This window comes from Arthrobacter sp. DMZ02-1R (genome assembly GCF_057747935.1).
In genome coordinates, this window is the sequence record NZ_CM173230.1 from 2949121 (window position 1) to 3005497 (window position 56377).

A 56377-nucleotide genomic window follows, 5' to 3' on the forward strand; every position below is an offset into this window, starting at 1 on the left:
CGTACTGCTTGAGGGTCAAAGCCGTGGCCAGAGCGGCGGTCACGGCTTCGTGCCCTTTGTCCTCGGACGAGCCTTCCAGTCCGGCGCGGTCCAGCCCCTGCTGCTCGGTGTCACAGGTGAGCACGCCGAAGCCCACCGGCACGCCAGTGCGGACGCTGACTTCAGTGAGTCCCGACGTCGCGGCCTGGCACACATAGTCAAAGTGCGGGGTACCGCCGCGGATGACGACGCCGAGGGCAACTACCGCGTCAAAATGCGGCGCGAGCCGTGCCGCCGCCACGGGAAGCTCAAAGGATCCCGGGACGCGCAGCACCGTGGGCTCGGCGATGCCGGCTTCCTTTGCCGCGCGCAGTGCTCCGTCGAGGAGCCCATCCATGATCTGGGTGTGCCAGCTGGCAGCTACGATGGCGAGCTTCAGCTGTTGGGTTTCCTCGGGGTCGAGGGTAGTGAGGTCGATGGTGGGGGCGCCGTGTCCGCTCATGGGTGTGTGGTAATCCATTCAGTCTTGTTAAAACAGTTCAGTCTTGTTCGAGTTCAAAAGTGCTGGCACTTACATGGGTACCCGCTGGCTCGGTGTCGCCGAGTGTCAGCCGGTGGTCCATGCGGTCCTTCTTGGTTTGCAGGTACCGGAGGTTTTCTTCACGCGACGGGACCTCGGTGGGCACCATCTCGACCACCTTCACGCCAGCCGCTGCAAGCCGGTTCTGCTTGTCCGGGTTGTTGCTCAGGAGGCGGATTTCGTGAAGGCCCATTTCAGCCAGGATTTGGGCTGCGGCCTTGTAGCAACGGGCATCAACGGGGAGTCCCAGCTGTTCGTTGGCCTCAACCGTGTCGAACCCGGCCTCTTGCAACGCGTAGGCCTTGATTTTGTTTGCCAGGCCGATGCCGCGGCCTTCCTGTCCGCGCAGGTAGAGCAGGGTGCCGCCCTCTTCGCGGATCAGCTCGAGGGCGTAGGCAAGCTGTTCGCCGCAATCGCAGCGGTACGAGCCGAAGACATCCCCGGTGAGGCACTCGGAATGCAGGCGCACCAGTGGCGCCTTTCCTGCACGCGGCGTGTTCGGGGAACTCACCGCCAAGTGCTCCGCCCCGGTCACATGGTCGGTCCAGGCCTGTGCCACGAACTCGCCGAAGGCAGTGGGCAACTGGACTATCGGCCCGCCGCTCACCGGATGGGGTGTGCGCGCCGCCCTGCCGCCGTCGTGCGTTGTCGATGTGGTCATCGCTCCTCGTTTCCTGCTGGAATTGCAATCTGGTGTTCGCCCTCCGACGCCGCCACGTAAGCCACGAGGTCCTCGATCGAAATCAAAGGGCACCCGTGCTCGGCAGCGAACTCCCGGAGGCTGTCCAGGCGCATCATTTCACCATCGTCATGTACCAACTCAGCGATCACGCCCACCGGGGCAAGCCCCGCAAGCCGGCAGAGATCAACCGCCGCCTCGGTATGTCCTGGACGTTCACGCACTCCCCCTTTAACGGCCCGGAGCGGAAAAATATGCCCGGGCCGCGTGATCGAGGACGGGGTGCTGCTGGAATCGGCCAGGATCCGAGCCGTCAGCGCCCTGTCCGTGGCGGAAATACCGGTACTCACGCCCAAAGCGGCATCGCAGGACACCGTGTAGGCCGTGCCCTTGGCATCTTCGTTGACTACGACCATGGGAGGCAAAGCCAGGGCATCAGCCCGAGCCTCCTCAAGGGGAACGCAGATGACTCCCGAGCTGTAGCGAATGGTCCAGCCCATGAGGGCAGGCGTGGCGTGCTCGGCGGCGAAGATGATGTCGCCTTCGTTCTCGCGGTCCTCGTTATCCACCACAATGACGGGACGGCCGGCGGCCATCGCCTTTACGGCGTTCTCGACGGGGTCCAGCCCCTGCCGGACCGCCGTCGCGCTGCCGTTGTGTTCGGCGCTCACAGGGCCGCCTCCCCGGTAGCTGCTGGAACCCGGAAGGACAGCAGTCGCTCGGTGTACTTGGCGAGCACGTCCACTTCGAGGTTGACGCGACCGCCGATGGCCGTCGCCCCGAGTCCCGTTTCGTCCAGCGTGGTAGGGATGAGGCCAACCTCAAACCATGGATTCTCTTCTTCCGCGGGGCTGACGGCAGTGACCGTCAGCGAAACGCCGTCGACGGCGATTGATCCCTTTTCGGCGATGTACCGTGCCAGCGGGGCCGGGACAGCGAAGCGCAGGCGATCCCAGTTGCCCAGCGACTCGCGCTCAAGAAGCTGCCCGACGCCGTCGACGTGTCCCTGCACGACGTGGCCGTCCAAACGGCCGCCGGCCTCGACGCAACGCTCAAGGTTCACGGTGTCGCCAGCGGTCAGCTCGCCAATCGTGGTCCGAACGAGGGTTTCTCCCATGACGTCGACGCTGAACTCCTGGCCGTCGATGTCCGTTGCCGTGAGGCACACGCCGTTGACTGCGATCGAGCCGCCCAGGCCCAGTCCTTGGGTGGTCGTGGGGGCCTTGAGGCGGAGCGTGGCGCTTGCCTCGCCGTCATGCTCGACGGACAGGACCGTGCCTTGTTCAGCAACGATTCCGGTAAACATCAGTGTCCTCCTGTGGTGGTGTCCGAGGCGTCCTTGCCCGGAAATGGTTCATGGTGTTCTGTGTGCGATTTAGTCCACGCCGGCTTGTTTCCGTCCGATGGCCCGGACCTTAGGTGCAATCGGAGGTCACGACCCAGTGCATGGACCGCACCACCACCGGCGTCGTCCCAATTCCAGTGCTGGGCGTCAGCCAGGGTAGTGATGCCGAGGTCCATCAAGGCAGGTGTACCGGCGCCCAACAGCGTGGGCGCAAGATAGACGATCAATTCATCAACAAGACCTGCGGCGAGGAAAGCACTCAGGATGCGGGAGCCGCCTTCCACCATGACGTGCCGGACGCCTTCGGCGAAGAGCAGTTCCAAGGCCTCGGCCGGATCGCGGGTTGGCAGCTGGATGAACTTGCCGTCGGTCCCCCGCACCGCAGCGTCAGCGGGAACCTCGCGCAGCCCCATGACGGCTCGGAGCGGCTGGCTTTCCGATTCCTGGCCATCCACTTCCCGCGCCGTCAGCCTTGGGTTGTCTACCAGGACGGTTTCTGTGCCCACCAGAATGGCGTCAATCAAGCGCCGCAATCCGTGATTGTCGGCCAACGATTCCGGACTGGAGATCCATTGGCTGGTCCCGTCCGTCGCGGCAATCCTGCTATCCAGGGTCTGCGCAATGTGAAGAGTGACGAACGGGCGTCTGGCCTCCACAGCCCGGAACCATTCGCGGTTCAGCTTCAAGGCTTCGGCCGCGGCCAGCCCAGACTGGACGTCCACTCCGGCCGCGCGGAGCGTGCCAGCACCTCCGGCAGCGGGATCGTGGGGATCGTCCACGGCGTAGACCGCGCGGGATATCCCGGCGTCAATGATGGCCTTCGTGCACGGTCCAGTACGCCCGACGTGGTTGCACGGCTCCAAGGTCACCACCATGGTTGTCCCGGTGAGGTCCAAGCCCTTTGCCTGAGCCTTCGCGATCGCATCCGCCTCTGCATGCGCCGTGCCGGCGCCGCGGTGGTAGCCCGTGACGAGCTGCTCCCCGTTGGTCCCGAGCACTACGGCTCCCACCAACGGATTGGCGCCGCGGTGTCCCCGGAGGGCTACGTGCAACGCAATGTCCATGGCTGCGGACTCAGCGTCAGAGAATCCCTGGTTCGTTGCGTCACTCATGGGAGGGCCCCTACTGGTTCCGGCTCGGCCGTTGGCGCGATTGCTTGGCTTTCACGTCGGTTTGCCCGCCACCACACGAAGAATCCGGCGAGCGTGAAGAAGCCGTAAAAAAGGTACATGAAAGCGCTGGCGAAGTATCCTGCGCTGAAAAGCAGCGGAACTCCCACAACGTCCACGGCTACCCAGATCAGCCAGAATTCGGTCCAGCCGCGCGCCATGCCGTAGCTCGCCAGGAGTGAACCCATGAAGGTCCAGGCGTCAGCCCAAACAGGCGGGTAGGAACCCATGGAATCGAAGACGGGAGTCAGGGCAGCCGTTCCCACAATCATTGCGGCCGCCATGGCGATTCTGGCTTTGGTGCTTGCCCAGCCGGGCACGACGGCGCGACCTTGGGTGCCGGACTGAAGGCCCTGGCGCCAGCGGTACCAGCCATAGACGGCCACGCTGATGAACATGATCTGGCGTCCGGCCTGGCCCCAAAGGGTTGCCGGCGAGGCGGCACCGAAGACGTTGCCAAGAAAGACCGTCAGGAGGAGAAGGTTGCCTGCGATCCCGATGGGCCATGCCCAGACTTTGCGGCGCATACCGCCCAGGGCGCTGGCGAGCCCGAAAATATTGCCTAGCACTTCGCGAAGAACAAGCACAGATCCACCTATGGGAATCTGTGCTTCGAAGAGCCATCGCAGAAAGTCCATGTCGTTCCTTCCCTCGAATGCCGCGATGGCTCCGGGGGTGTACGACAGCGCAATGCCGGGCGCACAGAACGCCCAAGGCATGACTGTACGTGCTTCTCCCATCCAGACTTTAACTGTCGGTACTGGAATTCCACCAGTTCAACCGTCCGCCGTCGTGATTCCCGTGAAGGAAACGCGATGGCTCGCGGGTCGCGGACTATAACCGCCGGTTCGGAATTACACCGACCCCGGAGCACGTATGTGTGTTGTTATTCTGTCACAACTGGAGGCATTGCCGATGTATTCCCGGACCTATATGCAAGCAATTGCGTCATTGTTGTCACATTGCCGCCAGGCCCGCGGCACGCAGCCGCTCAATAGCGGCAGCGGGGTCTTTGTGGCCGTAGACGGCGGATCCGGCGACGAACACATTCGCGCCTGCCTCGGCTGCCCGGATAATGGTTTCCTCCGTGACGCCGCCATCAACCTGGATTGCGACGCCAATTCCGGATCCGTCGATCGCGGCACGCGCCCGCCGGATCTTGGGCAGCGTAACGTCCAGGAAGGACTGCCCGCCGAAACCCGGTTCCACAGTCATGATGAGGAGCATGTCCAGTTCGCTGAGCATGTCCAGGTATGGCTCCACAGGGGTCGCCGGACGAAGGGCCATGCCTGCCTTGGAACCGCGCGCGCGGAGCTCGCGGGCGAGCTTGATGGGAGCCATCGCCGCTTCTGCGTGGAATGTCACGGACGCCACACCGGCGTCCGCGTAGGCAGGCGCCCAGCGGTCGGCGTCGGCGATCATCAGGTGGGCGTCCAGCGGGACCGGGCTCACAGCCTGGATCCGTTCCACAACCGGCAGGCCGAGCGTCAGGTTGGGGACAAAATGATTGTCCATCACATCGACGTGGACGGCGTCGGCGTTGCTGATTCTCTTCAGCTCGGCTTCCAGGTTCACGAAGTCCGCGGACAGGATGCTCGGGTTGATACAGCACTCAGTCAAGGCAGTTCCCTCAGTGTTGGTGGCGATCTGGTGGTTTTGGCAATTCTCCAGCTTAGGCACGCGGGGTCGTTGGCCGGGGAAAGGCGTCGGAGGTTACGGCTTCTTCCGGATCAGCGCCAGGAACATCGCGTCTGTTTGGTGCACGTGTGGCCACAGTTGGGCGGTCAACTCGTGACCGGCGCCCAGGCTGCCGGTCAGGCTGACAGCGTCCAGGGCCGCGCCGGCGTCGATCTGCTCCAAATCGTCCCGCTTGCGCAGGACATCGCTGACGACGGCGGTGGTTTCGGCAGGGTGCGGAGAGCAGGTCACGTAAGCCACCACTCCGCCCGGTTTCACGGCGTCGATGGCAGAGTTGAGCAGTTCACGCTGCAGCGGACCGAGATCGGCGAGGTCCTTCGGGGTCCTGCGCCAACGTGACTCCGGGCGGCGGCGCAGTGCGCCGAGTCCGCTACAGGGAACGTCGACCAACACACGGTCGAAGGTCTCCGCTTGTTCCTTGCCGACGTCCCGGCCGTCGCCGACCCGGACGGTCCAAGCGTCTTCCGGAATCGCCGAGAGTGCCTGGCTGACCAGCTTTGCCCGGTGTTCGGCCGGTTCGTTGGCCAAGAGAGTCGCACCTTCCTGATGGGCGAGGGCGGCCAGCAATGCGGCCTTGCCACCCGGGCCGGCGCAAAGGTCCAGCCATTTCTCGCCACCCTTGGCGACGTGCCCGAGGTCCACGCCCACGACGGCGCGGGCTACCAACTGGGATCCAACGTCCTGGACGCGCGTGGTGCCTTCGCGGATGGAAGACATCCGGCCGAGATCGCCGCCGCTGGACAGTGCCGAGTCGATCACGAGTTCGCCCGGAGTAGCCCCGCTCTCAAGTGCTTCATCCAGGCTGCCGATGCCGGGCAGCGCCACCAGGTTCACCACAGGGGCTGCGTTGTCCGCTTCGAGAAGTTCAGTGATTTCACTCGCGGGGCGGCCGTGCATGACGAGCGACTGGCGCAGCGCCCTGACAATCCACTCCGGGTGCGCGTGGCGTATGGACGCGATCTTGGTTTCGTCTGTCTCGTCTTCCAGCAGGAAGTCGAGCCACTCCGGCAGCGTCCTGGCAGTGACTTTTCGGAGCACTGCGTTAATGAGCGACGACGGGCCCGCTCCGATGACCGCGCGGGCCAGCCCGACCGTCTGGTCGAGTGCGGCGTGGGCCGGAACGCGCATGGCGAGCAACTGGTGGGCACCAAGGCGCAACGCATCAAGGACTGCCGGATCGAGTTGGTCGAGCGGCCGATCGACACACCTGGCGAGGACGGCGTCGTACATCCCCTGGCCGCGCAACGCACCGTAACTCAGCTCGGTGGCGAATCCGGCGTCGCGCTTGTCCAGGTGATGGTGGCGGATACGGGATGGCAGCACGAGGTTAGCGTATGCGTCTTCGGATGCGACCGCGCGCAGAACTTCGAAGGCCACCAATCGTGCCGGATCCGCGCGCCGCGTCCGCTGGGACGGTGCATTTGCGGAGAAACCGCGCTGCGGACCCCGGTTGCGTTCGCGGCCCTGGGCGTCGCGTTTGCTCTCGCCGCGGGGACCGCGGTTGCCGTGACCTCCGCCGTCCCTGTTCCCAGTGTTGTTAGGGCCGCGCCCAGTGTTGTTAGGGCCGCGGCGGCCGGACTCACTCATTCGAATTCCACGCTTTCTGGTGTTGCCAAACCACGGGCCCAATCGGCCGACGGCATCATCTTCTTGCCTGCTGGCTGGATCCGCCCTAGCTGCACTGCATGGGATCCGGTCCCGACCAGGACGTTCTTACCATCAACCCGGATCTGACCCGGCGCAAGATCGCGCGTGTCCGGGCGCATGCCCACCGGCTCGAGCTTAACCCGTTGCCCGTCGAGCATGGTCCAGGCTCCGGGTTCCGGCGTGACGCCGCGGGATCTGCGGTTAATGGCGAGGGCCGGTTGCGTCCAGTCGAGCCGGCCGTCGTCGAGCGTCAGTTTGGGGGCCAGCGAGACATCTCCCTGTTGAGGCTGGGGCGATGCTTTCCCGGCGTCGACGGCAGATAGGGTCTGGCTCAACAAGACCGCGCCGCTGAGCGAGAGCCGCTCCAGCAAGTCGCCCGCGGTGTCATCGGGCCGCACGGTTTCCGTCAAGGTCCCGAAGACGGGTCCCGTGTCGAGTCCTTCCTCGAGGAGAAAGGTCGCAGCCCCCGTGATGTCGTCACCGGCGATGAGCGAACGCTGCACCGGTGCGGCACCCCGCCACGCAGGGAGAAGGGAGAAATGGAGGTTGATCCAGCCATGGCGCGGCACCCCGAGGGCGGCCTTGGGGACAAGGCCTCCGTAGGCGACAATCGCTGCGACGTCCGGCTCATAAGAAGCGATCCGCTCCGTGGTCTCGACGTCCACCTTGGAGGCGTGGATGATGTCGATGCCAAGTTCGGCCGCACGTGCTGCCACGGGGGACGGCGTGAGGATACGTTTTCGGCCAATAGGAGCATCCGGCCTGGTCAGCACCGCAGCGATCTCGAAGCCTGCCTCGATCAGTGCGTCAAGGGAAGGGATGGCTACGGCTGGGGTGCCGGCGAAAAGCACCCTCATTCGGCAGCCCCGAAACTGCCGAAGCTGGAGCCCACCGTGTTAGCCCGCTTGGCGGTGGTTTGTTCAGTGACGGAATGGTAGTTTGCCGCGCGGATGGCTCGGAGGGCGGTTTTGCGATCCTCCCCTTCCAAACGGTCCGTGAAAAGGATGCCGTCCAGGTGGTCGGTTTCGTGCTGGAAACAACGGGCGAGCATGCCCTCCGCCTCAACGGACACGGGGTTCCCGTTCATGTCCACGCCGGTGGCGCGGGTGGCCCTGCGGCGGCGGACCGGGAACGCGAGTCCGGGAATGGAGAGGCAGCCCTCTACTTCGTCGGGCTGGAAGTCGTCGCTGTTCTCAAGCACGGGGTTGATGATGTGGCCTTCCACGCCGCCGATCCGGTAGGTGAAGACCCGCTGGCTGACGCCGATCTGCGGTGCGGCGAGGCCGGCGCCGTCCACGTCTTCCATGGTTTCGGTCATGTCCGACACGAGTTTGGCGAGCTCAGGCCCGAATTCCGCGACCGGATCAGCAACCGTGCGGAGCACGGGATCGCCGATGATACGGATATTCAAAATGGCCATCTGCTGTCTTTCCTCACGTTCGGCGAAGCTTCGGCCCCCGCAAAACGGGGCCTAGTTCAGTTTAGTTGAGCCTGAGGGCGCCGCGGTGGCCGGGTACGACGGCGGAGCCACCGGCAGCAGCGCCGTTCCGGCTGCGGCAACCTCGGCAGACATCTCCCACACCCTCTTCAAGGCGCAGAACTTCCACCAGTGGTGCTTGAGAACGTCCGGATTGGCCCGCTGGGGACGCACTTCGGTTTCGCCGATGGCCACGGCAAGCAGAACAGGGTTCTCTCCGTATTTCCACGGCTCCCACTCCCCTGCCACCGGGTCCACCAGGCTTTCCTCGGCCTTCATCCCAGCCACCAATTGCATCACCACTTTGTCGTCGAGGGGTTTGACGGTTCCATCCCGGGTGGTGCCTTTGGTCTTGTAGTCGATCAAGCAGATCCGGCCGTTGATTTTGGCCACGAGGTCCAGTGTCCCGGCGTATCCGACGCTTGAGTTCCACACCGTGATTTCAGGTGCAATGGGCTCCACCCGGTACAACTCCCACCATTCGTCGAAGCGGGCCGCGAAGGCTTCTTCGCCGTTCGAGGCAAGCTCTTCGCGGGTTTCCTTCGCTCGGTGCGGGCGTCCGAGGGCACGGAGGGCTACTTGTTCGCAGTAGTTATGCACGCGGTCGCCGCGGCGTGCGGCATCGTCCCGGTAAACCTCGGCCGCCTTGGCTGCTTTGTTGACGGCCTGCCGCATCTTGGCAGGACTGGAGAGATGCTGTGGAAGTTCCGGGTCCTTCGCCAGACTACTTGCACCCATGTACCCGAACCAGCCGTCCAGGGAGTGCGCCTGCTGGCCGATCACCGTGGTGATGGAAGGGACCGAGAAGGACTCAGAGGTGGACCGGGCATACATCCGGCCGTATTCGGTGGCGTGGGCAAGCAGTGGATCTGTCATAGGAAAACTCTTTCACACACCGCTGACAGGAAGATGCGGAGCCGGCGTGACTAAACCGCGTAACGAACAAGGCACTCCTGCCTGGCGCACCGGGTTCCTTGACCCGCGATGCCATAATTGGTCACGTCCTCGGATACGGGAGCGAACAATGGGCCTCGATATAACAACACTGCGAGTGGCTCTCGGCGTGGTCGCTCTTACCCTGCTCCTCCTGTTCTACGCATCATTTCGGCGCACGCGGTCGTCCTACAACGGTTGGTGGTGCATCGCCCTCCTTTTCTTTCTTTTAGGGAATCTGGCCTTCCTTCTCAACGGGACACCGCATCAAGTCTGGGCAAATCCATCGGGAAACGTCCTCTTGGTGGGTGGAGCGTTCAGTGTGTGGACCGGCGCCCGTTCCTTGAGGAAGTTGTCGCCGCCAAGGTGGCAATGTGCCGCAGCATGCGGCGTCACCGCCCTCGCCTCTGCATTGGAAAGCCCCGGTTACAACACGTGGTCCGGAGGCTTGGTGTATCTGGGATTCATGACGCTGGGCATCGCGTTGGCGTCCCGTGATCTGTGGTTGCTGGATTCCAGCTACTCCCATGTTCACAAATCGATGGCGCTGGCCGCCGCGTTCATGGCTGCTTACTACTTCTGCCGCCTGTCCGTGTACGTCGTCGAAGGTCCAACCGGCCCAAGTTTCCGCCTGTATTTTGGCCCGGCCATGGCCAGCCTGGTCACGCTGATACTCCTGGTTGCCGTGTCCTTCAGCATGACCGCCCTCAGCAACGACCAGTTGATCAACCGGTTAAGCGAACGGGCTGCCCGTGACAACCTGACCGGGCTCCTCAACCGCGGCACCTTCCTGGACTTGGCCACCAAGGAACTGAAGCGCCTACACACCACAAGTTCAGTTGCTTCCTTGATCTTGGCTGACATGGACCACTTCAAATCGATCAATGATGAATACGGCCATCCTGCCGGTGACGCCGCGCTCCAAGCCTTCGCGGCTGCCTGCACGGAATCGGTGCGGTCCACCGACTTGGTCGGACGGTACGGTGGGGAAGAGTTCATCCTTCTCCTGCCTGGAGCTAACCAAGAACGGGCTGAAAGCATCGCTGCCGACATCAGCCGCGCCCTCGCGGAAACCAAAGGCCTCCCCGGCATACAAATTCCAACGGCGAGCTACGGCGTTACCGCTGGCTCGCTCGACGGAGTCGACCTGTCGGCAATGATTGCTGCCGCAGATGCAGCCCTTTACCAAGCCAAGTCGCTCGGACGGAACCGCGTGGTCGGGGCAGCCCCTCATTCATGAGCGGGTCAGGTTCATGAGCTCACGGGCTACGACACGAGGCCCTGCTTGCAACATGAACTATGTTTCAAGCAGGGCCTCCCTTGGTGGGCGATACTGGGTTCGAACCAGTGACCTCTTCGGTGTGAACGAAGCGCGCTACCACTGCGCCAATCGCCCGTGCACAAGAAGACTAACCGACCCCGGCCGGAATTCAAAAATCGGGAAAACGGAAGGAAAAGTCACTCGGAAGCTCATCGATCTCCATGACGCATCGGACGAGGCAGGCCAGCTTCTCCACCGTTCAACACAGCCCTCGACACGCGCGAAACCGCCGATGAATCACAGCCATGTAACTCGAATAATCCCCGCCAATTCAAGGAACTTGGGTCCATTGCTTAGGATTCGGACCAAACGATTTGGAGTTTCCCGGAACCTCCTATAGAGTTTTTACTCGTCGGAAAGCGACGGAATGCCCCGTGCGGGCAGCCCGCCGAATAAGACTATGCGGACGTAGCTCAGCTGGTAGAGCACCACCTTGCCAAGGTGGATGTCGCGAGTTCGAATCTCGTCGTCCGCTCGCAGGACACTGTCACGGCATTGAGTTCTTGGAACCCCAGGAATCGTGCTTACACGGTGGGTTGGCCGAGAGGCGAGGCAGCGGCCTGCAAAGCCGTATACACGGGTTCGAATCCCGTACCCACCTCGGTGAAAACCTTGGTTCCGGTCTAGGCCGGATAGCATTTGGGCGATTGGCGCAGCGGTAGCGCGCTTCCCTGACACGGAAGAGGTCACTGGTTCGATCCCAGTATCGCCCACCAAGGCAAGGCAACTTGCTTGTTGATGAACGTCGGGCCCAGCCCGGAATGGTCATCATGTGCGGACGTAGCTCAGCTGGTAGAGCACCACCTTGCCAAGGTGGATGTCGCGAGTTCGAATCTCGTCGTCCGCTCTCGTATTTTAAGGTCCCGGCAACGGGTCGGCCGGCACGTGCCGGATCCGGGCGATTGGCGCAGCGGTAGCGCGCTTCCCTGACACGGAAGAGGTCACTGGTTCGATCCCAGTATCGCCCACCAAGGCAAGGCAACTTGCTTGTTGATGAACGTCGGCCCAGGCCGGAATGGTCATCATGTGCGGACGTAGCTCAGCTGGTAGAGCACCACCTTGCCAAGGTGGATGTCGCGAGTTCGAATCTCGTCGTCCGCTCCAGTCCTTCGATATCCGGCAATAGCCGGCATTCAAACCGCACCACCATCCAAGCAGCTCCGCGGAGCTGCTTTTTTGTGCCCGCAGCCTCAGCCCGCAGTAGCCGCCCAACGGAAAGATCGGCAGAACTGATCAATATCACTCAGCAAAAATCACTTTATCCAATGTGATTGAGGTCGCATACTTTTCTTCAGGCCCAATTCGTCCACGCCAAACGGCAGGAGTACACGGTGAATCAACAAACACCCGTCCGTTCGATCATGAGGAAAAAACCCATTGACGACATGGAGGAGGAAAGCAAGCACAGCGGGCTCTTCAAGAGCCTGGGCCTCTGGCAACTGACGGCCATCGGCGTCGGCGGCATCATCGGCGTCGGGATCTTCTCCTTGGCCGGCCTGGTGGCCCACGGAAGCAAGGACACGCCAGGCGTCGGCCCAGCGGTGCTGATCTCGTTCCTGGTAGCAGGCCTTGCCTCGGCAGCCGCGGCACTTTCCTATGCAGAATTCGCCGGCATGATTCCTCGCGCCGGCTCGGCCTATACCTACGGCTACGTTGCCCTTGGCGAGGTCATCGGCTGGTTCATAGGCTGGGATCTGCTGCTTGAGTACATCGCGATTGTCGCCGTCGTCGCGATCGGAATTTCCGGCTACTTTGATGCATTCCTGTCCGGGGTAGGCATCCACATGCCGGCGTGGATGACCTCAACGGTGGACGAAGGCAAGGGCGGCGTCATCAACCTGCCCGCCATCCTGGTTTGCCTGCTTGTCACGTGGATCCTGAGCCGTGGAACCAAGGCATTTGGCCGTTTCGAACTAGTGGCCGTGGCAATCAAGGTCGTCCTGATCCTCTTCATCATCGGCCTGGGCATTTTCTACATCAACACCAACAACTACAACCCGTTCATGCCCAGCGGCTTCGGCCCGGTCCTCGCCGGCTCCGCCACCGTGTTCTTCGCGGTGTTCGGCTACGACGCCATGAGTACCGCGGCGGAAGAAGCCACGGATGGAAAAAAGCACATGCCGAAGGCCATCGTGCTGTCGCTCGTCATCGCCATGCTCCTCTACGTTGCGGCGACCTTGGTGCTCACTGGAATGCAGAACTACAAGGACATCAACCCCACCGCCGGTTTCGCTTCCGCCTTCACCGGCGTTGGCCTGCCCGTCATCGCCACCATCATTTCGGTCTTCGCGGTCCTGTCCATCCTGACCGTGATGCTGACCTTCCTCTTAGGTGTCACACGCGTCTGGTTCTCGATGAGCCGCGATGGCCTGCTCCCGGGCTGGTTTGCCGGAACAGACAAGCACGGAACCCCACAGCGCGTCACTTGGATCGCAGGCATCGCCTCGGCCTTGCTCGCGGGTGTCTTCCCCATCAAGGCTGTTGCCGACCTGACGAATATCGGCATCCTCGCAGCGTTTGTGGTGGTGTGCTTGGCCGTGATCGTCTTCCGTTACAAGAAGCCCGACGCTCCCCGCACCTTCAGGTTGCCCCTCATGCCACTGGTTCCGGCCTTCGGCGTCCTCGCCTCGGCCTTCCTCATGATCCAGTTGCATTGGGAAACCTGGCTGCGCTTTGTGGTGTGGCTGGTCATCGGCTTGGTGGTTTACTTCGGCTATGGCCGGAAGCATTCCCTGATGAATCCGGACAGTCCCCGCCACCAGCAGGTGTGACCCCTTCGAAGAATCGTTGACATTCCAGTCAAATTATCCCTTGGCACCTCCAAAGGTCTCGGGTTAGGATCGACAACGGAGGAGCGAACTGGCTCCGCGATTGAAGGGAGGTGCCCGTGGGATTACTTGACGATCTGAAGGGCAAGGTTCAGGACCTCATTGGTGGCAAAGAAGAAGCCATCAAGGACGGCATCGAATAGGCCGGCAATTTCATCGCCGACTAGATGCGGTTCATCGAGCCGCTTCCGATTTCGTGGGCAACCTCGACGGGGACGCTGACAAGGCTTCGACCTAGACAGCAGCCTCCACTAATGAGGCTCCGTAGCCGGTTTCACCGGCCCGAGCTCCCGAATACAGTTACGTCAACGGGGCACCGGTCCCGCCGCGAGGCGCCGCCGGTGCCCTTGGCGTTTAACCGTTACCGCCTCGGCCGGGGAGGCTCGGCTCCGGTAAGCCCGCTCCCTAGGAGGGCTCGTGGTTTTGGCCCTCACGCGCCAGGGCGGTCAGACGGGACACTGCGCGGAAGTATTTCTTCATGTATCCGCCGGTCATCATCTCCTCGGTGAAGAGCTTGTCGAAAGGCACGCCGCTGGCAAGGATCGGGACGTCCTTGTCGTACAAACGGTCGGCCAGCACCACGAAGCGCAGGGCAACAGCTTGCTCGGTGATGGTTTCCACATCCCGCCAGACGACGGCATCGATTCCTGCGATCAGCTTGCGATAGCGGCTGGGGTGGACACCGGCAAGATGGTCGATCAAGCCGCGGAAGTCGTCTACGGCCACGGTCTGCCCATCGAATTCGGCGTGCATCTGACGCTTGAGGTCCTCGGTCTTCAGCGGTGCCGGCGCAGCGGGCAATCCGCGGTGCCGGAAATCTTCGCCGTCGATCCTCACAACATCGAACTGGTCGGCGAGGACCTGAATCTCCCGCTGGAAGTCGACAGCGGCAAATCGTCCCTCGCCCAGTGAACCCGGCAAAGTGTTGGACGTGGCCGCGAGCTTGACACCGGCGTCGGCGAGTTCACGCATGAGGCGGGACATCAGTACAGTGTCGCCTGGATCGTCGAGCTCGAACTCGTCAATGCACACCAGCTTGTAGCTGCTCAAAGCCTCCACGGTCTTGCGGAAGGACAGGGCGCCCACCAGGTTGGTGTACTCCACGAACGTTCCGAAGGCCTTCGGCCCCGGAGCCGAGTGCCACAGGGAAGCCAGCAGGTGGGTCTTTCCGACGCCGAATCCGCCGTCGAGGTAGATGCCCGCCCGGCCGTTGACCTTCTTGCCGAAAAGCCGCTTGAACAGCCCGTCGCCGTCCCCGGCTCCTACTGTCGCCCCAAACGCCTCGAGGGCCTTGACTGCCGCCGCTTGGCTCGGCTGGTTAGGATCCGGCCGGTAACTGTTGAAGGACACCTCTCCGAACCGTGGCGAAGGGTAGAAGCCCTTGAGAATCTCATCCACTGAGACCGCCGGGGTGCGCGCGGCGAGCTGTTCGATCTGTACCAAGACGGTCCGTTCTTCGTGTCGTAAGTCCCCAGCAAGAATACCGGCAATGCCATGGCCGGGGCGGACACGTGATGAAGGCCATATTTCACCATATGAACGGGGTAGAGCTTTCCTCCCCTACCCTCGATAATGTGGGATCAATGCCGGGCACGTCCTATCGCCCGGCGCCGCCCGGTGTCAGTGAAAGTGTCAGTGAAAGGCCATACCAATGTCCTACCCCGTTGAGCAGAACGAGAAGTTCGCCGCGTACGCCCACCCCGAGCGCCTGGTGTCCACCGAGTGGCTCGCCGCAGCCATTGAAGGCGGTGCGCTCGGCGACGGCAAGCTGGTGGTTGTCGAATCCGACGAAGACGTCCTCCTGTACGAAACCGGCCACATCCCGGGCGCAGTCAAGATTGATTGGCACACGGACCTGAACGACCAAGTCACCCGCGACTACGTTGACGGTGAAGCATTCGCAGTGCTGGCCGCCGCCAAGGGAATCTCACGCGACACCACCGTGGTGATCTACGGCGACAAGTCCAATTGGTGGGCCGCCTATGCCCTCTGGGTTTTCACCCTCTTCGGCCACGAAGACGTCCGGCTCCTCGACGGTGGCCGGGACAAGTGGATCGCCGAAGGCCGCGACATCACCACCGATGTCCCTCAGCCCACCCCGAGCGAGTACCCCGTGGTGGAACGGAACGACGCCCCGATCCGCGCATTCAAGGATGACGTCCTGGCTCACTTTGGAAAGCCGCTGATCGACGTCCGCTCCCCCGAGGAATACACGGGCCAGCGCACGCACATGCCGGCCTACCCCGAAGAAGGCGCCCTGCGCGGCGGCCACATTCCCACCGCGGCTTCCATCCCGTGGGCACGCGCCGCGGCCGAGGACGGCACGTACCGCAACCGCACGGAACTTGAGGCTCTCTACCTCGACGAGGCCGGACTCACCGAGGGCGACGACGTCGTGGCGTACTGCCGCATTGGCGAGCGTTCCAGCCACACCTGGTTCGCCCTGAAGTACCTGCTCGGCTTCGAAACTGTCCGCAACTACGACGGTTCGTGGACCGAATGGGGCAATGCCGTCCGCGTCCCGATCGTCAAGGGCGCCGAACGGGGCGCCGTCCCTGTACTTGCCGGAAAGTAGTTCCGACGTCTCCGGTCCGGCACCATATTGAAGTAACGGGCGCCGGACCGGCCCTGACTTGCGTAAGCTAGAAGTGATGAGTACCAATACCTTGCCCGCCGCATTGGCGGAAATTGTCGATGACTTCCAGGCGCTGACCGAGCCGGACCGCTTGCAGTTGTTGCTTGAGTTCTCGCGTGGACTCCCGGCCCTGCCGGATCGGCTGCTGGACCACCCCGAGCTCCTGGAGCAAGTGGTGGAGTGCCAGTCGCCACTTTTCCTGACCATTGAACAGGAAAAGAACCCCGACGGCGTGGCTTACCGTTTGTTCTTCAAGGCACCGCCGGAAGCGCCAACCACGCGTGGTTTTGCTGGTGTCCTGCACGAAGGCCTGGACGGATTGACGGCCGCGGAGATCCTGGCCGTCCCAGATGACATGCCCGAACTGCTGGGCCTCACCCGGGCCATCACGCCATTGCGGATGCGCGGCATGACCGCCATGTTGGGGCGCATCAAGCGCAAGGTCGCCGCGGCGGACCGCTTGCTGTCCTGATCCGGGATACCACCGAGAATGGCCAAGAAACAGGCTTCACAGGGAACGCCGGCCACAGCCGTACTGGCTGCGGCCGGCGTTCCTTTCACCCTGCACCCGTACGCGCACGATCCGTCGGTGGCCAGCTACGGACTTGAGGCGGCCGAGGTCCTGGGAATCGATCCCAGCCGGGTGTTCAAGACCTTGATGGTGGACGTCGAAGGCAAGCTTGCAGTGGGCATCGTTCCGGTCAGTGGAAGCCTTGATCTCAAGGCGATCGCCGCCGCACTCGGATCGAAGAAGGCCACCATGGCCGATCCCAAAGCGGCTGAGCGACGCACCGGCTACATACTCGGCGGGATTTCGCCGCTTGGCCAACGCCAGTCTTCACCCACGGTGCTCGACGAATCCGCATTAGCCTTCGGGACAGTCCTTGTTTCCGGTGGACGGCGCGGCCTGGACATCGAACTGGACCCTGCGGACCTGATCCGGCTCACGCACGCCCGGACTGCCCCGATCGGGAGCCACTAGCAAACGCTCGGCCACCCACAGGCGCCCGGGCTCCCGGCTGCAGGTCAAACGGACGCCGGCCCGCCCCGTGGCGCGAGCCTCGGCGCCAACCACGAGCGCACCAGCCGCTCCCACTTCTGCGGATCCACATTCCACTCTTTGGTGTGTCGGGCTCCTTCAAAGGCTTCAAAAGTAACCATCTCCGGATTCTTTTCGGCGAGACTGGCCGAAGGTCCGTACGGAACGTACTCATCGTCCACACTGTGGATCACCAACGTCGGCGTCCGAAGTTCGACGGCGCGCGAATCCCAGTCCATTGCTTTCAAATCAACAGGGGCCGCCAGGCCGGTGATACGTCGGCCAAGAGGGTGTGCCAACATCAGCTGCCCGTAGCGACCCACCGCGTAGGGAATCCTGTTGATTTGTGCGTGGTGCGCAAGGACGTTGACCCAATTGATCACCGGCGCGTCCAAAACCATGGCCCTGATGACATGGCGATGGTGGGAAAGGTCGGCCGTCTGCAGGCAGATTGCACCGCCCATCGACCACCCGAACAGGACCACCTCGTCCGCTCCACGGGCGAGTGCGTACTCAATGGCGGCATCGACGTCGCGCCATTCTGTAGACCCCAGGCCGTAACGCCCGTCCGGGGCAGACGGTGCCAAGCCGTCGTTCCGGTAGGAAACCAGCAGGCTGTCGAGTCCGAGTTCGCGCGCGCTGCGCACTGCACGCAGGCCTTCGAGGCGCGTAGCACCACGGCCATGGACCATGATGGCCCATAACTTCGCGGGCTTCCCCGCTCCGGAAGGGATCAACCATGCCGGGGCTTGGCCGCCCTCAACGTCAATCTGTACCTCTTCGAAGTCCAAGCCAAGTGCCGCCGGGGAGTTGTAGACAGCACCGCTCCACCATCCACGACGGGCCGTACTCAGGTCCCCGCTGTAGACTTCCTCGACTTCGCGCTGCACGGTGCGCTCTGCGGGCGAATATGACACGATCCGGCCGATCCGCGCGAACCCTGTCCCCCCGGCAAAAAGGAGGCTGAACACTCCGTCGATAGTGGTGTCCGGGGTAGCTGCGAGGATGATCTGAAGTCCGTTGTCGCCGCGCACCACCGCCAGCACTTCCTGATCCGGCTCGCGTACTGAAGGGGTGATGACGCGCCGGGCGAAATAGGCTGCGAGCGCCGAAGATCCCGCGCCCAGCAGGCCCGCAATACCGCTTCCAGCAATGATCCCCCCGACAGCCCATTTGGCGGGGACAGACATTTTCGCACCGTTCACTACGGCCGGGGCAGGTGGGGTCTTGGATGCCATGTGACCATTGTCCCCTTTGCGGCGCTGTCACTTGAACCGCACCAACTGTCAGCGTTGCGTCCCGGCCGGCACAGCCGCCGCGACGCCACCCCGAGAACAGAATTGCCGGTGCGAATCCGTGCCACCTTGTGCGCCTCAGGTCTACGCTGTAGCCATGAGTGATCCAATCGTCATCCTTACCGAAGAGCCGCTCGGCCCGGACGACCGCGCCAATATTGCCAAACTGCTCGACGGCGGCGACTCGCCCCTGGTGGTCCTGGTGCCGGCGAACACCGAAAGGCATCTGCTGGTCGACTTCCTCGAAAGCCTTTCAATGCTCGAAGTAGCCAAAGCCTTCCGGGACCTCGTCGCGGAGGCACCGGATCCCCAGTCGGAGCGGGCGCAGGCTGCGGAGGCCTTGTCGGCGTCGCTCGCTACCTTGGAGGGGCTAGGTGGCGGGGTAACAGGTGAAATCGTCGACGGCGGTGCGGTTGCCGGCCTGGTTTCCAAGGTCAAGGCGCTGAATGCGGCACAGGCAGTGGTGGTCACGCGCCCACACGCTATTGCCGATACTTTCCACACAGATTGGGCGAACAAGGCCCAGGACCAGTTGGGCCTGCCCGTGCTGCATCTTTACGCGGGCTCGGGATTTATCGGTGACTCGTGAACGTTGAGAGAACATGAGCACTGCAGATAACAGGAAGTACTTCCAAGCTGCGGACCCCTTGGCCGGGGTCCCTCTCCAGGAAGTCCCGAAGGACGGGCAATGCGTGGAGAAAACCGAGGCGGAGTGGCGCGAAGAGCTGACCCCCGAAGAGTTCAGGGTCCTGCGCCAGGCCGGTACGGAACGCCCGTATACGGGTGAATATTGGGACACACATACCGCCGGCGTGTACCAATGCCGGGCCTGCGGCGCGGAACTTTTCACCAGTAACGAGAAATTCGATTCGCATTGCGGTTGGCCGTCGTTCTGGGCACCTCTCGCCGATGGCACTGTCCGGTACATCCATGACCGTACTTTGGGCATGGAACGCGTAGAGGTTCGCTGCGCCAATTGCGATTCTCACTTGGGCCACGTTTTCGAGGGCGAGGGCTACGGTACGCCGACTGACCAGCGGTACTGCATAAATTCCGTTTCGCTCAAGCTCGTCGAGGCCCCCACACCGCAGTAACGTCGGGCACAGTGCAGTAAGGCACCGGCGGTCCCCACGGCCAGCCCTCCCCGGGCTGGATCTTCCGGGGGCCGTCGGAACCACTTGCACAAGAGTTTCTTATGCTCGAGCGACTTTTGAATTAGTGACTCTGACCGCTTGCTACGCTCACCTCAGAACAACATTTCTTGAGGAAGGCACCGTCGACGATGACCACCACCACCGCTACCACCGCCCGTCCGCGCATCACGTCTGACAACCGGGACTGGATCTCCCTGAAGACCGCAGCCACTGCCCTCCAGGCGTTCCAGAGCCAGGACGGGTCCATCCAGGATTCCGCGCACCACCAGGCTGCCCGGGAGTACACAGCCGCCATCATCGAGGCCATCAAGAGCCTGGCTCCCGCATTCCCCCACGACTCTGCCTACCTTGAACTCTTGGTCACGGATTTCGGTCGTTGGGCCGATGCCGGTTTTGGAGTCCCGGACTTCCTCGACTCCCTCTTGGCCTTCAAGCCCCAGGAACACCGCGAAGACGGGCTCCAGCACCTCGTCGTGTTCCCCATGTACACGCAGAACGGCAGCACGAGCCGCCTCGTGGAAGCTGTCCTGATCGAGGTGATCTGGCCTGAGTTCATCGGCGCATTGGAAGCCGGCGACTACTCCAACAAGCTGTTCGTGCCTATCCGGTTCCTGGACTTCACCCCCGGCTACAACACCAATTCGGCCGTGCTGTTTCCGGAGACCGTCTCCGTGAGGCAAACGCCTGCCTTCACGTGGGGCGCCATCTTCGCCGATCGCGAGGCAGCGCGCTTCCGCCGCGTCCTCAAGGCAGCCGCGGCAACAACATCGCTTGAGCTGCCAGCAGATGCAGCAGAGCTGTTGGATGACCAGGAGCTCACGCAGCGGACGTTCGTCATGTGGGACCTGATCCATGACCGTACCCACATGCGCGGCGACCTCCCATTCGACCCGTTCATGATCAAGCAGCGGATGCCGTTCTTCCTCTATTCGCTCGAAGAGCTCCGCTGCGACCTGACAGCCTTCCGTGAATCCGTCCGGATCGAGAAGGATGAGGAAGCTTCCCCTGACGCCCGACGCCATGCGAAGCTCGTCCAGTACGCCGTGATCTTCGACCGTATTTTCCGCTTCGCCATCACGGGCAACCGGGTCCGCAACTACGACGGCCTCGGTGGCCAGCTCCTCTTCGCCTGGATGCACCAGCACCACGTCCTGCACTGGACCGACAGCAAGCTCAGCATCGACTGGGACGAGGCCGCCGCCGTCGTCGTCGAGCTCGGGGCCCGGATCGAGGAACTGTACTGGCGTTCCATCGACCGTCCCAAGGCTGCCCACTGGCTCGCGGCGTATAAGCTCATTTCCGGTACGGTCACTCCCCACCCGGCTTCGGTCTGGGCGAAGGGCCCTGAGGCACTGCCACTCGACGGGCCGCCCCGCGGCCTCACCGACCAGGTCCTCGACGACGAATTCCCCCTGTCCATGTTCTACGAAGCGCTGGAGAAGAAAATGCGTCCAATCATCGAGTCAACCAGCGGCATCACCGGAATGACCGCAGCCTGATGGCCGAGGAACCGCTGACCGTCGTCGTCACTGGTGGCAGCAACTCTTCCGGCATCGCAGTCGCCCGCGCCTTCGCGGCCGCCGGGCACCGGGTCTTCACCATCGGTTCGGATCAGGCCCGTATCAACGCTGCGGCGGCTGAAGCGGGCGACGGCGTCGTCCCCCTCGTCTGCGATCTTTCCAATCTGGAGTCCGTACGGGAGCTCGCCTCGAAAATCCACGGGAGCACGGAAGGGATCGACGGCGTCGTCCACCTTGTGGGCGGGTGGCGAGGTGCCAAAGGTATCGAAGACCAGCCCGACGAGGACTGGGATGCCCTTGAACAGAGTGCCATCACCACGCTGAGGAACGTTTCTCGGATCTTCTTCAAGGATCTTGAGGCCTCCCCCCGGGGACGCTTCGCCATGGTGAGTTCGACGGCGGTCGCCGCACCTACTGCCGGAGCCGCGAGCTACGCGGCGGCCAAGGCAGCTGCAGAGACGTGGACCCTGGCCGTGGCCGACGGATTCCACCGCGCCCAGGCGGGCAACAAGGACGAACCGACGGATCAGCACAGCGCTGCCGTCGTCTTTGTGGTCAAGGCATTGCTGGACGCGGCGACGCGGAGGGAACATCCCGGGCGGAAATTCCCCGGATACACGGACGTAGAGGACCTGGCGGCGGCCGCCGTCGGGCTCTTCGACAAGCCGGCAGCGGAACTGAACGGACAGCGCCTCCTCCTGGCCAAATAGACTGAAAGCGTGAATGAACAAGTGACGAGCACTACTGAAGAATTCCCGGCTGCCCTGAACACGGAAGCCGCAGGGCGCCTCCACGATCCCTCCGTCCGCGGCTTCGCCTCGGACAACTACTCCGGAGTCCACCCTGAAATCCTGGCGGCCCTGGCAGCAGCAAACGGCGGCCACCAGGTCTCCTACGGTGAGGACCAGTACACGGAACGCCTCCAGGAAGTCATGGAGCAGCACTTCGGCTCAGGGATCGAGTGTTTCCCCGTGTTCAACGGCACTGGGGCCAATGTCTTGTCCCTGCAATCCCTGCTGCCGCGCTGGGGTGCCGTCATCTGCGCCTCGACCGCCCACATCAACATGGACGAAAACGGTGCCCCCGAGCGCGTTGGCGGCATCAAGCTCCTCCAGGTCCCCACCCCGGACGGCAAGCTGACTCCCGAGCTGATCGACCGCGAGGCCTGGGGCTGGGGCGACGAGCATCGTGCGCAGCCGCTTGCGGTCTCCATCACTCAGACCACTGAACTCGGCACCTGCTACACTCCCGAAGAAATTCGGGCGATCGCCGACCATATCCACGCCAAGGGCATGAAGCTGCACATGGACGGTGCCCGTCTCGCCAATGCCGCCGCCCACCTAGGCGTGCCGCTGCGGACCTTTACCCGCGACGCCGGCGTGGACATTTTGTCCTTCGGAGGGACCAAGAACGGGTTGCTGTTCGGCGAGGTGGTGGTTGCACTGAACCCGGAGGCCGCTCATGGGCTGAAGTTCCTCCGCAAGATGAACATGCAGCTGGCCTCAAAGATGCGCTTCATTTCGGTCCAGTTCATCGCGCTCCTGGAGTCCGGGCTGTGGCTGCGCTCGGCGGAGCACGCTAACGCCATGGCCGCCCGGCTGCGTGCCGCGGTAGATTCCATCGACGGTGTGGAGCCCACGCAGGCCACCGAGTCCAACGGGGTTTTCGCAGTGCTTCCGGCCGGCGTCGCCGACCGTCTCCGTTCCTCCTTCAAGTTCTACGACTGGAACGAAGCGAACCGCGAAGTGCGCTGGATGTGTTCTTTTGACACCACGGAAGAGGACATCGATTCCTTCGTTGCCGCAATCAAGCGCGAGCTGGCCTCGGCGTAGGCCATTGGACGGGGCGGCGTGGCTTCAAGCTTTCACCGCCCCGGACGCATAATCTGCGAAGGTGAACGCACTCGCACAGGTTCCCGCGGATTTCTTGCATGCGTTGGGAACGCTACGAAAAGCACAGTGCCGGAGTGAGCTGCGGCTCGCGGAGATTCCGGCGCCCTCCCGCTTGGCCCCCTATGCCGTGGCTTTGGGGGCAGAAGTCTTCAGTCGCTCGACGCGTCCTGGCCGAACCCCTGTCCATGGCCCCGCGGCCATGGCATTTTCCAGCGAGAACACCCCAGGCTCCTCCGGCACGGCCGACGACGAAGACGATGAACTCGCGACAGGCAGGTTCATCCTCCTCCACGATCCGGACGGCTCGGCAGTGTGGGACGGGGAATTCCGGATCGTCACCTACATCAGGGCCCAGCTGGAAGCCGACATGGGCAACGATCCGATGCTCGGTTCCGTGGCCTGGACGTGGCTCGTGGACGCTCTCGAGAGCCATTCGGCCCAGTACAGGGCGGCAGGAGGAACAGCCACGCGCATCCTGTCCGAGAGCTTCGGCACCTTGGCCGAAAGGCCGGAAACCATCGACATCGAACTCCGCGCCTCGTGGACACCGGCGTCTTCCGATGCCCAAGCACACTTGGAGGCGTGGTGCGACATGGTGTGCACATTCGCGGGACTCCCTCCCCTGCCTCCCGGCGTCACACCGTTGCCAAATAGGCGGCTCACATGAAAACCGTGGGAGCCCATTGGAACCCCGGCCGTACCGGCCCGAACAGAGTCGGTAAACTGAAGGCACCATGACCCCTGAAAATCTGGAACCCACCACAGCCGGCGCCCCGGCTGCTGATCCCACCCCACACATCACGGTGGACGGCTTTGAGGGCCGGATACCCGAAATCATCGATCTTGATGCCCCACGGGAGGGCGTACCCCTTGTCATCGACACCATCTCCGGCCTGGAGCGGTGCGCCGCCGCCATCGCCGCAGGAACCGGCCCCGCCGGGGTCGACGCAGAGCGTGCCTCCGGCTTCCGTTACGGACAACGCGCCTTCCTGGTACAGATCCGGCGTGACGGCGCAGGTACCTGGCTGATCGACCCCGAGCCCTTCGATGACCTGAAGATCATCAACGAAGCGCTCAGCGGCGTCGAGTGGATCCTGCATGCCGCGACACAGGATCTTCCGTGCCTGGCCGAACTCGGCATGTGGCCGGACAAGCTCTTCGATACCGAACTCGCCGCACGGCTTGCCGGACTGCCCCGAGTCGGTCTCGCAGCCGTCATCGAGCAGCTGCTGGGCTTTGGCCTCGCCAAGGAACATTCAGCGGCCGACTGGTCCACCCGGCCCCTCCCCGAACCATGGCTGCGATACGCGGCCCTCGACGTCGAGGTCCTCGCCGAGCTACGCGAAGAACTTATCGAACTCCTGGAAGCGGATGGCAAGCTCGAATTCGCCGAACAGGAATTCGCCGGCATCCTCGCGGCAGGGCTCCCGGCCCCTCGGGTCGATCCTTGGCGCAAGACCTCCGGCCTGCACCAGATCCGTGATCGCCGCCAACTGGCAGCCGTGCGCGAGCTGTGGCATGAGCGGGACCAGCTGGCACGCAAGCGGGATGTTGCTCCGAGCCGCCTGATTCCCGATTCAGCCTTGGTCGCCGCCGCAAAGGCCATGCCCGCCACCGTTCCGCAGCTGCTGGCCACCAAGGGCTTCCATGGACGGGCCGCACAGCGGGAAGCACCGCGCTGGCTGCGCTGCATTGCCGCTGTAAGGAATACCGAAGATCTTCCCCCGCTGCATCTTCCAACCAATGCTCCCCCGCCACCGCGCGTCTGGACGGACCGTGACCCCGAAGCCGCAGCGCGCCTCGGGACTGCCCGGCCAAGACTTCAGGCAGGCGCCGACGAGCTCAAACTTCCCGTGGAGAACCTGCTCACTCCGGATTACATGCGGCGCGTGCTGTGGCGGCCGCCGTCGGACATCACAGTCGAGTCCGTAGCGGAAGAGCTGCGCACCCTCGGTGCCCGGGAATGGCAAATCGCTATCACGGCACCGATCCTCACCGAGGCCTCATTGAATCCGCAACCGCTCCCGCCTAAGGAACCCAAAGAGCCGCGGAACCCGGTCCCGAAGTCCCAGGACCAAAGCCAAGACAACAACCGAGACCGGCAGGAGAGTGCAGGTTCCTGATCAACTTGCCCGCCGAGGGCCCGGAAGGCCCGCCGCCGGACCGAATGGTCCGGAGGCGGGCCTTTTCCGTCCCCTTGCGACGCACGCTCACATATCAGGCCCTTCGGCATGACGCTCGATCATAAGCGCTCCTGCCGGGTGCATTCGGTGAGTGATGTGAGCGAGGATCCGCCGAGGAGGCGTCATATATGAGCGAGCACCGGAAACAGCCCGCCTTGCGCGCTAAGTTACCCGCGAGTAACATAGCCGTAATCGACACCGACCGCCCCACGCGGGCGTCCGGCATCCATGTCTCAAAGAGGAGCCACACATGAGCCATACCGGGAATAGCGCCAGGCCGCGGGCAGTCCGCGAGGTCGTCTTCGTGGACGGCGTCCGGACGCCCTTCGGCAAAGCGGGCGAAAAGGGGATCTATGCAGGCACCCGTGCCGACGACCTCGTGGTCAAATGCATCCGCGAACTGATGCGACGCAATCCGGCTTTGCCTGCCGATCGGGTTGACGAAGTCGCCATCGCCGCCACCACACAGACCGGCGACCAGGGCCTGACCATCGGACGCACCGCCGCACTTCTGGCTGGCCTCCCCCGCAGCGTGCCTGGCTTTGCCATCGACCGCATGTGTGCCGGGGCAATGACCGCTGTCACGACGACGGCGAGCGGCATCGGTTTCGGCGCATACGACGTCGTGATTGCCGGCGGCGTAGAGCACATGGGCAACCACCCCATGGGGTCCGGCGCCGATCCGAACCCGCGGTTCCTGTCCGAGAGGATCGTTGATCCAGCTGCGCTGAACATGGGCAACACGGCCGAGAACCTTCACGACCGCTTCCCCGCGATCACCAAAGAGCGCACTGACACCTACGCGGCGGCATCCCAAGCGAAACTTGCGGCCGCCTACGGCAAGGGCCAGATCCAGCCGGACCTGGTCCCTGTCGCCACGATGAAGCCGGGACAAGGCTGGACAGTGAACAGTGTTGACGAGCCGCCGCGCCCGGGGACCACAGTGCACGATCTCGCGGAGCTGCGCACACCGTTCCGGGCCCACGGCCGCGTCACCGCGGGAAATGCCGCTGGTTTGAACGACGGAGCGACGGCGGCACTCCTGGCCTCGGCCGAGGCCGCCGAAGAACTCGGCCTGTCGGTGAAGATGCGGTTGCTCTCCTATGCGTTCGCGGGCGTCGAACCCGAGGTCATGGGTATTGGACCGGTCCCGGCCACCGAGAAAGCCCTCAAGAACGCCGGACTCGGCATCGAGGACATCGGCTTGTTTGAGATCAACGAGGCCTTCGCTGTGCAGGTACTGAGTTTCCTCGACCACTTCGGAATCGCCGACGACGACCCCCGCGTGAACCGCTACGGCGGGGCTATCGCCGTCGGGCACCCCCTGGCGTCCTCTGGCGTCCGGCTCATGAACCAGTTGGCGCGCCAGTTCGAAGAAGACCCGTCAGTCCGTTACGGCATCACCACAATGTGCATTGGCTTGGGCATGGGCGCCACAGTGATCTGGGAGAATCCACATCACCCCAACTACAGAGACCACGACGGCGCCACAGAGACCTCCGCTGTCACCGAAACCAAGGGAGCCGCAGCATGAGCGCCGCCGAATTCCAGAAACTGGCCGGACTTTTCCCGGATGAGACCGTGACCCACTCCTACGTCCAGGACATCGAACTTCCCGGCAACGCAGGAACTTTCGCCCTGATCACCCTGGACAACGGACTGGACCACTCCAAACCCACCACTCTTGGACCCAATACCCTTGTGGAGCTCGGCACGGTCCTCGAAGGACTCGAGGGGCGCGCTGCGCGCGGCGAGATCGTCGGCGTCGGCGTCACGGGGAAGCCGTACTTCCTCGTGGCCGGCGCGGATCTCTCCGCGGTCAAGCAGCTGGAAGAGCGGGACCACGGCCTGTGGATGGCACAGCTGGGCCATGACGTCTACGCGACACTCGCCGATCTGGGTGTCCCGAGCTTTGCCTTCATCAATGGGCTCGCCCTGGGTGGCGGCCTCGAAATCGCCCTCCAGTCCACCTACCGCACGGTCTCCACCGGCGCCGGCGCTCTCGGCTTGCCTGAAGCGTTCCTCGGGCTTGTCCCGGGTTGGGGCGGCGTCTACATCCTGCCGCGCCTCATCGGCCCTGAAAACGCCGTCAAGGTCATGATCGAGAACCCGCTCAGCAACAACCGGACACTCACCGGACCCCAGGCTTTCCAGCTCGGTATTGCCGATGCAATCTTCGAGCCCGCGGATTTCGTAGAACAATCCATCGCCTGGGCAGCGAAAGTGATTGCCGGCGAGACCGTCCCGGAACGTGGCAATTCCGTGGATCCGGCGGATCCGACCGTTGCCGAACGCTGGGCTGGAGCCGTGGCGGCAGGGCGTGCGTTCGTGGAAGCCAAGACCTCGAACGCCTCGCCGGCACCCGCGAAGGTGCTGGATATCCTCGAGGCCAACCGCACCATGAGCAAAGCCGAATCCGCAGCCTTGGAATGCGAGACGCTAGCCGACTTGATGCAGACGGACGAGTTCCGTTCCACTGTTTACGCTTTCCTGGACCTCGTGCAGAAACGGTCCAAGCGGCCTGCCGGCGCACCGGACCGCAAGCTCGCGCGCCCGGTGACGAAGATCGGCGTCGTGGGTGCCGGGCTGATGGCGAGCCAGCTCGCCCTGCTGTTCGCGCGGCAGCTCAAGGTGCCCGTTGTCCTGACGGACATCGACCAAGAGCGCGTGGACAAAGGTGTCGCCTACGTCCACTCCGAGGTGGACAAGCTGCTCGCCAAGAAGCGGATCAGCTCCGACGCCGCCAACCGGACCAAAGCCCTCGTCAGCGGCTCCGTTTCCAAAGAGGCCTTCGCCGACGCCGACTTCGTCATCGAAGCCGTGTTCGAGGAACTCAACATCAAGAAGCAGGTGTTCGCCGAAATGGAGGCGATCGTCTCCCCCGAGTGCATCCTTGCCACCAACACTTCCTCGCTTTCCGTGACTGCGATGGCTGAAGGCCTCCAGCACCCGGAGCGCTTGGTCGGTTTCCACTTCTTCAACCCGGTTGCGGTGATGCCGCTTCTGGAGATCGTGCGCGCTCCAAAGACCGACGACGCCGTCCTGGCCACCGCTTTCGAACTCGCCAAGGGCTTGAAGAAGACGGCCGTTTTGGTCAAGGACGCCGCCGCATTCGTGGTCAACCGGATCCTGCTGCGGCTCATGGGCGAAGTTATCGCCGCCTTTGATGAAGGAACCCCGGCAGAAGTTGCCGATTCGGCGTTGCGTCCCATGGGCCTGCCGATGAGTCCGTTCACCCTCAGCGCGATGGTGGGCCTTCCAGTTGCCCAGCACGTCCAGGAATCGCTGCACGCAGCCTTTGGCGAGCGTTTTGCCGTATCCCAGAACCTGCAGAAGTTGGTTGACAATGGTGTGAAGTCACTCTGGGTCCCCGGCCCCGAAGGGAAGCCGGTCATCCCTGCAGAGACGCTGGCGCTCATGTCCTTCGGCACCGAGCCGTCCACGGCCGAGGAAGTACTGCGCCGAACCCAGGACGCCCTCGCCGAGGAAATCGGATTCATGCTCGCCGAAGGCGTGGTGGCTGGACCGGAAGACATCGACCTTTGTGTGATCCTCGGTGCCGGCTGGCCGATGTTCCTCGGCGGGATCACGCCTTATCTGGACCGCGTGGGCTCTTCCGAGCGTGTCAACGGCAAACGCTTCCTGGCTTCTGGAATTGCTTCTAAGCCGGCCGCCGTCTAGCTAACCGGCCTCGGGGGCGTTCCTGTCGTATCGGTGTCCCAGCCTACGGCCTAAGCCGCCCAGTGAGCGTACCAATTCGGCAAAAGCCTCCTCTGGATGGTTCTCCGAGACGATGCGCGCATTGGGCCGCTCACCCCAGAGCCCGCGAAAATCCGCCACGGTGGTCCCGATGAGCCTGGGGGCAGCGGTCTCGACGTGCACGGTGGCGGTGCGAGTGCGAATTCGGGCGGTCCCGGCGGCGACGGACGCGGCGAAGTAATCGTGGATGTGCGCCACGTAGCCCTGGTCGTAGCGGCGGTGGAACTCGAAGTAGAAGCGCAGCATGTCACTGACATGCCGCACGAGTTCATTGGAAGCGGTGCTGCGCCGCCCTTCCGGCTGATCCGGCAGGACAAGTTCAGGCTCCATGCAGCCTGCCTCCACGGCCAAGGCGGCCACGTGTTCGGGTTTCATCTCGATCCGCTCGGTGGTTTCCAGGGCGCACACCACCGGCAACCGATCCTCAGGGAGTCCGGAGAAGGCAGCGAACACTTCGGCCGCGGCGTGAGGATCAACGTGCGTGTTCCACTCCGCGGTGGGAGTCGTATTGCCTTGGTAGTAATAACTACCGCCCATGATCGCGACGCCACGCAGCAGCTCCGGCAGCCGCGGTTCGGCACGCAGGGCAAGTGCGAAGTTGGTGAGCGGCGCTGTCAGCAGCGCAGTCAGCTCCCCCGGCCGTGCCCGCGCGGCTTCCACCCAGAGTTCGACGGCGTCGCGACCGTGCACCTTCCCCTGCGGTTCCGGAAGCTCGGCGTAGCCGATGCCATGGGGACCGTGCGTTTCGGGCGTCGTGACCAGCGGGATCCGCAGCGGCGCCCGGGCACCGATGGCAACGGGCACCTCAGGGCGGCCGCACAGCTCGAGCAAAGACAGGTTGTTGCGCGCAACCTGTTCCGCAGCGACGTTGCCTGGGGTGCAGCTTACGGCCACGAGTTCCACATGTGGCTGGCTGCACAGGTAGGCCAGCGCCAGGGCGTCGTCGATTCCCGTGTCACAGTCCACCAGCAAGCTCACGGGCTCCCTGAAGCCAGCCACGGGCGTCGGATCCTCCCTCACGGCGAATTCCTCAGAAAAGGGCAATCTTGGGTGAACGCGGGAAGATGTCATCCAATTCGGCCCGCTCTTCCGGCGTCGGCACCCAGCGCACCGCTTTCGCATTTTCTGCGATTTGCTCGGGGCGTGTAGCTCCTGCAATGACGCTGCTGACGGCAGGCTGGGCGGCCAGCCAGGAGAACGCCAGCTGCAGTTCGCTCAGGCCCCTTTCCTTGGCGAATTGGCTGAAGCGGCCCAACTGGACCCAATCGGCGTCGTTGACCAAGTTGGTCCTTGTGTGGCTGAGGCGCGAACCCTCCGGGGCACTTCCTGGCGCATACTTGCCGGTGAGGAGGCCGTTTGCCAGAGGGAAATACGGCAGGACACCGAGCCCAAAGGCCTGGGCGGCCGGCAGCACTTCGAGTTCCGCGCGGCGGTCCAGGAGGTTGTAGTGGTTCTGAGTTGAAATGAACCGGGTACCGCCTTGCATCCGGGCGACGTATTCAGCTTCGGCGATTTGCCAGCCGGCACGGTTGGAGTGGCCGATGTACCGGACCTTGCCGCTCGTGACGAGGTCATCGAGGGCCGCGAGGGTCTCCTCCACAGGGGTGAGCGGATCCGGGGTGTGGTACTGGTACAGGTCAATCCAGTCGGTGCCAAGGCGGCGCAGTGACGCCTCCGCGGCCTGGATGATGTAGCGTCGTGATCCCCGGGCACCGAAGTCGTTGCCGTTGGCGCCGTGCATGTCCATGCCGAACTTCGTGGCCACGATGGCGTCGTCCCGCCGGCCTTTCAGGGCGGCGCCCAGCATGGTCTCGCTGAGGCCAGGCTCGCGGCCGTAGGTGTCGGCAACGTCGAAAAGGGTGACGCCGGCATCCAAAGCGGCATGCACCACCGCGTTGGTGCCCTCTTGCGATTCCGTGGCTGTATTGGCCCGCCCGAGGTTGTTGCACCCCAAACCAACTACTGAGACGGTCAATCCGGAATTTCCAAGGCGGCGATATTCAGTCATGATTTCACCCTACAATGCCGCGGAGGACGGCTGGCCACTAGTTTTGGCCACTCAGGATCCGAACGCGATGCCTGCCTCTTCCATCGCGTCGTGCAACTGGGCCATGACCTTCGGACCCATGCCGTGCAAAGCTGCCACCTGCAGCTCACCGAACTCGGCGAGCTGCTCCAAAGTTTCCAGCCCTTCGTGGGCAAGTGCCCTGCGTGCCGGAGCGGACAAGCCCTTCGGCAGCGGAGTGTGCCCGGGCCAGTTGCTCTTGGGCGCCATAGTTGTCCCTTCCAAGCGGTGGTGTGGTCCTTAGAAAGTAAAGCCCGCGCCGGTTTTCGGCGAGTGTTTTACTCTGAAGGAGGTAGGTTCGGCGTGGGGTGCCGCCGCGATGCTCAGCTTGGTGAAGTCGAGGTCTTCCCCGCGGATACAGACCTTGATTGCGTTGACGGCCTTGTTGACATCCGGGCACAGGCAATAAATGTTTAGCTTCGCCTCGCCGATTTCGGAACGGTCCACGGTCCCGAGGCCCCGCCAGGCCAGCTCGCTGGTCAGGGCAGCCTTGGCCTTTCGTTCAAGGTAGCGGTCCCGCTCGGTGCCATCCTTCGTCTTCAGCGCGATCTGGGCGACCACCCAGAACTGCTCAGTCTCCGGGATCTCCGCGTAGCCATCCTCTTCGCATTGCGCAGCAAAAGCCGCCATGAGTCCTTCGACGGCGGCCTCGTCCTCGACGTCGGATTCGTCAGTGCTGCTCTGGTGCCCGACGACTCCGTGGTTGATGACAAGCTGCTTGAATTCGTCGTCGTACCAGGCCTCCCGGAAATGCAGGACTGCTTCGTCGTCGCGCTTGTAGGTGCGAATAATGCCGGTCATGCCCGTCCTTTTCTGAACCAGTCGACGCAGGTACTGCTGGGGCCTGCGCGGTCGAAAGGTGCCTGCTTATTGAATACCGCTTGTAAAGCACCGCATTCTCACCGCGATGCGTCCCCGGTCAAAGCTTGGGCAGGCTGCCTGTGGTGGGGTGTTCCTGTCCTGGTAGGGGGCGCGCGAAAGGTACCTTTGTCCCCAGAACCTGCGCGACGACGTCGTGCGTTATCTGTTGGGCCGTAAGCCCGACGCGCTCAAGCACTTGGCTTCTGGTTCCATGGTCGAGGAATTCGACCGGAAGTCCCACCTCGTTGAGGGCAGTGTCCACGCCCGCCGCACGCATCTCCTGCCGGATCCGGGAACCGACGCCACCCGCACGCACGCCGTCTTCGATGCAGATCACCAATCGGTGCCGGGCGGCGAGGGCAATGATGGACTTGCGAACCGGCAGGACCCAGCGCGGATCCACCACTGTTGAACTGATGCCTTGGGAACCGAGCCGGGATGCGACGTCAAGGGCGAGCTCGGACATGGCGCCGACGCTGACAATCAGGACGTCGTTCTCGGTGGAGCCTTCGGGGCGGCGCGCCAGCACATCGACGCCGTCGGAAAGCCGTTCGATCGCTTCGATCTCGCTTCCAACGCTCCCCTTGGAGAAGCGCACCACGCTGGGCGCGTCGGCGATCGCGACGGCCTCGCGGAGCTCTTCGCGCAGGCGGCTGGCATCGCGCGGAGCCGCGAGATGAAGCCCCGGAACAATCTGGACCATGGCCATGTCCCACATGCCGTGGTGGCTGGCGCCGTCCGGGCCGGTCACGCCGGCGCGGTCCAGGACAACCGTGACTCCGGCCTTGTGAAGGGCAACGTCCATGAGGAGCTGATCGAAAGCGCGGTTAAGGAAGGTGGCGTACACGGCGACTACCGGGTGCAGTCCCCCGAAAGCCATGCCCGCGGCCGAGGTGAGGGCGTGCTGTTCGGCGATGCCGACGTCGATCACCCTTTCCGGATGCCGTTCGGCGAACTTGTGTAGGCCAACGGGGATCAGCATGGCCCCGGTGATGCCCACGATGTCTTTGCGTTCGTCGGCAATATCCGCGATTTCCTCGGCGAATACCGACGTCCAGGAGCGGGCCCCACCGGCCTCAGTTGGTTCGCCGGTCTCGGGGTCGATGATTCCGACAGCGTGGAACTGGTCTGCCTCATTGGCCAGGGCGGGCGCGTAACCATGGCCCTTTTCGGTCATGGCGTGAACGATCACCGGTCCGCCATAATTGCGGGCCGTGGTGAGCGCATGTTCGAGAGCACGCATGCTGTGGCCGTCGACGGGGCCTATGTACTTCATGCCGAGGTCTTCAAACATGCCTTGCGGGGCCCACCAATCCTTGATGCCCTTCTTCATGGCATGCAGGCTCTTGTAGGTGAACTGGCCGATCGGACCGCCGTTCTGCAGCTTCTTCTTCCACCAGTCCAACACAACCTCGTAGGTGGGGGCCGCGCGGAAGGAGTCAATCGTGGGACGCAGTGAAGCGAGGTAGTCTGCCAAGCCGCCGACTGTGGGGGCATAGGAGCGGCCGTTGTCGTTGACGACGATCACCACGCGGCGGCGTTTGTCCGCGGCAATATTGTTGATCGCTTCCCAAGCCATGCCGCCCGTCAGGGCGCCGTCACCCACGACGGCGACGACGCATCGATCGCCTTCCCCTGTCAATTGCCGGGCGCGGGAAATCCCGTCGGCCCAGGACAGGGATGATGAAGCGTGGGAACTCTCTACGATGTCGTGCTCGGACTCGCCGCGATCGGGGTACCCGGACATGCCGCCTTGCTGCCGGAGGGTGCTGAAGTCTTGCCGTCCCGTCAACAATTTGTGGACGTAGGACTGGTGGCCGGTGTCGAAGACGATGCTGTCGCGCGGTGAATCGAAGACCTTATGGATGGCCATGGTGAGTTCCACCACGCCAAGGTTCGGTCCGAGGTGTCCACCCGTTTGAGCGACGTTGGTGATGAGGAAAGTCCTGATCTCGCCGGCAAGCTGCTCCAACTGCTGGCTGGTGAGCTTGCCCAGGTCCTGCGGGTTCCGGATTGTCTCCAAAAGTCCCAACGGCCCCTCCTTAGGGTGATTGACGTGCTATACAACTCTAACGCCTTGGCCACTACGAAGCCGCCGGAAAGGCTACAGCCCCGGTTGGTCTATGACCATCCGGGGCTGTAGCCGCTGCCTTTGGCACAGGCGGAGTCTGCGCTACTTACCGCTAGTGTGCGGAGATCTGGCGCAGGACGTACTGCAGGATTCCGCCGTTGCGGTAGTAGTCGGCTTCGCCCGGGGTATCGATGCGCAGCACGGCATCGAAGGACTTGGTGCTGCCGTCCTCGGCCGTTGCAGTGACCTTGAGCGTCCTCGGCGTCGTGCCGTTGTTCAGCTCGGTGACGCCCTCGACGGAGAACGTTTCCGTGCCGACCAGGCCCAGGGACGCGGCGGATTCGCCGGCCGGGTACTGCAGCGGGAGGACGCCCATGCCGATGAGGTTGGAGCGGTGGATACGCTCGTAGCTTTCGGCGATGACAGCCTTCACACCCAGCAGCGCGGTGCCCTTGGCAGCCCAGTCGCGGGACGAACCGGAGCCGTACTCCTTGCCAGCCAGGACAACCAGCGGTGTGCCGGCGGCCTGGTAGTTCTGGGCAGCGTCATAGACGTAGGCCTGAGGGCCGTCTGCCTTGGTGAAGTCCCGGGTGAAGCCACCCTCGACGCCCGCACCATCGTTGAAGTCAGCGAGCAGCTGGTTCTTGATGCGGATGTTCGCGAACGTACCGCGGATCATGACCTCATGGTTGCCACGGCGTGAGCCGTAGGAGTTGAAGTCCTTGCGCTCCACACCGTTGCCCAGAAGGTACTGGCCAGCAGGGGTGTCCGACTTGAAAGAACCGGCCGGGGAGATGTGGTCGGTGGTGACGGAGTCGCCGAGCTTCAACAGGACGCGGGCGCCGGCGATATCCGTTACCGGATCCGGCTGCGCCTTCATGCCTTCGAAGTACGGGGGCTTCCGGACGTACGTGGACTTGGGATCCCAGGCGAAGGTGTCCCCTGCCGGGGTGTCGAGCGCCTTCCAGCGGTCGTCGCCGTCAAAGACGCCCTCGTAGCCGCGGGCGAACATTTCCTTGTCAATCGAGGAATCGATGACCTTCTGGACCTCGACGGGGTTCGGCCAGATGTCCTTCAAGAAGACATCGTTGCCGTCCTGGTCCTGGCCCAGCGGGTCAGCCTCGAAGTCGAAGTCCATGGTTCCGGCCAGGGCGTAGGCGATGACCAGGGGCGGCGAGGCCAGGTAGTTCATCTTGACGTCCGGGTTGATGCGGCCTTCAAAGTTGCGGTTGCCGGAGAGGACAGCGGTGACGGAAAGGTCGTTGGCCTGGATGGCCTCGGAGATTTCGGCGTCGAGCGGTCCGGAGTTGCCGATGCAGGTTGCGCAGCCATAGCCGACGATGTAGAAGCCGAGCTTCTCCAGGTAGGGAGTCAGACCGGACTTCTCGTAATAGTCGGTGACAACCTTGGAGCCGGGAGCGACCGAAGTCTTGACCCACGGCTTGGAGGTGAGGCCCTTGTCAACGGCGTTGCGGGCAAGCAGCGCGGCAGCCAGCATCACGGAAGGGTTGGACGTGTTGGTACAGGACGTGATCGAAGCGATCGAGACGGCACCGTGGTCCAGCTCGAACTCGCGGCCGTCAGCTGTTGTGACACTCACCTTGTTCGACGGACGACCGTTGGACTTCGGGCCGTGTGCGTGCGGCGCTACGTCGGCCAGGTGCGTCGCGGAGGCGGTGAACGACGGCGAGTCCGAGGCCGGGAAGCTCTCGTCAATCGCTTCGTCCAGGCTTCCGTCGACCAGGTCTTCCTTCACGTAGTTGCGCAGGTCCTCGCGGAACTGGGCCTTGGACTCCGTGAGGATGATGCGGTCCTGGGGACGCTTCGGGCCCGAGATCGAAGGAACAACCGTGGACAGGTCGAGCTCGAGGTACTCGGAGAACTTGATCTCGTGCGAGGGATCGTGCCAGAGGCCTTGTTCCTTCGCGTAGGCCTCGACCAGGGCAACATTCTGATCGGAGCGGCCGGTGAGGCGCAAGTACTCGAGCGTGACGTCGTCGATCGGGAACATCGCTGCCGTGGAGCCGAACTCCGGGCTCATGTTACCGATGGTGGCGCGGTTGGCCAGTGGCACAGCCGCAACGCCTTCGCCGTAGAACTCCACGAACTTGCCGACCACGCCGTGGTTGCGCAGCTGCTCCGTGATGGTCAGGACGACGTCCGTGGCGGTGGCACCGGCAGGGATAGAGCCGGTGAGCTTGAAGCCCACAACGCGCGGGATCAGCATGGAGACGGGCTGGCCGAGCATGGCAGCCTCGGCTTCAATGCCGCCCACGCCCCAGCCCAGCACGCCCAGGCCGTTGACCATGGTAGTGTGCGAGTCGGTGCCGACGCAGGTGTCCGGGTAGGCACGGAGGACGCCGTCAACTTCGCGGGTCATGATGGTGCGTGCCAGGTATTCGATGTTGACCTGGTGGACGATGCCGGTTCCCGGGGGAACAACTTTGAAGTCGTCGAACGCAGTCTGGCCCCAGCGCAGGAACTGGTAACGCTCGCCGTTGCGCTGGTATTCGATCTCCATGTTGCGCTCGAGGGCGCCGGAGTTGCCGAAGGCATCGATCTGGACGGAGTGGTCGATGACCATCTCGGCCGGCGCCAGCGGATTGACGCGCTTGGGGTCGCCGCCGAGGTCCTTAACGGCTTCGCGCATGGTGGCCAAGTCGACGACACAGGGAACACCGGTGAAGTCCTGCATGATGACTCGAGCCGGGGTGAACTGGATCTCCGTGTCTGGTTGGGCATCCGGGTCCCAACCGGCCAGGGCGCGGACGTGTTCGGCCGTGATATTGGCGCCGTCTTCCGTCCGCAGGAGGTTTTCAAGCAATACTTTAAGGCTGAACGGAAGGCTGTCAGCGCCTTCAACGGAGTTCAACCGGAAAATTTCATAATCGGTGCCGGCTACATTCAGTACGCCTTTGGAACCGAAGCTGTCCACAGTGCTCATGGCAGGACTCCTCTCGCAACAGCTTTCATCTTTGTCGCGCGGCTGACCGCTAGCTAGTTAGGCAAGCCTAATCTGAGCGACTGCCGTTGGTCGGTGGAGAAGTGAAGCGCGACTTGGAACTTCTCCACCATCGTAGTGGCGGCTACGCCGCGGGCACCAGCAACGCAACGGTCTCCAAGTGGTGCGTGTGCGGATACAGGTCAAAGGCCCGGAGTGCTTCAAGCCGCCAGCCGCCGTTCCGGAAGTACCCCAGATCACGCGCGAACGAGGCCGGATCACACGACACATAGGCGATTGCCCGCGGTCCGGACTCGATGAGCTGGCTGACAACGGCTTTACCCGCACCGACACGTGGCGGGTCGATTACCAAGGAATCGAAGTTGCGGGGCCGTTGCCGCAGGACGCGCTCCACCCGGCCCTGGACGATCTCCACATGGGGTTCGCCGTGCAGGTTCTTCCGGGCATCCCGGCTGGTGCCGGGCGAACCTTCCACGGATAGTACCGAACCGGTGACCCCCACCGCGTCCGCCAGGGGCGCCGTAAACAATCCGGCTCCCGCGTAAAGATCGGCCACGGTCGATCCCGGAAGAAGGTAGCCGCCGTCGCGAAGGAATCCCGTCACCGCCCCCACCAGGGTGTCCGGAGCGTCTTTATGGATCTGCCAGAAGCCCTCTCCTGTGACCCGGTATTCATGACCGGCTGCCGACTCCTGGACCCAGGTCCTACCGCGCAACTGCAACACCTCGCCGCGGGCCGGGTCGAAGCTCGCCACGGAAACATCGTGCGGGAGCTGCCCCAGGATCCGGTTGAGGCGCCGGGCGTCGGTCCCCTCCTCCGGGGCGAGGAGGACCAGCGGACGTGATCCGTTGGCAGGCGCCGCAACTTCCACCCGTGAAATACCGTGCAAATCGATGTCCCACAGCCGCAAGTCATTGATGCCCGGAAGCGCGAGCGGCATCTCGCGAACCGGAATGACGACGTCGGAGCGGTGGGCGTGCATTCCCAGGCGGCCGCCCGGGGTGACGGCAAAACTGGCCCGCGTTCGCCAGCCGAGGCCTGTACCGCCGTCGGAAGCTGGATCGTGTGCGGCGGCGGGCTCCACCTCGACGTTCAGCTCGACGCCGGCGAGCCGCTTCAGCTGCTCGGCGAGGACTTCGGATTTGAGCAGGCGTTGCCGTTCCAATGTCACGTGGCCGAGTTCGGCACCGCCCACGGGCGGTCCACCTTTCCGCCAGGCGGCAAGGGAGTCGGCGAGTGGCCAGAAATGGCGTGTCCGGTCGTCCGACGCCTCTAGGACGTCGACGACGTCGGCGCGCCAGAAACGGGAAGACTCGCCGGAGTCCGTCAACCGGACCCGGACCTTCTCCCCCGGGATGCCGTGCCGGACGAAGATGACCCTGCCTTCGTGCCGAGCGACAAAGTGGCCGCCGTGGGCGATGGCGCCGACGTCCACCACAAGTTCCTTGGCAGCTCCGTCCTGGGCCGTGGGCGTGCTGGATTCCGTGTTGCTGGGGTGGGTCATCAGTTATCCTGCAGTGCCTTTGCTTCTTCGGACGACTTCAATTGCCATGGAACGCTTGCGACCATCACACCGGGTTCAAAGTGAAGCCGTGCCTTGATGCGCAGTGCAGTCTGGTTGTGGACAAGCTGTTCCCACCACTTGCCGACGACATACTCCGGGATGTACACGACGATCAGGTCGCGCGGGGAATCCCGGCGCATGTTCTTGACGTAGTCCAGGATGGGCGTGACGGTTTCCCGGTACGGGCTCGCCAACACCGTCAACGGGACCGGGATGTCCAACTTGTCCCAGGCCTCCACGGTGTGGGTTGTTTCCTCATGGTCGATGTCGACAATGATGGCGTCCAACCTGGACGGCCGCGATGCCCTTGCGTAGGCGAGTGCGCGCAGCACCGGTTTGCGGACATGGGACACCAGCAGCACGGCGTGGACCCTGGTGGGCAGCGCACGCGGGGAGGAATCCTCGTCAACGGCCAGTTCCTTGGCCACGTTGTCATAGTGGGCCCGGATGCTCCACATGATGAGGAACAGCACGAACATGGCCAGGAGTGCGATCCAGGCTCCCTGTTCGAACTTGGTGATGAGCACGATGGTCAGCACCAGCGCCGTCATGCAGAAGCCGAGCACGTTGATGGTGCGGGACTTCAATATTCTGAGCCGGACAGCTGTGTCCTGGGCAAGTTTGAGTTCCCTGCCCCAGTGCCGCACCATGCCCAGCTGGCTCATTGTGAAGGAAATAAAGACACCCACGATGTAGAGCTGGATCAGCTTGGTGACGTCGGCGTTGAAGGAAATGATGAGGACAAGTGCCCCGGCCGCAAGTGCGAGGACGCCGTTGCTGAAGGCGAGCCGGTCTCCGCGTGTGCGCAGCTGGCGGGGCAGGTATCCATCCTGGGCGAGGATCGAGCCCAGGACGGGGAACCCGTTGAAGGCCGTGTTGGAAGCGAAGACGAGGATGACCCCCGTGGCCGCGACGACGATATAGAACGGGATGGATCCCGAGCCGAAAATAGTTTCCGCAATCTGGCTGATGGCCGGGTTCTGGATGTAGTCGTCCGCCAGCGGTTGACCGTTGAAGAGGAATTCCTTGGCCGGGTCCAGCACGATGTGGACCTTGGTGGCGTTGGCAAGGTAGATGATGCCCGCGAGCATGGCCGAGGCGATGACCCCCAGCAAGAGGAGGGTCGTGGCAGCGTTCTTACTCTTGGGCTTCTTGAAGTTCGGCACACCGTTGCTGATAGCCTCCACGCCGGTCAGGGCGGCTGCCCCTGAGGAGAAGGCCCGAAGGAGCAGGAACGCCCCGGCCAAGCCGACCAGTCCTTGGTCGAATCCTTCTTGCGGGACGATCGTAAAAGCGGCCGACGGCGCTTCGCCCAGTTGGCCTGTAACCGCCTGGAAGATGCCTACGGCCGTCATGCCCAGGATGGAGAACATGAAGATGTAGGTGGGAACCGCAAAGACGCTCCCGGCCTCCTTGATGCCGCGAAGGTTCGCCAGGGCCAAGATCACGACGCCGACTGTGGCTATGAGTGCCTGCTGCCCATGCAAAGAAGGGATCGCGGTGGTCAAGTACGCGGCCGCGGAGGACATCGACACGGCGACCGTGAGGACGTAGTCCACCAACAAAGCGGCCGCGACGGTCAGGCCCGCGAACTTCCCCAGGTTGACGTTGGCGATTTCGTAGTCGCCACCGCCGGAAGGATAAGCGTGGACGTTTTGCCGGTACGAGGCAACAACCGTGAGCAAGACCACCATGACGGCGAGGCCGACTAGCGGCGAAATGGACACGGCGCTCACGCCCGCCAGGGCCAACGTCAGCAGGATTTCGTCGGGGGCATACGCCACAGAGGACAGGGCGTCCGAGGCGAAAACCGGGAGCGCAATGCGCTTGGGAAGCAGGGTGTGGGCCATTCGATCGTTCCGGAACGGCCGCCCCACCAATACCCGCTTCGCGGCGTTGAGAATTGTCAGCACTCCGCAAAGCTACTCTGAATCCAACGCGATGTCATGACGGCCGACTGGCTTCCACGACTTGCCCCGGTAGAGTCTTACCGAGCGGCATGCATAAGAGTGAAGGAGAAACCGTGGCTCACTTTGTGATCATGGGTTGCGGACGAGTGGGCGCAACGTTGGCGCACACCTTGGAAGACGCCGGCCATTCAGTGGCAATCATCGACCAGGACGACCGTGCTTTCCGTCGCCTGCGGAGCGGATTCACCGGCCGAAAGGTCACCGGCGTCGGCTTTGACCGGGACACGCTGAAGCAGGCAGGTTGCGAAGAAGCGTACGCCTTCGCCGCCGTTTCCAGCGGTGACAATTCCAACATCCTCGCCACCCGGGTAGCCCGTGAAACTTTCCATGTTTCACACGTGGTTGCCCGCATCTACGATCCCGGCCGCGCCGAAATCTACCAGCGCCTGGGCATCCCCACGGTTGCCGCGGTGCGCTGGAGCGCGGACCAGGTCCTGCGCCGCATCCTGCCCGAACAACACCTGGCTGGCGATTACCGCGAGCCTTCCGGCCGACTGGTCTTGTCTGAAGTTGACTTGAACGAAGGCTGGATCGGGCACCCCTTGACTGCCATCGAAGCAGCTTCCGGGATCCGCATCGCTTTCCTCACCCGTTTCGGAGAGGGCGTCCTGCCCCAGGCCGGAACGGCGTACCAGGAAGGTGACACTGTGCACGCCATGTTGAGTCTGGATCGCAGCGCCGAGGTGGCACGCGTCCTCGCCAGCGCACCCGCCAAGGAGTCTGAGTGAAAGTCGTTATTGTCGGCGCGGGCAGCGTCGGCTCATCCATCGCGCGCGAATTGCTCGCCCACAACCACGAGATCATGCTGATCGACCTCAAGCCTGAGGTGATCGGGCGGAGTGGCCTCCGCGGGGCGCGTTGGCTGGTGGGCGATGCTTGCGAATTGAGCACGCTCCAGGAAGCGAAACTGGAAGGGGCCGACGTCGTCGTGTCCGCGACCGGTGACGACAAGGTCAACCTTGTGGTGTCCTTGCTGGCCAAGACCGAGTTCGGTGTGGGCCGTACGGTGGGCCGCGTGAACAACCCCAAGAACGACTGGATGTTCAACGATTCCTGGGGAGTCGACGTCGCGGTCAACACTCCGCAGCTCATGACGGCGCTCGTGGAAGAAGCAGTTGAAATCGGTGACCTCGTCCGACTGCTGACCTTGCAGACGGGTGTGTCCTCGCTCGTGGAGTTCACGGTCCCCCACGATTCGCACATCATGGGCAGCACAGTGGGCGGCATTGAATGGCCCGAAGACGCCACCCTTGTGGCGATCCTCCGCGATCACGCGCCCATCACGCCCAGCCGCGATGACGTGATCGACGGCGGCGACGAGCTGTTCTTCGTCACGACCATTGCGGCCGAGGACGGGCTCAGGGCCCTGCTGTCCCCGTCCGCGGCCGACCACGGATCAGCTGGGGTCGAGGAAGAGTTTTCGGATCAGTCCGACGACGACGGCTTCGACGGCTGAGGATCCTTGTTCGGCTTCTGGCCTGGCGCCGGCCGGGTCAGGAGCCAGGCAATCCATAGGCCAAGGATGTACAGCGGAGCGCCCATGATCAGCCTCATGGTAGCTAGCGCGGCCAGTCCGGGCTCGCCCATGAAGTACAGGGGAACTTGGACCACAAGCCGTAGCGCCAGGACAGCGATGACCACCCAAGTGCCGATGGTGTAGGCCCGCAAGCGCTCCGGGTTCTTCCGCCAGTCGAAACCTTCGTTGCGGACAAAGCCGAAGAGCAGGCCGGCAATGGGCCACTTGAGCACAATGGACAGCACCATTCCCAGGATGTAGGCGATGTTCGTGTAGAAGCCCAGGACGTAGAAGTCCTCGGCCTTGCCTGTGGTGTTGGCGAGCCAAGCGGAAATTGCGACACCCGCGATCCCGGTAAGCGCCTGGGTCAACGGACGCCGCTGGACAAGCCGGACCACGGTAAAGACAGCCGCCGCTGCGAGGGATGCAATCAGGGACCCTGGGAGGTCACGGGTGACCATGAAGGCGATCAGGAATACGAGGCCCGGCACGATGCTCTCGGCTATCCCTTGAATACCCCCGGCCGACTTGAGGATATCCACGTGCCCGTGGCTGTTCCGATGGAGTCCGGCCTTTTCTGCGTAGCCCGCGGCGATGTCCGCAATACTTGGCCCCTGCGTCTCCTGACGGGCCCCCTCTGCCTGGCCGGGCTTTTCCTGCGCCGGTTTTTCGTGGGGACCGGGTCCGTTGGCGACGGTCATTGGTGCTCCTGCCGGGAGAGGATTTCATAGCGCGGATTAAACATGGTGGGCAGCCCGTCCCGCAGCATGACCATTCCTTCGAGGCGAAGGACAGTCCCGGGTTCGATGCCGGGGACCTTACGGCGGCCCAGCCAGATGAGGCGCAAGCGGGCCAATGGACCGGTTTCTCTCCTGTGCGCGATCCGGTCGACGACGATTGCCGAGAAGTGTGCTTGCTCATTGGCTGGTTGGTAGGTGACCGACTCGATAGAACCCGTGCAGTTGACTCTGCCGCGCAAAGGGAGCTCAGCCAGGGACAAGGATGGCCGGCTGCCATGGGCGGCAGCGGCGCGGGGCGCTTTATCAGCCAATCTGGGTGATCTCCGGGCCGCGTTCGGGTTGCTGAAGTTCCGGTGTTTCCTGCGGAGCGCCGTGGTGTCCGGGGGCTGCGGCGTCCTTTGGCAGCCTCAACTGGAGCAGTTCACGGGGCGGCATGGGGTTGTCTCCGCGAATGACCACGACCTTGCGGAAGAGATTCTCCAGGCCTTCGGCAGCGTCCCTGTCCAAGGCGGCCTGACCCCCGATGACCCCGCGGAGGAACCAGCGGGGCCCATCCACGCCCATGAACCTGGCCGCTCTGAAACCACGCCCGCCGTCGGCGGATTCGGTAGGAAGCTTGGCGATGAGTTCAGTGCCGAAGGTGCCGGGGATCTCCTCGACTTCGCCTCCTTGGCTGGACACCGACTGGCCGATCTGTTCGCGGATCTCGTCCCAAAGTCCTTCGGAACGGGGCGCAGCGAAAGCTTGGAGCTGAAGGCTCGAGCCGTCCAAGTCCATGGTGACGGCCACTACCCGCTGGGTCGCTTCTTCCACCTCGAGACGCAGCTGAAGGCCCTCAGAAGGCTCGATGAGCAATGCGCCAAGGTCCACGTAGCCCTCTTGGCTATCGACTTCGCTGGCATCGAATGGCCCTTTGGACAGCCGGAAGTCGCCCTTGGCGATTCCACTGGCTACCGTTCCGGCATCCTGCCGCGACGTCGCGGCTTTGGCCTGCTCGGTATTCTTGTCTTCCGGCTGCTCGGCCCTGGACTTCTTTCCGCGCCCAAAAAGCATCGGGTTGTCTCCTTAGTAGTGGTCTATCCCCCAGTAAACCGCAGACTGCCCGTCAACTCGCGGGCAGCATGGCAATCAGCTCCGTATGGCGTCGATTGCCGAGGGTTGTTGCTAGCTCACGGCCGGCGCGAAGCCTCCGGTCGATCCAAAACCGCCGGTACCCCGCGCGGTGTCGGACAATTCCTCCACCGCCACGAACTGCGCATATTCGACGCGCTGGATCACCATTTGGGCAATTCTATCGCCGCGCTTGAGTTCGATTGCCTGGTTTTGGTCCGTATTCAAAAGCGTCACGGAAATTTCACCTCTGTAGCCGGCATCGACCGTGCCCGGGGCGTTGACCACGGTGAGTCCGTGTTTGGTGGCCAGCCCAGATCTCGGGTGGATCAATGCGACAAAGCCGTTTGGCAGCGCGATTGAGACCCCTGTGGGAACGAGCTTCCGCTCCCCCGGGGCGAGGGATACGTCCGTACGGGCCCGCAAGTCGGCACCGGCGTCCCCAGGGTGGGCGTACGACGGCACTTCCAGGCCGTCGTCGAGCATTTTCAGTTGGATCTGAAGGGTCGGCGCGCCATATTCGGCGGATATGTCTGCGGGGCTGGCTACTGCTGTCTCATGGCTCACAGTCAGATATTCTATCGTCCGCGGGGTGCTGCCGTAGTTGCTGGCGCAAGCGGCTGCCGCGCCCAATTGCTGGGCGTTAATTCCTGGGGTCGCTGTCCCGATAAGCTGGTTGCATGCCTGAATCGACTGCATCCGTACCCACGCCTAACCACTCCACAAGTGGAACGGGCGTCCTGTATGCGGAAAAACTCTGGCCATCCCCTTGGATCTGGATTGTTGTGGTCGGCTTGTCTGCCGCCGGCATCCTGATGTTTGCGCCGATCAGCATCACCGCCGGCATCATCGCCGCGCTGGTTCTCTTCGCGATCATGACCACCATGCTGCTGTTGTCCACCCCGGCCATTGTGGTGGACCGGGAAACCGTCCAGGTGGGCCGCGCCAGCATTCAGCGCGAATTCGTCGGCGCCGTCACGGCCTTCCGTAAGGAGGAAGCCACGGCAGAGCGCGGAATCCGGCTTAATGGCCTGGCGTTCATGTGCCTGCGTGGCTGGATCGACCCCGTGGTGCGCATTGAAATCACCGACCCTGCGGACCGTACCCCGTACTGGCTGACGTCCACCCGCCGCCCTGAACAACTACTGGCGGCCCTGTCCAAGTAGGCTGGTCCGTTCCCCCAGGTCAGCTCTCGCACTCCTTGCAGTAAAGATGCCCGTCTTTCTCCCGTGCAATCTGGGAGCGGTGCTTGACCAGGAAGCAATTGAAACAGGTGAATTCGTCCGCCTGCGGAGGCAGCACCCGGACCAGCAGCTCTTCGCCGGACAAGTCCGCCCCGGGGAGCTCGTAGGCGTCGGCCAGGTCAGTCTCGTCGATGTCAACCGCCGATGACTGCTTCTCGGTGCGATGCGACTTGAGTTCCTCGATCGAGTCCTCGGTATCTTCTTCTGTCTTCCGAGGGGCATCGTAGTCCGTTGCCATGGTCCCTTCTTCGTTCTCCCTTGTGCTTCACGCAGGGCTCGCGGTCCTGTCAACCGGAACCTGCTCCGGTCTAAGGATGTAACGCAGCAGGCCGCATTTTTGTGCCCGATATCGGGCAGATTGTCCTCCCAGCCGCACCAAATGTCCATAGCCCAGTGGGGACGGCTGCGCAGGGAAATTCCCGGAAAATCGCGGAATATCGCGGCGCGCCCTTTGTCCTAGTAGGAAAAGGCTGCACCGGGTGGCAGAGTTTCGAATGTCAGATAGGCCATGGTGGAGGATTTTATGCGGGATCTACGGCTGGTTGGCGTCCACGACGACGGCGGACATCTCCTGTTGAGCGGTACCGGCGGCGAAATGTTCCAGCTTCCGATTGACGAGGCGTTGCGTGTTGCCGCGAGCCGGACACCTGCCCAGGTGGCCGCCCGCGCTTCGATCACGCCCGTCGCCATGTCCCCGCGTGACATTCAGTCGCGTATCCGTAGCGGTGCGACGGCCACGGAAGTAGCGGAGCTGTCAGGATTGCCGCTCGCCAACGTGCAGCGCTATGAGGGCCCTGTGCTGGCCGAGCGGGAATACATCGCGCAGCAGGCCCGCAAAGTGGAAGTCGCTTCCCCGGCACCTGGCCACGATACGTACCGCGCGGCCTTCGGTGACGAGCCTGCAAGTCTTGGCGAGATGGTTGCGCACCGACTCAGGGCCCACGGCATTGACTCCTCAGCGGTGGAGTGGGACTCTTGGCGCCGCAGCGATGGGGCGTGGACCGTCGTCGCGCGCTTCGAAACCAAGCCAGGCAGCCTGGAAAGCATCGGCGAAGAGCCACCGGCTATGTGGACCTTCAATCCCGCCCGGAAATCCCTCCAGAACGCCAACCGCTGGGCCCAGCAGCTCAGCGAACTGGAACCGCTTGATGGCCCCGTACCGGCGCGACGGCTCGCCGCCGTTTCCGACCGGCCTTTTGATTTTGAGGTCGACGGCGGCGCCGCGGCCCGTGCGGCCGCCGCAGCCACCAAGGAAGCCGATGGTCTCCTGGACATGCTGCGCTCTCGCCGCGGACAACGCCTTGGCATCGACGAAGACAGCGACGACGCTTTGGCGCTGCTTCTGAGCAGCGGTGTTCCAGCCGCCCATCCCCGGCCCAGCGACGTCGAAGACGGGCTTTCGGATAAGGCGTCAACGGACGCGGACGAACCGACCGAAGCCGACACCGCCGCGACCCGTCGTGACGCTCGTGCCTCCATGCTGTCGCGGCTGAGTCTGGCTCCGCAGCATGACGACAAGGAAGACGATTCCCTCCGGCTGCACGACGGCGTCAGCACGGATACCCGGGAAATCACGGTGATCCCGGGCCCCCTGCGCCCAGTGACCCTTCTGCGGGGCAGGCCTGACAACGATGCGCAGGCCCCCCGGGACGAGACGCAACCCCAGGAAGCGGCATCACCGCGGGCCGGCCTGGACGAATTGCTCGGCGGAGCCCCCCGGCGCGAACGGGAGGAGCCGAAGCCCACCCGCGCCGGGCTGAAGGATTCCTGGTACAAGGCCACACCATCCACTTCGTCGGAGGGCGTGGATTCAGAGTCTGACAACCGACCCCACGGTGACGAGTCTTCCGACGCAGCGCCTGCCGAACGCCAGCCGTCACGGCCCAAGCGCTCCAGCATTCCCAGCTGGGATGAAATCGTCTTCGGAACGCGCGGGGACTAGCGGTTCAAGTTCGCGCCGTTTTCGGTTCGCGGAAGGCCTCAGTTCGCGCCGTGCCAAAGGCAGGCGTCGACGTCGAACGGCAGCAATTGGTCCCGGCTCGCCATGAGATTGGCCCCGTGGGCGGTGACCCGTCGCATGTAGTGCCGACGGCAGAGGGTCTCGTATCCGACTGCGGGTCGTAACGCGTCGGCTGGTTCCGGGACCACTTCCCCACCGCCGTTGCCGCCGGGCCCGTCGTCAATACGCCCGTCCTCGATGCGCCCATCCATCGCGACGTCGCCCACCACCACTTGCTCGCCTTCGACCACCATGATGCCGTCCACAGTCCGCGCATTGTGTGTTGCGCGGCGGCCGCACCAACAGAGCGCTTCGACCTGCAGGACCTGAACTCTATCCGCGAGTTCCACGAAGCGCTGGGATCCAGGAAACAGCCTGGTACGGAAGTCCGAGGTGATCCCGAAGGCGAACACGTCGACGTCCATCTCGTCAACCACGCGCGCCAGCTGTTCCACCTGCCCCGGCGAGTAGAACTGGGCCTCGTCACAGATGAGGTAATCCACCCCGAGGCCGGTCGTCCGGCGTCGGACCACTTCATCCCAGAAATCGGTGGTGTCAACGACCTCAACTGCGCCCGTCTGGAGACCGAGCCGGCTGGAGATGACCGAGCCCCCAGCGCGGTCGTTGCAGCTGAAGCGGACGCCGCCCCGGCCACGAGCACGATGGTTGTGGTCCATCTGCAAAGCAAGTGTGGACTTGCCGCAGTCCATGGTTCCGGAAAAGAAGATGAGCTCAGCCACGGCGGCCTTTGGGACCTCCGGACTGGAAGCAGAGCAGCGGTACTTCGCGCTCCGCTTTGGTCAGCGAACCATGCTGCCCGACGACTTCCATGGCGGTGGGGCGGACCCGGCGGACATCGTAGAGCGCCAATGTGTCCCGGGCGGCAATCATGACGTCTCCGATCCGCGGGGAAACCTCCGGGCGCAGCCCGCCGAAGAGACCTGCCGCAAGGCCCTGCTCCCGGGTGAAGGCCCAGATCCGGTCGCCGAAGCGGGCACGCCAGGCGTCCAGCAGGGCTTCCCGGTGGAGCTCTCCGGCGTCGGGTTCCAGGTACAGGTGGACCATGCGTGGTTCGCCTGCTGTATGCCGGACACCGGCAATGAGAGCGGTATCGGATGAGTAGTCGATACGCTGCGACTCCGGAACGTCAAGCATCCCGTGGTCCCCGGTGACAAGGATCGTGGTACCTGCCGGAAGTGAGGCGGATAGCCTCTTGACCGTTGAATCTATCTCTTCGAGCTGGTGTTCCCAGCGATCGGACTGGCAGCCGTAGCGGTGGCCGGCTTTGTCGAGCTCGTTGACGTAGAAGTACATGAGCGAACTGGTTCCTGCGGCCATCGCTTCCCCTGCAGCTGCCGTGCGGGAATGCAGCGAGCTACCTCCCACGAAGCGGCTTCCCCGAAGCGCCGCCCGGGTCATGGGTGACGTACCGAACTGAGGCAGGCTCACCGTAACCACGTCAGCCTCAGCAGCAACGCGTTCGAAGATCGTCGGGAACGGTTGCCAGCTCAGGGGATCGACTCCGGCGTCCCAATTGCCGAGCAGATTGACCACCTTGTCCTGGGCCGGATCCAGGACGTCGTAGCCCACCATGCCGTGTTCGCCTGGCGTACGGCCCGTGCCCAGACTTGCCAAGGACGACGCCGTGGTGGAAGGGAAGGCTGAATCAAGCCAGACAGGAACGGCTCCCTGCCCCGAATTCGCAACGGACCTCAGGAACGGCGTGTGGGCGGCTTTCTGCTTGAGCAGGTTGCGGCCCAGGCCATCGGCGAGTACCACGCATACGCGTTGCGATGCGGGCAATTGCAGCTTGTTCTCAAAGCCCGGCAGGCCCATGCTCGCGGCGGCGCTGGTGAAGACCTCGGCGATCGATTTGCTGCCATACAAGGGAGCGCTGGGAAGCTCGGGGACGGTGCTGGCAGCGGGGGCGGTTTCCTGGGCGAGATGTTCCGAGGTCACCATCAGCGCTGGTGCCCGCGGCTCAACCGGTTTCCGAAGACGCCCGAACGGAGCCGCGGTGCGGGGATGGAACCCGAATGCGCTGCAGGCCCGGGACCCCCTGTGTTCACGGCCCGAAGCGCGCGGGCAAAGATCTTCGCATCCTGCACGGCCCTGGGGCCGTCTGCCTCCGAGCTGATCCGAAGGACGATGTCCTCCTGGGAAATAGTGCCTGTGTACCCATGATCGGCTTCGCATTGCGGGTCCCCGCAACTGGCCGGTCCCACATCTAGGCGTTGGCCACCAGACCAGGCGATGGACAGGGTCAGCTCCCTGACGGGGTCGCTCGGAGTGTAATTCTGCGGCTGTGCATACATGTAGCTGAGCACTACCGAGCGGATTTGTGCCACTGGCACGGACTCAGTCGAAATCTGGGCGACAATCTGTTCGCCGGCCTCGTCAAGCTGCTGGTCGTCAACGTGGGTGATCACCAGCATGTCCTCAGTGAGGACCAGGACGGTGATATGGCGCCGGACCTCGGCACGGTCGAAATGCGTTTCCAAGTGCACCAGGTGTGCAAGGCAGTCCCGCCCGTCCAAAGCGTCGGCCACAACATCGGCAACGAGGACAGGGTAGAACCCGGCCCGCTGAAGAGCCTGGTCCAGGTCCTGCCCCTGCGAGCTGTGGTTGTGTGCTGCATGGTGCCCGGTGGTAGCCGGACCGGACGGAGGCGTCGGGGACTTCGAGCTCATTCCCCCATTTTCACAGATCGGCTGTGGACTTCATAACCACCCGGTTCCCCGCCTGGTCAGCTGAGCATCGCGCGACGGGCGCTGTCCGTACGCCGTGCAGCGTTCCCGATCCATACCTCGGCGGCAAGGATCTTCGCGCCCCGCGGTCCAGCCAGGACGGGATTGAATTCCACGAGGGCAATCTCGGGGTGTTCATCTTTAAGGCGGACCAGCCGTGCACCGAGGTCCTCAAGGGCCGCCACGTCGACCGCCGGCAGTCCCTGGTAGCCAAACAGTTTCAGCGAAGCCCGGGGCGCCCGGATGAAGTCGTGAAGATCGGCTGCGGACAAAGGGGGCACCCGATGGGCCCAATCGTCCAGCAGGTTCACGGCGTCGCCTGCCAAACCGAAGGACACCACCGGGCCCAAGAGCGGATCTTCGATGGCGCGGAAGGTGCAGGCCTGTCCCACAGGTGCCATGGCCTGTACCTCGATGGCCGGTGACCCGTAGGGTCCAAGGACCCGCCGCATCTGCTCGATGTTGCGTCGCAGCGAGTCCGCGTCCTCGATGTCTAGCCGCACGCCACCTAAATCCAGGCGGTGCCGGAGCGCAGGCTCCGTGGTCTTGAGCACCACGGGCCAACCAAGCCGTTCGGCGGCGGCCACCGCTTCGTCGTCGCTCTCGAATACGGCTGACGGCACCACCGGGATGCCGTACCGGGACAGCAGCGCGGCGCCTTCGGCGTCGTCGAGCCGGACCAGTTGCTCCCCGGGAACGGAAGACAGGAGCCGCTCGATGTGTTCCCGCGTTCCCTCCCGGTCGCAACCCTCAGGCTCCACGAACATGCCCTGGTCCCGGTCCAGCCACTTCGCGTACCGGACGACGGCTGCCAAGGCTGCCACGGCACTCCCGGCGCTTGAGTAGCAGGGAAGGAATGGCCCGGATTCTCCGCTTGGAACAAGCAATCCATCCAGCTGCACGGAACTGTCAAGGATCCCCGTGAAAGCCGCCACCACGGGCTTACCAGCCTCTGCCGCGCATTCGGAGAGGACTCCGGCGATCGCCTCCATCGTGAGGCTGCGGGACGGCACCATGGCTGCCACCACCGCGTGCACGGCGTCGTCTGCAAGATTCTCCCGGAGGCTGCGCCGCAGTCCTTCCAGGGCCACCGACATCCCCGCATCCAGGTCGACGTTGGTGACGATCCTGTCGACGACCAGTCCCTGGGGCGCAGCGTTGTCCGCCACGACCTTCCCAAAGGCGGCGGAATTGCTGTAGACCGCGAGCGCCGGACCCTTGGGCAAGGGCTGGCTGGAAACGATCTGCGCCACATCCATGAGCTGCTCGATGGTTTCGACTGCGATGACCCCGGCCTGGCGCATCATGGCGTCCAGTGCCGCCGCCGGCGCCAGAGTCGTCCTGACGACGTGTCCTGGCGGAAGGCGCAACCCGGTGACATCGGACTTGGCAACGATGACGGGCTTGCTGCGCGACAACCGGCGCGCCAGGCGGGAGAACTTGCGTGGGTTGCCGATCGACTCCAAGTAGAGCCCGACGGCGGCCGTGTCGGGATCGTCTTCCCAAAACTGCATGACGTCGTTGCCGGAGACATCGGCACGGTTGCCGGCGGACAAGAACGAGGAAAGGCCCAAGCCCCGGCGGCTCGCAGCGGCGTAGACGGAAACACCGATGGCGGCAGATTGCGAAAACAGTCCCAGTCCCCCACGCCGGGGCAGGCTCGGGGCCATCGACGCATTGAGGGAGACCTCCGGATTCGTGTTCACGATCCCCAACGACTCGGGGCCGATCACGCGCATCCCGTAGGACCTGGCCTGGCGCACCAGGTCCCGTTGCTTCCGCAGTCCATGCTCGCCGTCGTCGGCATAGCCCGCAGTGGCGACCACCAGCCCTTTGACTCCCGCAGCACCGCACTCGTCCACAACCTTCGGCACTTCTTCGTAAGGTACTGCGATAATGGCAAGCTGCACCGGCGCGGGAACATCGGCGATCCGGGCGAAGGACTTCATTCCGGCCAGCTCGAACGCCTCGGGGTTGATCGCATAGACTGCGCCGGTGAAGCCTCCCTCCAGGATGTGCTCGAGCAGCTGGTGCCCTACGGTCCCCCACCGGCGGCTTGCGCCCACCACCGCGATCGACGACGGCGCCAGCAAGTCCCGCACGCTGCGGGCCTCGGCGCGGTGTTCCCGCGACTCCATGACGGCCAGGGATTTTTCGGTTGGGTCGATGTTGAACTCGACACTGACGACGCCGTCGTCGAATTTGCGCGCGAGCTCGTAGCCCGCGTCGGCGAAGACCCGGAGCATTTTGCGGTTCTCCGGCAGGACCTCGGCGGTGAAGCGTCGGATGCCGTTTTCGCGGGCAGCCGCCGCCAAGTGTTCCAGCAGGATCGAACCGATGCCACGGCCCTGCTGGACATCGGAGATATTGAACGCAACTTCGGCCTCGGTGGGGTCGTCGAGCCGGTCGTAGCGGCCGACGCCCACGATCTCTCCGCCGATGGTGATGACGAACGCCACCCGGTCCTTGTGGTCCACTTCGGTGAAGCGGTGCAGTTCCTTGCTGGAGAGCCTCGGCTTGAACGAGAAGAACCGCATGTAGATGGACGTCTCGGATTGTGCCGTGTGGAAAGCCTGGAGCGCGTCGGCGTCTTCGGGTGAGATGGGTCTCAAATGCGCCGTTCCGCCGTCACGAAGCACGACATCGGCCTCCCAATATTCCGGATATACGCCGACGCCGGGCTGATCCACCATAGGCTTAGCCTAGCTAAGTCTTCCGCAGTAAACGTTTAAGGATCCACCGACTCCATGGCACGCAGCCAAAGTCCCTCCCGCGCGAACGCAGCAGCGGCCGCCGTAGACGGGGACTTCACCGAGAACATCATCGATATCGACGTCACTTCCGAGATGGAAGGCTCCTTTCTGGAGTACGCGTATTCGGTGATCTATTCCCGCGCGCTCCCCGATGCGCGCGACGGCCTGAAGCCGGTTCAACGGCGCATTCTGTACATGATGAGCGACATGGGCCTGCGCCCGGACCGCGGCCATGTGAAGAGTGCCCGCGTGGTGGGCGAGGTCATGGGAAAGCTTCACCCCCACGGTGACGCCGCCATCTATGACGCCATGGTGCGCATGGCCCAGGACTTCTCCCTGCGCTTGCCCCTCATTGACGGGCACGGCAACTTCGGTTCGCTCGACGACGGCCCGGCCGCGCCGCGTTACACGGAAGCCCGGCTCGCCGCAGCTGCGATGACCATGACCGAGCACCTCGACGAAGACGTAGTGGACTTCGTTCCCAACTATGACAACCAGCTCACGCAGCCGGATGTCCTCCCCGCTGCTTTCCCCAACCTGCTGGTCAACGGCACCACGGGCATCGCCGTTGGCATGGCCACCAACATGGCCCCCCACAACCTCGTGGAAGTCATCGCCGCCGTCCGGCACCTCATAGCCCATCCGGACGCCACTCTGGAAGACGTCATGCGCTTCGTGCCCGGCCCGGACCTGCCCACGGGCGGCAGGATCGTGGGTCTGGATGGAATCCGTGATGCCTACGCCACGGGACGCGGCTCATTCAAGACCCGCGCCAAAGTAGAGATCGAGCAACTGACCGCGCGCCGCACCGGCCTGGTGGTGACCGAACTGCCCTACATGGTGGGTCCGGAGAAGGTCATCGAGAAGATCAAAGATGCCGTCAACGCCAAGAAGCTGACCGGCATCAGTGATGTCATGGATCTGACTGACCGCAAGCATGGACTGCGGCTCGTGATTGAGATCAAGAACGGTTTCAACCCCAACGCCGTGCTGCAACAGCTCTACCGGTTCACGCCGATGGAAGACTCCTTCGGCATTAACAACGTGACCCTGGTAGACGGGCAGCCGCAGACTTTGGGCTTGCTCCAGCTGCTCCAGGTGTATGTGGGCCACCGGATTTCGGTTGTACGCCGCCGTACTGCTTTCCGTCTGGGCAAGAAGAAGGACCGCCTCCACTTGGTGGAGGGCCTGCTGATCGCGATCGTGGACATCGACGAGGTCATCCAGATCATCCGCTCCTCGGACGAGGCCGCGGCGGCCCGCGAACGGCTCATGTCCATTTACGACTTGTCCGAGATCCAGGCCAACTACATCCTGGAACTTCGCCTGCGCCAACTGACCAAATACTCGCGCATCGAACTCGAAAAAGAGCAGGAAGAACTGCGCCGCGAGATCGCCGAGCTTGAAGCGATCCTGGCATCCGATGTTCTGCTGCGCGAGCTGGTGTCCGGGGAATTGGCCGAAGTGTCCGAGAAGTACGGCACCCCGCGACGCACCGTTCTCCTTGAGTCCGAGGCTGTCTCTCCCACCGTGGCCGCGGAGTTGGCAGCCGCCGTGCCGGCTGGCAAGGGCAAGGCCGCAGCGCTCCCGCTCGAAATCCCAGATGATCCCTGCTGGGCAATCCTGAGCACCTCCGGCCAGATCGCACGAACATCCAACCAAGAACCGCTGGCCGAATCCGGTCCTCGGAGCAAGCACGACGTTTACCGCTCCGTAGTCAAGACAACCGCGCGTGGCGAAATCGGCGCTGTCACCTCGCAGGGCCGCATGCTCCGGGTTCAAGTCATGGACATGCCGGCGCTACCACCGATGTCCGGGCTGCCCAATCTTGCGGGTGGCGTGGCGGCGAAGGACTTCATCACCCTGCTCAAGGGCGAGACGCTTGTTGCGTTCGTACCGTTCGATGCCGTGTTGGCCATCGGAACGGTCCAAGGCGTGGTCAAGCGCGTTCAGCCGGATTACCCGCTGAACCGTGAAGACTGGGAGATCATTGCGCTCAAGGACAAGGACACCGTGGTGGGCGTCGAGCCTGCCCAAAACGACGACGTCGAACTCGTCTTCGTGACCCGGCTTGCGCAGCTTTTGCGGTTCAGCGCCTCTTCCGTTCGGCCGCAGGGCCGGACGGCAGGCGGAATGGCCGGCATCAAGCTTGCAGCCGGCGACGACGTCATCCACTTCGGCACGGTGCGCGCCGACGACCCCTCCGCCGTCGTCGTGACGATTGCGGGCAGCAACGGCGCGTTGCCGGGGACCGCTCCGGGCACGGCCAAAATCACGCCCTTCGAGGAGTATCCGTCCAAGGGACGCGCCACGGGTGGCGTGCGGGCCCACCGCTTCCTCAAGGGCGAAGACACACTGCTGCTCGGCTGGGCAGGTCACGGCCCTGCGAAAGCCGCGTCCAGCGCCGGCGTCGCGCGTGCCCTCCCGCAGGAGCACGGCCGCCGCGACGGCTCCGGTGTTCCCCTCTCCCAGCCCGTGGACGCGATTGGCGCGAGCATGACATGGCAAAACGGGAGCGGCGAGGAAAACTGACCGGACACCGCCGTTGAAGACTGGCCCCGAGTACTCAGATAGGCACCGTAGCGATGCTGAGGATGTTTCCTTCCGTATCGAGGAACCAGGCTCCGCGATCACCGGTAGGGAAGGTGGCAATGCCGTTCTCAGTTTTCAGGCCCGGGAAGTCGTACTCCTCGAAAACGACTCCTCGTGCCCTGAGATCGGCCATGTCCTGCTCAAGATCGGTGCTCTGGAATCCCAACTGGGTGTTCTTGGCGGTCCCGGCGTTGGGCGTCTCGTAGAGCAGGAAGGCGGTTCCGTTGGCACATTTGTAAAGCAGGTTGTCTGCGGCCTCCGGATTGTCCGGTTCGAGGCCTAACTTGTCGCGGTAGAAGTCGCGGGCGCGGGCGATATCGCTGGCAGGGAGCACGCCGGCGACGTTTAGATCCTTAAGCATGGCAATTTCACTTTCCAGGCTTCCCCAGCACCTAACTTTACTCCTGATGGGCCATTTGGAGGTGGGCGCGGACACCTGCATTCCGCGGTGCGGCCGGATCGCGAACGCGGGCCCTAGACTACTGCCATGCCGATCATTCCTGATGACAAGGACTGGACCTGGGTCCTGTCCACACCTTGCCCCGAATGCGGTTTCGACGCCGCCACCGTGACCCCCTCCACTGTGCCGGGAACGGTCTTGAACATGCTGCCGCGCTGGCGCACCGTGCTTCGGCGCGAAGACGCCTCGGTCCGCCCGGACGACCACACGTGGTCGCCCCTGGAGTACGCCTGCCACGTGAGGGATGTCTTTAGCCTCTTCGACCAGCGCCTGAACCTGATGCTGCGCGAAGACGACGCCCGTTTCGCCAACTGGGACCAGGACAAGGCCGCAATCGACGGCGACTACGCCAACGCGGATCCCGCCGAAGTGTCTGCGCAGCTTGCTGCCGAAGGCGAACAAATCGCGAATTCCTTCGCCTCCGTCCACGAAGATGAATGGCCGCGCACGGGTGTCCGCAGCAACGGCTCCACCTTCACCGTGTTGACGTTTGCCCAGTACTTCCTGCACGACGTTGTCCATCACCTGCACGACGTCGACGGCTAGGACCCGCCGTGACGTGGAAAAATACGCGGGCCACCCGCCTCTTC

Annotated in this window: 52 protein-coding genes, 7 tRNA genes and 1 riboswitch (2 of these 60 running past the window's edge); of the genes, 27 read left to right on the forward strand and 32 right to left on the reverse strand. The window is 63.6% G+C overall.

Going from position 1 to position 56377, the window contains the following annotated elements; genetic code table 11:
• From ribH to AC3ANQ_RS14245, 11 genes are all read right to left on the reverse strand, one after another.
• Positions 1-481, reverse strand: the 5' portion of a protein-coding gene (ribH, locus tag AC3ANQ_RS14195) for a 6,7-dimethyl-8-ribityllumazine synthase (protein ID WP_488305331.1). It extends 5 nt beyond the left edge of the window; only the first 481 of its 486 coding nucleotides appear in the window; it begins with the start codon at positions 479-481; the stop codon falls past the left edge of the window.
• 37 nt (positions 482-518) lie between these two features.
• Positions 519-1220: a GTP cyclohydrolase II gene (gene ribA / locus AC3ANQ_RS14200; protein WP_488301643.1), complete on the reverse strand. Its 702-nt coding sequence runs from the start codon at positions 1218-1220 to the stop codon at positions 519-521.
• Complete coding sequence (ribB, locus tag AC3ANQ_RS14205) at positions 1217-1834, reverse strand: 3,4-dihydroxy-2-butanone-4-phosphate synthase (RefSeq protein ID WP_488305332.1); 618 nt, start codon at positions 1832-1834, stop codon at positions 1217-1219. The genes ribA and ribB overlap by 4 nt, the downstream gene beginning before the upstream one ends.
• Positions 1835-1905: 71 nt before the next feature.
• A complete protein-coding gene (locus AC3ANQ_RS14210; protein ID WP_488301644.1) occupies positions 1906-2544 on the reverse strand; it encodes a riboflavin synthase in 639 nt (212 codons plus the stop codon).
• Positions 2544-3695 (reverse strand): bifunctional diaminohydroxyphosphoribosylaminopyrimidine deaminase/5-amino-6-(5-phosphoribosylamino)uracil reductase RibD, encoded by a 1152-nt coding sequence (gene ribD, locus AC3ANQ_RS14215; RefSeq protein ID WP_488301645.1) that lies wholly within the window; start codon positions 3693-3695, stop codon positions 2544-2546. The genes AC3ANQ_RS14210 and ribD overlap by 1 nt, the downstream gene beginning before the upstream one ends.
• The gene (gene pnuC, locus AC3ANQ_RS14220) at positions 3692-4390 is read right to left on the reverse strand and encodes a nicotinamide riboside transporter PnuC (protein ID WP_488301646.1); all 699 of its coding nucleotides are present in this window, start codon (positions 4388-4390) and stop codon (positions 3692-3694) included. The genes ribD and pnuC overlap by 4 nt, the downstream gene beginning before the upstream one ends.
• Positions 4391-4475: 85 nt before the next feature.
• Positions 4476-4630, reverse strand: a riboswitch (FMN riboswitch).
• Positions 4631-4709: 79 nt separating this feature from the next.
• Positions 4710-5372 carry a ribulose-phosphate 3-epimerase gene (gene rpe, locus AC3ANQ_RS14225; RefSeq protein WP_488305333.1) on the reverse strand — a complete coding sequence of 221 codons (663 nt, stop codon included), beginning with the start codon at positions 5370-5372 and terminating at the stop codon, positions 4710-4712.
• Positions 5373-5465: 93 nt separating this feature from the next.
• Positions 5466-7037: an RsmB/NOP family class I SAM-dependent RNA methyltransferase gene (locus tag AC3ANQ_RS14230; protein ID WP_488301647.1), complete on the reverse strand. Its 1572-nt coding sequence runs from the start codon at positions 7035-7037 to the stop codon at positions 5466-5468.
• Positions 7034-7954: a methionyl-tRNA formyltransferase gene (gene fmt, locus AC3ANQ_RS14235; RefSeq protein WP_488301648.1), complete on the reverse strand. Its 921-nt coding sequence runs from the start codon at positions 7952-7954 to the stop codon at positions 7034-7036. The genes AC3ANQ_RS14230 and fmt overlap by 4 nt, the downstream gene beginning before the upstream one ends.
• Positions 7951-8517: a peptide deformylase gene (gene def, locus AC3ANQ_RS14240; protein ID WP_488301649.1), complete on the reverse strand. Its 567-nt coding sequence runs from the start codon at positions 8515-8517 to the stop codon at positions 7951-7953. Before def ends, fmt begins: the two co-directional genes overlap by 4 nt.
• Before the next feature lie 51 nt (positions 8518-8568).
• Positions 8569-9450: a cytochrome gene (locus AC3ANQ_RS14245; protein ID WP_488301650.1), complete on the reverse strand. Its 882-nt coding sequence runs from the start codon at positions 9448-9450 to the stop codon at positions 8569-8571.
• 148 nt (positions 9451-9598) lie between these two features.
• Between AC3ANQ_RS14245 and AC3ANQ_RS14250 the strand changes: the two genes are divergently transcribed.
• On the forward strand, positions 9599-10747 hold the full coding sequence (locus AC3ANQ_RS14250; protein ID WP_488301651.1) for a GGDEF domain-containing protein: 1149 nt from the start codon (positions 9599-9601) through the stop codon (positions 10745-10747).
• Positions 10748-10828: 81 nt separating this feature from the next.
• Here the strand turns inward: AC3ANQ_RS14250 and AC3ANQ_RS14255 are convergent.
• A tRNA-Val gene (locus AC3ANQ_RS14255) sits at positions 10829-10903 on the reverse strand.
• A gap of 327 nt (positions 10904-11230) precedes the next feature.
• On the opposite strand from AC3ANQ_RS14255, the gene AC3ANQ_RS14260 reads away from it, so the two are divergent.
• The 7 genes from AC3ANQ_RS14260 to AC3ANQ_RS14290 all read left to right on the forward strand — a co-directional run bounded on the left by AC3ANQ_RS14260 (position 11231) and on the right by AC3ANQ_RS14290 (position 13599).
• Positions 11231-11303, forward strand: a tRNA-Gly gene (locus AC3ANQ_RS14260).
• A 55-nt stretch (positions 11304-11358) separates the two neighbouring features.
• Positions 11359-11429 (forward strand) — tRNA-Cys (locus AC3ANQ_RS14265).
• A gap of 40 nt (positions 11430-11469) precedes the next feature.
• Positions 11470-11544 (forward strand) — tRNA-Val (locus AC3ANQ_RS14270).
• Between the two features lie 58 nt (positions 11545-11602).
• Positions 11603-11675 (forward strand) — tRNA-Gly (locus AC3ANQ_RS14275).
• Between the two features lie 49 nt (positions 11676-11724).
• Positions 11725-11799, forward strand: a tRNA-Val gene (locus AC3ANQ_RS14280).
• Between the two features lie 57 nt (positions 11800-11856).
• Positions 11857-11932: transfer RNA gene (locus tag AC3ANQ_RS14285), tRNA-Gly, on the forward strand.
• A gap of 257 nt (positions 11933-12189) precedes the next feature.
• Positions 12190-13599: an amino acid permease gene (locus AC3ANQ_RS14290; RefSeq protein ID WP_488305334.1), complete on the forward strand. Its 1410-nt coding sequence runs from the start codon at positions 12190-12192 to the stop codon at positions 13597-13599.
• Between the two features lie 462 nt (positions 13600-14061).
• On the opposite strand, the gene zapE is transcribed toward AC3ANQ_RS14290, so the two are convergent.
• Positions 14062-15099 (reverse strand): cell division protein ZapE, encoded by a 1038-nt coding sequence (gene zapE, locus AC3ANQ_RS14295; protein ID WP_488301652.1) that lies wholly within the window; start codon positions 15097-15099, stop codon positions 14062-14064.
• A 208-nt stretch (positions 15100-15307) separates the two neighbouring features.
• Between zapE and AC3ANQ_RS14300 the strand changes: the two genes are divergently transcribed.
• The 3 genes from AC3ANQ_RS14300 to ybaK all read left to right on the forward strand — a co-directional run bounded on the left by AC3ANQ_RS14300 (position 15308) and on the right by ybaK (position 17273).
• The gene (locus tag AC3ANQ_RS14300) at positions 15308-16231 is read left to right on the forward strand and encodes a sulfurtransferase (protein WP_488301653.1); all 924 of its coding nucleotides are present in this window, start codon (positions 15308-15310) and stop codon (positions 16229-16231) included.
• A 76-nt stretch (positions 16232-16307) separates the two neighbouring features.
• The gene (locus tag AC3ANQ_RS14305; protein WP_488301654.1) at positions 16308-16763 is read left to right on the forward strand and encodes a SufE family protein; all 456 of its coding nucleotides are present in this window, start codon (positions 16308-16310) and stop codon (positions 16761-16763) included.
• A gap of 18 nt (positions 16764-16781) precedes the next feature.
• Positions 16782-17273 (forward strand): Cys-tRNA(Pro) deacylase, encoded by a 492-nt coding sequence (gene ybaK / locus AC3ANQ_RS14310; protein WP_488301655.1) that lies wholly within the window; start codon positions 16782-16784, stop codon positions 17271-17273.
• A gap of 44 nt (positions 17274-17317) precedes the next feature.
• On the opposite strand, the gene AC3ANQ_RS14315 is transcribed toward ybaK, so the two are convergent.
• Complete coding sequence (locus AC3ANQ_RS14315; protein ID WP_488301656.1) at positions 17318-18568, reverse strand: alpha/beta hydrolase family protein; 1251 nt, start codon at positions 18566-18568, stop codon at positions 17318-17320.
• 154 nt (positions 18569-18722) lie between these two features.
• Between AC3ANQ_RS14315 and AC3ANQ_RS14320 the strand changes: the two genes are divergently transcribed.
• The 9 genes from AC3ANQ_RS14320 (at position 18723) to AC3ANQ_RS14360 (ending at position 29055) form a co-directional block, all read left to right on the forward strand.
• On the forward strand, positions 18723-19214 hold the full coding sequence (locus AC3ANQ_RS14320; protein WP_488301657.1) for a hypothetical protein: 492 nt from the start codon (positions 18723-18725) through the stop codon (positions 19212-19214).
• A 13-nt stretch (positions 19215-19227) separates the two neighbouring features.
• Positions 19228-19719: a peptide-methionine (R)-S-oxide reductase MsrB gene (msrB, locus tag AC3ANQ_RS14325; RefSeq protein WP_488301658.1), complete on the forward strand. Its 492-nt coding sequence runs from the start codon at positions 19228-19230 to the stop codon at positions 19717-19719.
• Between the two features lie 188 nt (positions 19720-19907).
• Complete coding sequence (locus AC3ANQ_RS14330; RefSeq protein ID WP_488301659.1) at positions 19908-21278, forward strand: DUF6421 family protein; 1371 nt, start codon at positions 19908-19910, stop codon at positions 21276-21278.
• A complete protein-coding gene (locus tag AC3ANQ_RS14335; RefSeq protein WP_488301660.1) occupies positions 21278-22009 on the forward strand; it encodes an SDR family NAD(P)-dependent oxidoreductase in 732 nt (243 codons plus the stop codon). Before AC3ANQ_RS14330 ends, AC3ANQ_RS14335 begins: the two co-directional genes overlap by 1 nt.
• A 9-nt stretch (positions 22010-22018) precedes the next feature.
• Positions 22019-23131 carry a threonine aldolase family protein gene (locus AC3ANQ_RS14340; RefSeq protein WP_488301661.1) on the forward strand — a complete coding sequence of 371 codons (1113 nt, stop codon included), beginning with the start codon at positions 22019-22021 and terminating at the stop codon, positions 23129-23131.
• A 61-nt stretch (positions 23132-23192) separates the two neighbouring features.
• Positions 23193-23858 carry a DUF3000 domain-containing protein gene (locus AC3ANQ_RS14345; protein WP_488301662.1) on the forward strand — a complete coding sequence of 222 codons (666 nt, stop codon included), beginning with the start codon at positions 23193-23195 and terminating at the stop codon, positions 23856-23858.
• Between the two features lie 67 nt (positions 23859-23925).
• A complete protein-coding gene (locus AC3ANQ_RS14350) occupies positions 23926-25314 on the forward strand; it encodes an HRDC domain-containing protein (RefSeq protein WP_488301663.1) in 1389 nt (462 codons plus the stop codon).
• Positions 25315-25624: 310 nt separating this feature from the next.
• Entirely contained in the window at positions 25625-26908 is a 1284-nt protein-coding gene (locus tag AC3ANQ_RS14355) for a thiolase family protein (RefSeq protein WP_488301664.1), read from the forward strand.
• The gene (locus AC3ANQ_RS14360) at positions 26905-29055 is read left to right on the forward strand and encodes a 3-hydroxyacyl-CoA dehydrogenase NAD-binding domain-containing protein (RefSeq protein ID WP_488301665.1); all 2151 of its coding nucleotides are present in this window, start codon (positions 26905-26907) and stop codon (positions 29053-29055) included. Before AC3ANQ_RS14355 ends, AC3ANQ_RS14360 begins: the two co-directional genes overlap by 4 nt.
• Here the strand turns inward: AC3ANQ_RS14360 and AC3ANQ_RS14365 are convergent, their stop codons facing one another.
• The 8 genes from AC3ANQ_RS14365 to AC3ANQ_RS14400 all read right to left on the reverse strand — a co-directional run bounded on the left by AC3ANQ_RS14365 (position 29056) and on the right by AC3ANQ_RS14400 (position 40569).
• Entirely contained in the window at positions 29056-30153 is a 1098-nt protein-coding gene (locus AC3ANQ_RS14365; RefSeq protein ID WP_488301666.1) for a nucleoside hydrolase, read from the reverse strand.
• Between the two features lie 10 nt (positions 30154-30163).
• Complete coding sequence (locus tag AC3ANQ_RS14370) at positions 30164-31141, reverse strand: aldo/keto reductase (protein WP_488301667.1); 978 nt, start codon at positions 31139-31141, stop codon at positions 30164-30166.
• A 51-nt stretch (positions 31142-31192) separates the two neighbouring features.
• The gene (locus AC3ANQ_RS14375) at positions 31193-31408 is read right to left on the reverse strand and encodes a helix-hairpin-helix domain-containing protein (RefSeq protein WP_488301668.1); all 216 of its coding nucleotides are present in this window, start codon (positions 31406-31408) and stop codon (positions 31193-31195) included.
• A 30-nt stretch (positions 31409-31438) separates the two neighbouring features.
• The gene (locus AC3ANQ_RS14380; RefSeq protein ID WP_488301669.1) at positions 31439-31999 is read right to left on the reverse strand and encodes a hypothetical protein; all 561 of its coding nucleotides are present in this window, start codon (positions 31997-31999) and stop codon (positions 31439-31441) included.
• A gap of 118 nt (positions 32000-32117) precedes the next feature.
• A complete protein-coding gene (gene dxs / locus AC3ANQ_RS14385; protein ID WP_488301670.1) occupies positions 32118-34091 on the reverse strand; it encodes a 1-deoxy-D-xylulose-5-phosphate synthase in 1974 nt (657 codons plus the stop codon).
• A gap of 151 nt (positions 34092-34242) precedes the next feature.
• Positions 34243-37074, reverse strand: coding sequence for an aconitate hydratase (locus tag AC3ANQ_RS14390; protein WP_488301671.1), 2832 nt, complete (start codon positions 37072-37074; stop codon positions 34243-34245).
• Between the two features lie 142 nt (positions 37075-37216).
• Positions 37217-38596 (reverse strand): class I SAM-dependent RNA methyltransferase, encoded by a 1380-nt coding sequence (locus AC3ANQ_RS14395; RefSeq protein ID WP_488301672.1) that lies wholly within the window; start codon positions 38594-38596, stop codon positions 37217-37219.
• On the reverse strand, positions 38596-40569 hold the full coding sequence (locus tag AC3ANQ_RS14400; protein WP_488301673.1) for an APC family permease: 1974 nt from the start codon (positions 40567-40569) through the stop codon (positions 38596-38598). Before AC3ANQ_RS14400 ends, AC3ANQ_RS14395 begins: the two co-directional genes overlap by 1 nt.
• A 110-nt stretch (positions 40570-40679) precedes the next feature.
• On the opposite strand from AC3ANQ_RS14400, the gene AC3ANQ_RS14405 reads away from it, so the two are divergent.
• Positions 40680-41354, forward strand: coding sequence for a potassium channel family protein (locus tag AC3ANQ_RS14405; RefSeq protein WP_265978963.1), 675 nt, complete (start codon positions 40680-40682; stop codon positions 41352-41354).
• Positions 41351-42082 carry a potassium channel family protein gene (locus AC3ANQ_RS14410; protein WP_488301674.1) on the forward strand — a complete coding sequence of 244 codons (732 nt, stop codon included), beginning with the start codon at positions 41351-41353 and terminating at the stop codon, positions 42080-42082. Before AC3ANQ_RS14405 ends, AC3ANQ_RS14410 begins: the two co-directional genes overlap by 4 nt.
• Here the strand turns inward: AC3ANQ_RS14410 and AC3ANQ_RS14415 are convergent.
• The 4 genes from AC3ANQ_RS14415 to dut form a co-directional block, all read right to left on the reverse strand.
• Entirely contained in the window at positions 42052-42843 is a 792-nt protein-coding gene (locus AC3ANQ_RS14415) for a DUF3159 domain-containing protein (protein WP_488301675.1), read from the reverse strand. The two genes, AC3ANQ_RS14410 and AC3ANQ_RS14415, sit on opposite strands and share 31 nt — an antisense overlap.
• Positions 42840-43193 (reverse strand): hypothetical protein, encoded by a 354-nt coding sequence (locus tag AC3ANQ_RS14420; RefSeq protein ID WP_488301676.1) that lies wholly within the window; start codon positions 43191-43193, stop codon positions 42840-42842. The genes AC3ANQ_RS14415 and AC3ANQ_RS14420 overlap by 4 nt, the downstream gene beginning before the upstream one ends.
• Positions 43186-43935, reverse strand: coding sequence for a DUF3710 domain-containing protein (locus tag AC3ANQ_RS14425; RefSeq protein ID WP_488301677.1), 750 nt, complete (start codon positions 43933-43935; stop codon positions 43186-43188). The genes AC3ANQ_RS14420 and AC3ANQ_RS14425 overlap by 8 nt, the downstream gene beginning before the upstream one ends.
• A gap of 111 nt (positions 43936-44046) precedes the next feature.
• Positions 44047-44559 (reverse strand): dUTP diphosphatase, encoded by a 513-nt coding sequence (gene dut, locus AC3ANQ_RS14430; RefSeq protein WP_488301678.1) that lies wholly within the window; start codon positions 44557-44559, stop codon positions 44047-44049.
• Between the two features lie 113 nt (positions 44560-44672).
• Between dut and AC3ANQ_RS14435 the strand changes: the two genes are divergently transcribed.
• Positions 44673-45158: a DUF3093 domain-containing protein gene (locus tag AC3ANQ_RS14435; protein WP_488301679.1), complete on the forward strand. Its 486-nt coding sequence runs from the start codon at positions 44673-44675 to the stop codon at positions 45156-45158.
• Between the two features lie 19 nt (positions 45159-45177).
• Here the strand turns inward: AC3ANQ_RS14435 and AC3ANQ_RS14440 are convergent, their stop codons facing one another.
• Entirely contained in the window at positions 45178-45474 is a 297-nt protein-coding gene (locus tag AC3ANQ_RS14440; RefSeq protein ID WP_268022785.1) for a DUF4193 domain-containing protein, read from the reverse strand.
• Between the two features lie 285 nt (positions 45475-45759).
• On the opposite strand from AC3ANQ_RS14440, the gene sepH reads away from it, so the two are divergent.
• Positions 45760-47178 (forward strand): septation protein SepH, encoded by a 1419-nt coding sequence (gene sepH / locus AC3ANQ_RS14445; protein ID WP_488305335.1) that lies wholly within the window; start codon positions 45760-45762, stop codon positions 47176-47178.
• Between the two features lie 38 nt (positions 47179-47216).
• On the opposite strand, the gene AC3ANQ_RS14450 is transcribed toward sepH, so the two are convergent.
• From AC3ANQ_RS14450 to AC3ANQ_RS14465, 4 genes are read right to left on the reverse strand one after another with little or no spacing between them, the layout of a single operon-like run.
• Positions 47217-47975, reverse strand: coding sequence for a thymidine kinase (locus tag AC3ANQ_RS14450; RefSeq protein WP_488301680.1), 759 nt, complete (start codon positions 47973-47975; stop codon positions 47217-47219).
• The gene (locus AC3ANQ_RS14455) at positions 47968-49197 is read right to left on the reverse strand and encodes an alkaline phosphatase family protein (RefSeq protein WP_488301681.1); all 1230 of its coding nucleotides are present in this window, start codon (positions 49195-49197) and stop codon (positions 47968-47970) included. The genes AC3ANQ_RS14450 and AC3ANQ_RS14455 overlap by 8 nt, the downstream gene beginning before the upstream one ends.
• Positions 49197-49925: a DUF5998 family protein gene (locus tag AC3ANQ_RS14460; protein WP_488301682.1), complete on the reverse strand. Its 729-nt coding sequence runs from the start codon at positions 49923-49925 to the stop codon at positions 49197-49199. The genes AC3ANQ_RS14455 and AC3ANQ_RS14460 overlap by 1 nt, the downstream gene beginning before the upstream one ends.
• Positions 49926-49981: 56 nt before the next feature.
• Complete coding sequence (locus AC3ANQ_RS14465; RefSeq protein ID WP_488301683.1) at positions 49982-52675, reverse strand: bifunctional acetate--CoA ligase family protein/GNAT family N-acetyltransferase; 2694 nt, start codon at positions 52673-52675, stop codon at positions 49982-49984.
• A 54-nt stretch (positions 52676-52729) separates the two neighbouring features.
• Between AC3ANQ_RS14465 and AC3ANQ_RS14470 the strand changes: the two genes are divergently transcribed.
• Positions 52730-55267 carry a DNA gyrase/topoisomerase IV subunit A gene (locus tag AC3ANQ_RS14470; RefSeq protein WP_488301684.1) on the forward strand — a complete coding sequence of 846 codons (2538 nt, stop codon included), beginning with the start codon at positions 52730-52732 and terminating at the stop codon, positions 55265-55267.
• A 34-nt stretch (positions 55268-55301) separates the two neighbouring features.
• Here AC3ANQ_RS14470 and AC3ANQ_RS14475 read toward each other — a convergent pair whose 3' ends face one another.
• Positions 55302-55688, reverse strand: a complete 387-nt coding sequence (locus AC3ANQ_RS14475) for a VOC family protein (RefSeq protein ID WP_488301685.1) — start codon at positions 55686-55688, stop codon at positions 55302-55304.
• 126 nt (positions 55689-55814) lie between these two features.
• Between AC3ANQ_RS14475 and AC3ANQ_RS14480 the strand changes: the two genes are divergently transcribed.
• Both AC3ANQ_RS14480 and AC3ANQ_RS14485 read left to right on the forward strand, forming a co-directional pair.
• The gene (locus AC3ANQ_RS14480) at positions 55815-56333 is read left to right on the forward strand and encodes a DinB family protein (RefSeq protein ID WP_488301686.1); all 519 of its coding nucleotides are present in this window, start codon (positions 55815-55817) and stop codon (positions 56331-56333) included.
• 8 nt (positions 56334-56341) lie between these two features.
• On the forward strand, positions 56342-56377 hold the 5' end (the start) of the coding sequence (locus AC3ANQ_RS14485) for an NAD(P)H-dependent flavin oxidoreductase (RefSeq protein WP_488301687.1). Its footprint extends 1047 nt past the window's final position; 36 of the gene's 1083 nt are visible here — the first part of the coding sequence; its start codon is at positions 56342-56344; the stop codon falls past the right edge of the window.

Coding starts and splice junctions, on each gene's coding strand:
- AC3ANQ_RS14305 (WP_488301654.1), top strand. CDS start 16,308: ATGAGTACCAATACCTTGCCCGCCGCATTGGCGGAAATTGTCGATGAC.
- AC3ANQ_RS14380 (WP_488301669.1), bottom strand. CDS start 31,999: ATGACCGGCATTATTCGCACCTACAAGCGCGACGACGAAGCAGTCCTG.
- fmt (WP_488301648.1), bottom strand. CDS start 7,954: ATGAGGGTGCTTTTCGCCGGCACCCCAGCCGTAGCCATCCCTTCCCTT.
- AC3ANQ_RS14480 (WP_488301686.1), top strand. CDS start 55,815: ATGCCGATCATTCCTGATGACAAGGACTGGACCTGGGTCCTGTCCACA.
- AC3ANQ_RS14315 (WP_488301656.1), bottom strand. CDS start 18,568: ATGGCATCCAAGACCCCACCTGCCCCGGCCGTAGTGAACGGTGCGAAA.
- AC3ANQ_RS14360 (WP_488301665.1), top strand. CDS start 26,905: ATGAGCGCCGCCGAATTCCAGAAACTGGCCGGACTTTTCCCGGATGAG.
- AC3ANQ_RS14335 (WP_488301660.1), top strand. CDS start 21,278: ATGGCCGAGGAACCGCTGACCGTCGTCGTCACTGGTGGCAGCAACTCT.
- def (WP_488301649.1), bottom strand. CDS start 8,517: ATGGCCATTTTGAATATCCGTATCATCGGCGATCCCGTGCTCCGCACG.
- AC3ANQ_RS14465 (WP_488301683.1), bottom strand. CDS start 52,675: ATGGTGGATCAGCCCGGCGTCGGCGTATATCCGGAATATTGGGAGGCC.
- AC3ANQ_RS14290 (WP_488305334.1), top strand. CDS start 12,190: ATGAGGAAAAAACCCATTGACGACATGGAGGAGGAAAGCAAGCACAGC.
- AC3ANQ_RS14330 (WP_488301659.1), top strand. CDS start 19,908: ATGACCACCACCACCGCTACCACCGCCCGTCCGCGCATCACGTCTGAC.
- AC3ANQ_RS14415 (WP_488301675.1), bottom strand. CDS start 42,843: ATGACCGTCGCCAACGGACCCGGTCCCCACGAAAAACCGGCGCAGGAA.
- AC3ANQ_RS14355 (WP_488301664.1), top strand. CDS start 25,625: ATGAGCCATACCGGGAATAGCGCCAGGCCGCGGGCAGTCCGCGAGGTC.
- AC3ANQ_RS14390 (WP_488301671.1), bottom strand. CDS start 37,074: ATGAGCACTGTGGACAGCTTCGGTTCCAAAGGCGTACTGAATGTAGCC.
- AC3ANQ_RS14475 (WP_488301685.1), bottom strand. CDS start 55,688: ATGCTTAAGGATCTAAACGTCGCCGGCGTGCTCCCTGCCAGCGATATC.
- AC3ANQ_RS14350 (WP_488301663.1), top strand. CDS start 23,926: ATGACCCCTGAAAATCTGGAACCCACCACAGCCGGCGCCCCGGCTGCT.
- AC3ANQ_RS14375 (WP_488301668.1), bottom strand. CDS start 31,408: ATGGCGCCCAAGAGCAACTGGCCCGGGCACACTCCGCTGCCGAAGGGC.
- pnuC (WP_488301646.1), bottom strand. CDS start 4,390: ATGGACTTTCTGCGATGGCTCTTCGAAGCACAGATTCCCATAGGTGGA.
- ybaK (WP_488301655.1), top strand. CDS start 16,782: ATGGCCAAGAAACAGGCTTCACAGGGAACGCCGGCCACAGCCGTACTG.
- AC3ANQ_RS14425 (WP_488301677.1), bottom strand. CDS start 43,935: ATGCTTTTTGGGCGCGGAAAGAAGTCCAGGGCCGAGCAGCCGGAAGAC.
- AC3ANQ_RS14470 (WP_488301684.1), top strand. CDS start 52,730: ATGGCACGCAGCCAAAGTCCCTCCCGCGCGAACGCAGCAGCGGCCGCC.
- AC3ANQ_RS14440 (WP_268022785.1), bottom strand. CDS start 45,474: ATGGCAACGGACTACGATGCCCCTCGGAAGACAGAAGAAGATACCGAG.
- AC3ANQ_RS14460 (WP_488301682.1), bottom strand. CDS start 49,925: ATGAGCTCGAAGTCCCCGACGCCTCCGTCCGGTCCGGCTACCACCGGG.
- AC3ANQ_RS14245 (WP_488301650.1), bottom strand. CDS start 9,450: ATGACAGATCCACTGCTTGCCCACGCCACCGAATACGGCCGGATGTAT.
- AC3ANQ_RS14210 (WP_488301644.1), bottom strand. CDS start 2,544: ATGTTTACCGGAATCGTTGCTGAACAAGGCACGGTCCTGTCCGTCGAG.
- AC3ANQ_RS14320 (WP_488301657.1), top strand. CDS start 18,723: ATGAGTGATCCAATCGTCATCCTTACCGAAGAGCCGCTCGGCCCGGAC.
- ribA (WP_488301643.1), bottom strand. CDS start 1,220: ATGACCACATCGACAACGCACGACGGCGGCAGGGCGGCGCGCACACCC.
- AC3ANQ_RS14300 (WP_488301653.1), top strand. CDS start 15,308: ATGTCCTACCCCGTTGAGCAGAACGAGAAGTTCGCCGCGTACGCCCAC.
- sepH (WP_488305335.1), top strand. CDS start 45,760: ATGCGGGATCTACGGCTGGTTGGCGTCCACGACGACGGCGGACATCTC.
- ribD (WP_488301645.1), bottom strand. CDS start 3,695: ATGAGTGACGCAACGAACCAGGGATTCTCTGACGCTGAGTCCGCAGCC.
- AC3ANQ_RS14370 (WP_488301667.1), bottom strand. CDS start 31,141: ATGACTGAATATCGCCGCCTTGGAAATTCCGGATTGACCGTCTCAGTA.
- msrB (WP_488301658.1), top strand. CDS start 19,228: ATGAGCACTGCAGATAACAGGAAGTACTTCCAAGCTGCGGACCCCTTG.
- AC3ANQ_RS14435 (WP_488301679.1), top strand. CDS start 44,673: ATGCCTGAATCGACTGCATCCGTACCCACGCCTAACCACTCCACAAGT.
- ribB (WP_488305332.1), bottom strand. CDS start 1,834: ATGGCCGCCGGCCGTCCCGTCATTGTGGTGGATAACGAGGACCGCGAG.
- AC3ANQ_RS14250 (WP_488301651.1), top strand. CDS start 9,599: ATGGGCCTCGATATAACAACACTGCGAGTGGCTCTCGGCGTGGTCGCT.
- AC3ANQ_RS14230 (WP_488301647.1), bottom strand. CDS start 7,037: ATGAGTGAGTCCGGCCGCCGCGGCCCTAACAACACTGGGCGCGGCCCT.
- AC3ANQ_RS14455 (WP_488301681.1), bottom strand. CDS start 49,197: ATGGTGACCTCGGAACATCTCGCCCAGGAAACCGCCCCCGCTGCCAGC.
- AC3ANQ_RS14395 (WP_488301672.1), bottom strand. CDS start 38,596: ATGACCCACCCCAGCAACACGGAATCCAGCACGCCCACGGCCCAGGAC.